At 73.7% G+C, this 44,830-nt stretch carries 32 protein-coding genes and 2 pseudogenes (1 of these 34 running past the window's edge); 12 read left to right on the top strand and 22 right to left on the bottom strand.

From position 1 onward, the window contains the following. Positions 1-599: 599 nt before the first annotated feature. Positions 600-1,382: a DedA family protein gene (locus AB0H52_RS06955; RefSeq protein ID WP_151488486.1), complete on the bottom strand. Its 783-nt coding sequence runs from the start codon at positions 1,380-1,382 to the stop codon at positions 600-602. A gap of 52 nt (positions 1,383-1,434) precedes the next feature. Here AB0H52_RS06955 and AB0H52_RS06950 point away from each other — a divergent pair, with 52 nt between their 5' ends. The 4 genes from AB0H52_RS06950 (at position 1,435) to AB0H52_RS06935 (ending at position 3,839) form a co-directional block, all read left to right on the top strand. Then, positions 1,435-2,151 (top strand): carbon-nitrogen hydrolase family protein, encoded by a 717-nt coding sequence (locus AB0H52_RS06950; RefSeq protein WP_151488485.1) that lies wholly within the window; start codon positions 1,435-1,437, stop codon positions 2,149-2,151. A 159-nt stretch (positions 2,152-2,310) separates the two neighbouring features. After that, positions 2,311-2,751 (top strand): VOC family protein, encoded by a 441-nt coding sequence (locus tag AB0H52_RS06945; RefSeq protein ID WP_151488484.1) that lies wholly within the window; start codon positions 2,311-2,313, stop codon positions 2,749-2,751. 46 nt (positions 2,752-2,797) lie between these two features. Continuing rightward, a complete protein-coding gene (locus AB0H52_RS06940; RefSeq protein ID WP_151488483.1) occupies positions 2,798-3,295 on the top strand; it encodes a DinB family protein in 498 nt (165 codons plus the stop codon). Between the two features lie 19 nt (positions 3,296-3,314). Beyond that, the gene (locus tag AB0H52_RS06935; protein ID WP_151488482.1) at positions 3,315-3,839 is read left to right on the top strand and encodes a GNAT family N-acetyltransferase; all 525 of its coding nucleotides are present in this window, start codon (positions 3,315-3,317) and stop codon (positions 3,837-3,839) included. Here AB0H52_RS06935 and AB0H52_RS06930 read toward each other — a convergent pair. The 7 genes and pseudogenes from AB0H52_RS06930 to AB0H52_RS06900 form a co-directional block, all read right to left on the bottom strand. Further along, positions 3,829-4,470 carry a histidine phosphatase family protein gene (locus AB0H52_RS06930; RefSeq protein ID WP_151488481.1) on the bottom strand — a complete coding sequence of 214 codons (642 nt, stop codon included), beginning with the start codon at positions 4,468-4,470 and terminating at the stop codon, positions 3,829-3,831. The two genes, AB0H52_RS06935 and AB0H52_RS06930, sit on opposite strands and share 11 nt — an antisense overlap. A gap of 33 nt (positions 4,471-4,503) precedes the next feature. Then, the gene (locus AB0H52_RS06925; protein ID WP_357945747.1) at positions 4,504-5,952 is read right to left on the bottom strand and encodes a serine/threonine-protein kinase; all 1,449 of its coding nucleotides are present in this window, start codon (positions 5,950-5,952) and stop codon (positions 4,504-4,506) included. A gap of 93 nt (positions 5,953-6,045) precedes the next feature. Next, entirely contained in the window at positions 6,046-6,240 is a 195-nt protein-coding gene (locus AB0H52_RS06920; protein ID WP_225854173.1) for a hypothetical protein, read from the bottom strand. Positions 6,241-6,242: 2 nt separating this feature from the next. Further along, the gene (locus tag AB0H52_RS06915; RefSeq protein ID WP_357945744.1) at positions 6,243-7,286 is read right to left on the bottom strand and encodes a LacI family DNA-binding transcriptional regulator; all 1,044 of its coding nucleotides are present in this window, start codon (positions 7,284-7,286) and stop codon (positions 6,243-6,245) included. Positions 7,287-7,477: 191 nt separating this feature from the next. Then, positions 7,478-8,369 (bottom strand): annotated as a pseudogene (locus AB0H52_RS06910) (SAM-dependent methyltransferase). A 39-nt stretch (positions 8,370-8,408) separates the two neighbouring features. Further along, positions 8,409-9,296 (bottom strand): helix-turn-helix transcriptional regulator, encoded by an 888-nt coding sequence (locus AB0H52_RS06905; RefSeq protein WP_357945741.1) that lies wholly within the window; start codon positions 9,294-9,296, stop codon positions 8,409-8,411. Between the two features lie 128 nt (positions 9,297-9,424). Beyond that, on the bottom strand, positions 9,425-9,664 hold the full coding sequence (locus AB0H52_RS06900) for a DUF397 domain-containing protein (protein WP_151488475.1): 240 nt from the start codon (positions 9,662-9,664) through the stop codon (positions 9,425-9,427). 267 nt (positions 9,665-9,931) lie between these two features. Here AB0H52_RS06900 and AB0H52_RS06895 point away from each other — a divergent pair, with 267 nt between their 5' ends. The 3 genes and pseudogenes from AB0H52_RS06895 (at position 9,932) to AB0H52_RS06885 (ending at position 11,158) form a co-directional block, all read left to right on the top strand. After that, a complete protein-coding gene (locus tag AB0H52_RS06895) occupies positions 9,932-10,582 on the top strand; it encodes a GGDEF domain-containing protein (RefSeq protein WP_357945738.1) in 651 nt (216 codons plus the stop codon). Between the two features lie 83 nt (positions 10,583-10,665). Further along, positions 10,666-10,872, top strand: a pseudogene (locus AB0H52_RS06890) (IS5/IS1182 family transposase); the annotation flags it as partial. A gap of 103 nt (positions 10,873-10,975) precedes the next feature. Then, complete coding sequence (locus tag AB0H52_RS06885) at positions 10,976-11,158, top strand: hypothetical protein (RefSeq protein ID WP_151488472.1); 183 nt, start codon at positions 10,976-10,978, stop codon at positions 11,156-11,158. Positions 11,159-12,033: 875 nt separating this feature from the next. Here the strand turns inward: AB0H52_RS06885 and AB0H52_RS06880 are convergent. Further along, positions 12,034-12,237 (bottom strand): transposase, encoded by a 204-nt coding sequence (locus tag AB0H52_RS06880; RefSeq protein ID WP_225854174.1) that lies wholly within the window; start codon positions 12,235-12,237, stop codon positions 12,034-12,036. A 44-nt stretch (positions 12,238-12,281) separates the two neighbouring features. Between AB0H52_RS06880 and AB0H52_RS06875 the strand changes: the two genes are divergently transcribed. After that, on the top strand, positions 12,282-12,623 hold the full coding sequence (locus AB0H52_RS06875) for a hypothetical protein (protein ID WP_225854171.1): 342 nt from the start codon (positions 12,282-12,284) through the stop codon (positions 12,621-12,623). Positions 12,624-12,641: 18 nt separating this feature from the next. On the opposite strand, the gene AB0H52_RS06870 is transcribed toward AB0H52_RS06875, so the two are convergent. Beyond that, positions 12,642-13,133 (bottom strand): type II toxin-antitoxin system PemK/MazF family toxin, encoded by a 492-nt coding sequence (locus AB0H52_RS06870; protein ID WP_151488471.1) that lies wholly within the window; start codon positions 13,131-13,133, stop codon positions 12,642-12,644. 66 nt (positions 13,134-13,199) lie between these two features. Here AB0H52_RS06870 and AB0H52_RS06865 point away from each other — a divergent pair, with 66 nt between their 5' ends. Continuing rightward, positions 13,200-13,715, top strand: coding sequence for an NUDIX domain-containing protein (locus AB0H52_RS06865; protein ID WP_151488470.1), 516 nt, complete (start codon positions 13,200-13,202; stop codon positions 13,713-13,715). Positions 13,716-13,741: 26 nt separating this feature from the next. Beyond that, positions 13,742-14,980, top strand: coding sequence for a hypothetical protein (locus tag AB0H52_RS06860; RefSeq protein ID WP_357945733.1), 1,239 nt, complete (start codon positions 13,742-13,744; stop codon positions 14,978-14,980). A 117-nt stretch (positions 14,981-15,097) separates the two neighbouring features. Here the strand turns inward: AB0H52_RS06860 and AB0H52_RS06855 are convergent, their stop codons facing one another. From AB0H52_RS06855 to AB0H52_RS06845, 3 genes are read right to left on the bottom strand one after another with little or no spacing between them, the layout of a single operon-like run. Continuing rightward, a complete protein-coding gene (locus tag AB0H52_RS06855) occupies positions 15,098-15,508 on the bottom strand; it encodes an NUDIX domain-containing protein (protein WP_151488468.1) in 411 nt (136 codons plus the stop codon). Positions 15,509-15,523: 15 nt separating this feature from the next. Next, positions 15,524-15,715, bottom strand: coding sequence for a DUF397 domain-containing protein (locus tag AB0H52_RS06850; protein WP_151488467.1), 192 nt, complete (start codon positions 15,713-15,715; stop codon positions 15,524-15,526). Next, positions 15,706-16,473 carry a DUF5753 domain-containing protein gene (locus AB0H52_RS06845; protein ID WP_151488466.1) on the bottom strand — a complete coding sequence of 256 codons (768 nt, stop codon included), beginning with the start codon at positions 16,471-16,473 and terminating at the stop codon, positions 15,706-15,708. Before AB0H52_RS06845 ends, AB0H52_RS06850 begins: the two co-directional genes overlap by 10 nt. A 211-nt stretch (positions 16,474-16,684) precedes the next feature. On the opposite strand from AB0H52_RS06845, the gene AB0H52_RS06840 reads away from it, so the two are divergent. Beyond that, complete coding sequence (locus AB0H52_RS06840; RefSeq protein WP_278122940.1) at positions 16,685-17,020, top strand: hypothetical protein; 336 nt, start codon at positions 16,685-16,687, stop codon at positions 17,018-17,020. Next, on the top strand, positions 17,017-17,253 hold the full coding sequence (locus AB0H52_RS06835; protein WP_151488490.1) for a flavin reductase: 237 nt from the start codon (positions 17,017-17,019) through the stop codon (positions 17,251-17,253). The genes AB0H52_RS06840 and AB0H52_RS06835 overlap by 4 nt, the downstream gene beginning before the upstream one ends. A 71-nt stretch (positions 17,254-17,324) precedes the next feature. On the opposite strand, the gene AB0H52_RS06830 is transcribed toward AB0H52_RS06835, so the two are convergent. The 9 genes in view from AB0H52_RS06830 to AB0H52_RS06790 are tightly spaced (at most 23 nt apart) and all read right to left on the bottom strand, a layout consistent with a single transcriptional unit that may run on beyond the window. After that, positions 17,325-22,829, bottom strand: coding sequence for an amino acid adenylation domain-containing protein (locus tag AB0H52_RS06830; protein ID WP_357945727.1), 5,505 nt, complete (start codon positions 22,827-22,829; stop codon positions 17,325-17,327). Continuing rightward, complete coding sequence (locus AB0H52_RS06825) at positions 22,826-25,984, bottom strand: amino acid adenylation domain-containing protein (protein WP_357945724.1); 3,159 nt, start codon at positions 25,982-25,984, stop codon at positions 22,826-22,828. The genes AB0H52_RS06830 and AB0H52_RS06825 overlap by 4 nt, the downstream gene beginning before the upstream one ends. Beyond that, on the bottom strand, positions 25,981-26,169 hold the full coding sequence (locus AB0H52_RS06820) for an MbtH family NRPS accessory protein (RefSeq protein ID WP_151488463.1): 189 nt from the start codon (positions 26,167-26,169) through the stop codon (positions 25,981-25,983). Before AB0H52_RS06820 ends, AB0H52_RS06825 begins: the two co-directional genes overlap by 4 nt. Beyond that, positions 26,169-27,122, bottom strand: a complete 954-nt coding sequence (locus AB0H52_RS06815; RefSeq protein WP_151488462.1) for a TauD/TfdA family dioxygenase — start codon at positions 27,120-27,122, stop codon at positions 26,169-26,171. Before AB0H52_RS06815 ends, AB0H52_RS06820 begins: the two co-directional genes overlap by 1 nt. A gap of 23 nt (positions 27,123-27,145) precedes the next feature. Further along, positions 27,146-32,614, bottom strand: a complete 5,469-nt coding sequence (locus AB0H52_RS06810) for an SDR family NAD(P)-dependent oxidoreductase (protein WP_357945721.1) — start codon at positions 32,612-32,614, stop codon at positions 27,146-27,148. Between the two features lie 14 nt (positions 32,615-32,628). Further along, a complete protein-coding gene (locus tag AB0H52_RS06805; protein WP_357945718.1) occupies positions 32,629-36,165 on the bottom strand; it encodes an amino acid adenylation domain-containing protein in 3,537 nt (1,178 codons plus the stop codon). Next, complete coding sequence (locus tag AB0H52_RS06800) at positions 36,162-38,471, bottom strand: lantibiotic dehydratase (protein WP_151488459.1); 2,310 nt, start codon at positions 38,469-38,471, stop codon at positions 36,162-36,164. Before AB0H52_RS06800 ends, AB0H52_RS06805 begins: the two co-directional genes overlap by 4 nt. Beyond that, positions 38,468-41,566 carry a thioesterase domain-containing protein gene (locus tag AB0H52_RS06795; RefSeq protein WP_151488458.1) on the bottom strand — a complete coding sequence of 1,033 codons (3,099 nt, stop codon included), beginning with the start codon at positions 41,564-41,566 and terminating at the stop codon, positions 38,468-38,470. Before AB0H52_RS06795 ends, AB0H52_RS06800 begins: the two co-directional genes overlap by 4 nt. After that, positions 41,563-44,830 carry the 3' portion of an AMP-binding protein gene (locus AB0H52_RS06790; RefSeq protein ID WP_151488457.1) on the bottom strand. Its footprint extends 314 nt past the window's final position, so the window shows 3,268 of its 3,582 coding nt (coding positions 315-3,582); the start codon falls outside the window, past its right edge; the stop codon is at positions 41,563-41,565. The genes AB0H52_RS06795 and AB0H52_RS06790 overlap by 4 nt, the downstream gene beginning before the upstream one ends.

Below are 44,830 nucleotides of genomic sequence, written 5' to 3'. Positions count from 1 at the left end.
ATGGGGGTAGCTCCTTCGGGGGTAGGAACACCCACACCGCCAAGGGGGAAAACGGCGGGCAGGGTGTGAGCACCTCGTCCGGCGCTGCACAAACAAGGGGGAAAGTTTGGGGGCCTGCGAGCCCGGGGGCTCGTGGCGCCGGTGTCGGCGGCCTACCGAGCGGGGGCTCGGGGCGCCGGGACCGGGTGTAACGACCGGCGGGCCGGGGTCATTCCGGGGGTGGCCCATCCATCGGCGCCCGCATCACGGCGGCGCCTGGTCGCTGGCCGGGTCTGCAACGACCGGACCGGGCCGGGCATTCCCACCCCGTATCGGGGTCGAGCCTCACCGGCGGTGGTCCTGCGATCGTCAGGGTGTGTAACGACCCCCAGCCAGCCACCATTCCACCGCCCGAGTGCGGCCGGTCACAGCCCACAACCCCCACCACCGGACAAACCACCCACCCCGACGCGACCGACCACGACCCCCGTCGGGCACTCACCGGGTGATCCACTCGGCTTCGGCGAAAACGGGGTATCCGGGACGGGGTGACACCCCAGTTTCATTGATGCCGAGTTGATCGCAACGTCGGGCTGAGGATGGATCCGACAAGGGCGGGTCTAGCTCTCATCGGCGGGCCAGGAGCCGCTGCGGTAGAGCGTGCCCCGGCCGCCCGGATCGGGGATCCCGTGCAGCGAGCGCCGCTCGGGGTCGGTCGGCTCGGGGTTGCCGGCGGCGCGGCGGGCTCGTCGCACGCGGGATCCGACGAACCAGGCGACGGCCGCCCCGCAGACCACGATCACCACGTTCTGCAGCGCGCCGACGTAACCCTCGACGAGATGCCAGTTGTCGCCCAACAGGTAGCCGGCGAGCACGAAGGTGGTGTTCCAGATCAGGCTGCCCAGCGTGGTGTAGAGCAGGAAGGTGCTGACCGGCATCCGCTCCACCCCGGCCGGGATGGAGATCAGGCTCCGGAAGATCGGGATCATCCGCCCGAAGAAGACCGCCTTCACGCCGTGCCGCAGGAACCACGCCTCGGTCCGGTCCACGTCGGCGAGCTTGACCAGCGGCAGCCGGGCCACGATGGCGCGCATCCGGTCGCGGCCCAGGGAGGCACCGATCAGGTAGAGCGCCAGCGCGCCCACCACCGAGCCCAGCGTGGTCCAGAAGATCGCGCCGAGCAGGCTGATCCGACCCTGTGCGGCCACGAACCCGGCCAGCGGCAGGATGACCTCGCTGGGGATCGGTGGGAACAGGTTCTCCAGGGCCACCGCCAGGCCGGCGCCCGGCCCGCCGAGCCGTTCCACCAGGTCACTGACGTAACCGACGATGCCGCCCTGCGGAGGTTCCGCCGCGGCGGTGGGGGTTCCGGTGGCGAGCACGGCGTGGGACGTTCGAATCATGACCCCAACGCTACGAAGTGATCCTGAGAGCCAACCGGGAGGCGGTCAGCCAATGTCGTCGGACGTGCACACCACCGGTCGTACCCCACTGCGGCTCGCGGTGGCGCAGCCGCCGTGCGTACCCCTGGATGTCGCGGAGAACGCGCGGGCGCACGCTGCCGCGGTCCGCGCGGCGCGCGCCCGGGTGGTGGTCTTTCCGGAGCTGTCGCTGACGGGGTACGAGTTGGACGCCCCGGTCGTGCCGGTCGACGACCCGCGGTTGGCGCCGCTGGTGGGGGCGTGCGCCGAGACGGGCACGCTGGCGTTGGCCGGTGCGCCGGTCGCCGGTGACCACATCGCGGTGTTGGCGGTGACCGGCGCTGGTGTGACGGTGGCGTACCGGAAGATGTGCCTGGGTGGCGCGGAGCCCCGCCGGTTCGTTCCGGGTGACACACCGGGTGTGCTCGATGTGGACGGTTGGCGGATTGGCCTGGCGGTGTGCAAGGACACCGGCGTCGCCGCGCACGCGCAGCGCACGGCCGCGTTGGGGATCGACGTGTACGCGGCGGGGGTGCTGGAGTTGGCGAGCGACGCCGCCGTGGTGGACCAGCGGGCACACCGGATCGCCGTCACGCACCGGGTCTGGGTGGCGGTGGCGAGTTTCGCCGGGTCGACCGGTGGTGGCTTCACCGAGGCGGCGGCGCGCTCCGGCGTCTGGACGCCACAGGGCGAGGTGCGCGCGCGGGCGGGTACGGCGCCGGGCGAGTTGGTCCGGGTGAGCATCGACTGAGCGGCCGACGCACTGCCCGACGGGCGCCACCGCACCCTGCCCGGTGAGTGGCACGGCGCGTCCGACGAGGTGCTGGCACCGGTGCTCGCCGAGCATGTCGCCGGTTGACCGCCGCCCGTCGAGGCGCGGCCTGTCGTACGGCGCGGCCACAATCCCTGCATGGCTGTGATTCCCGCTCGGCTGTCGGTGGTCACCGTCGGCGCACGCGACATGGGCCTGCTGCGGTCGTTCTACCGATCGTTGGGCTGGCCGGAGCTGCCGTCAGCTGACGACGGCTGGTCGGCGTTCCTGCTCGGTGGTGTCCTGCTCGCCCTCTATCCGCTGCCGGAGCTGGCCGCCGAGGCGGCACCCGGTGTTTCCGATCCGGCCGGCGGCTGGTCCGGGGTGACGCTGGCGTGCAACGTCGACGGTCGTGCGGACGTCGACGTGGCCTTCGCGGCGGCCGTCGCGGTGGGGGCGACGGTGGTGGCGGAGCCGACCGACCGGTCCTGGGGTGGGCGCTCGGCGTACATCGCCGACCCGGAGGGCAACCGGTGGGAGATCGCCTGGGCGGGCACGGCCGTCTTCGACGAGAGCGGCGCCCTCGTCTCCTTCGGTTGAGCGTGCCGTGGTTGCTCCCGGCAGGCGAGCTTGGAATGCTTCGGCCATGACTTCCTTCCCGGGGACCTTCGCCGCCGATGTCATCGGTGAGTCGGCTCGGACGCAGTTCGAGACGTTCATCGATGAGCACCGCAGGGCGCTCGACGACTACCTGGACGGGCTGACCGAGGAGCAGGCGCGCCGGTCGTTGGTGCCATCGCGGACCACGCTGCTCGGCCTGGTGAAGCACGCGACGTTCGTCGAGAAGGTGTGGTTCGACGAGGCGGTCACCTGCCGGTCGCGCGCCGAGATCGGCATCCCCGCGACGCCGGACGAGTCGTTCATCCTCGACGACGGCGACACGATCGCCACCATCCAGCGGGCACACCGCGAGGCGTGCGAGGCGTCCCGCCGTGCGACGGCGTCGCTGGGCCTGGACGACGTGCTCCGCGGCAACCGGCGTGGGCCGCTGCCGCTGCGCTGGGTCTACCTACACGTGTTGCGCGAGCTGGCTCAGCACTGTGGGCACGCGGAGATCCTGCGCGAGCAGATCCTGAGCGAGTAGTGCCGAATATCATCGCCGCATGCCCGAGTTGATCGCGCCCACCGTCCGTCTGCACGACGCCTGGCTCGAGGCGCACGACGAGTGGGGGCCGGGCGTCCACGAGGATGGTTTCGGGCTGCGGCCGTCCGACGAGGTGCGCTCGCCGGACGGGTTCGCGGCGTGGGTGACCCGGCTCAACGACCAGTCGGATCCGGCGATGCCGCTGGACGGCGGTCAGGTGCGGTGCACGTACCGCTGGATCGTCGAGGACGGCCGGGTGCTCGGTGGGATCGCGCTGCGGCACGACCTCGACGATGTCCTGCTGCGGGTCGCCGGGCACATCGGCTACGGCATCCGGCCGTCCGCGCGCCGCCGCGGGTTGGCGACCTGGGCGCTGGGCCGGATGCTCGACGCGGCGCGGTCGCTCGGCCTGCAGCGGGTGCTGATCGCCTGCGCGGCCGACAATGTCGCGTCGGCGAGGACGATCGAGCACCACGGTGGCGTCCTGGAGGACATCCGGGACACCACGCTCGGCCCGACCCGCCGTTACTGGATCACGCTCTAGGCCATCCGCTGGTGTCGCCGAAGCGGCGCAGGGTCCAGCGGGCCGGCGGCCAGGTGCCGGTGTCGTGGTCGGTGGTCCATTCGGTGATCGAGGCCGGGGGGATGACCAGGTCGAACCCCCGATGCAGCGGTTGGGCGGCGAGCGCGTGGAAGGCGACCTCGACCGTCGCGGTGTGACCGATCAGCAGCACGGTGGAGCCCTGGTGCCGGTGGGCGATCTCCATGATCGCGCGGCCGACGCGGGCCACCAGCTCGGCCCAGCTCTCGTTGCCGTTCTCGAACGGCCGGAACAGCCCTCCGCCCACCGCGGCGTGTTCGGTCCGGAAGCGGGCGACGGGCAGCCCGTCGGCGTACGGGGGCGTGTGCCAGGTGCACAGACCGCAGTCGGCCACCGGGCGGAGGCCGAACGCCGCAGCGATCGGTTGCGCGGTTTCGACGGTGCGGCGCAGCACGGACGAGTAGACCGCCACCGGCCGGTCGGTGGCGTGGTCCTCGGCGAGCCGTCTGGCGAGCCGGTGTGCCTGGTCGTGGCCGAACGCCGTCAGGCCCCGGCATCCGTGCGGGCCGCCCACGATCCCGTCGATCTGGTGGACCGACTCGCCATGACGCACGAAGATCAACCGTGTCCGCATCGGCCCATCATGCCAGTGAGACCGGCGGATGGATCAGTCGTCCGTACGGCCGGTGGAGAAGATGCTGGCCTGATCGAGTAGTTCGTCGAGGTGGGCGCCGGTCCGCGCGGGGAGCCGGTCCCGGTCGACCAGCTCGGCGATGTGGTCACGCAGGTCGGCGACCCGCTTGGCGCGGTCGCGGGACCGGCGGTTGAGGTCGGCGAGGTCGTCGCGCAGGTCCTCGGCGGTTTTGCGGTCGATCTCGCCGCGGGCCTGGGCCGCGGCGAGCACGGCGGTGAACTCGTCGGTGACCTGTCGCAGGCTGACCGGCACCTGCTGGCCCACGGCCGAGGGCGCGGCGCTGCTGGCGGCCGGGGGTGTGGACGGTGCCGCCGGCGTCGGCGACTGGGTGCTGGGCGTGGGCGCCGGAGTGGTGGTCGGCGACGGGCCGGCGACCTGCGCGGGGCGCTCGGGAGCGTCGAGATTCTGGGCGAGCAGCGCGCCGAGGCCCACGACGGCCGCGAGGCCGGCCGCGACCAGCACGACGGCCGATCGACGTGACCGGCGGCGCGGCGCGGCATCCACCGGTACGGGGTGGGGGCGGACGGCGGCGCGGTCGATCAGGGTGGGCGGATGGGCGCTCGGCAGGATGCGCAGCAGCTCGGTGGGCGGCTCGACCGGCTGACCGGCACCGAACCGCATGGCCAGACGCGCTGCCGTCGGCCGGCGGGCCGGGTCGGCGGCCAGGCAGGCGAGGGTCAGCTCGGCGATGTCGGCGGGCAGGCCGGCCACCCGCAGCGGCGGCACCGGTGTGCCCCGCCGGTGCACCTCAAGGGCGTCTTCCCAGCTCTGCACGGGCAGCGGGGCCTGCCCGGTGAGGGTGCGGTAGAGCAGCGCGCCGAGGGCGTACACGTCGCTGGCCGGGTCGGGTGGGCCGGCGGCGAGGCGTTCCGGGGCGAAGTAGGCGGGTGTGCCCATGAGCGGTTCGCCGGACTGGCTGTCGAGCCCGCCGAGCGCGGCGATGCCGAAGTCGAGCACCTTGGCGCCGGTGTCGGTGAGCATGACGTTGCCCGGTTTCACGTCGCGGTGCACCACGCCGATGCGGTGCGCGGCGGCCAGCGCGGCGGCGATCTGCCCGGCCACCCGGACCGCCTCGGGCCAGGGCAGCGGGCCGCCGCGCAGCCGATCGGCCAGATTGTGCCCGTCGACCAGCTCCATCACCAGGTACGGCACGACGGCGCCGTCGGCCAGGGTCGCCTCGGCGTAGTCGTACACCTGGGTCACGTGTGGGTGGGTCAGCCGGGCGGCCGCGCGGGCCTCGCGTCGGATGGTGGCCCGCAGGTGCGGGTCGGCGGCGAGCTGCCCGGCGAGCACCTTGATCGCCACCGGCCGGCCGAGCACCTCGTCGTCGGCACGCCACACCTCGGACATGCCGCCGAGACCGATCCGCTCGTGCAGGACGTAGCGGTCGTGGAGACGGAGGGTGGGCGTGAAGGGTGACATGGCCTCACCAGTCTGCCTGGCGAGTTCCCACTCGACCACCCTGCGTGCCCGGCCCGGTGCCGCCCGTCCCCGACGTACCGAAATGGGCGGTTGTCAGGAGCAGCGGGGCAGCGGTCGGGGCTGGATCCGGTCGGCGAGCCGGCGCAGGGCGACGGCGGTCGCCTCCCGGGTCGGGGCGAGCAGCGCCCGGCGGGTGCGCTCGACCTGGACCGGCGCGTCCGGTCGGGCCGAGTTGACGTGGCGGTTCATGGCGTCGAGAGCGGTGACGTATCCGGTCGGGTATTCCATGGTCAACTCCTCGGGACGGGTCCGGTGGAGTCCCGGACGACGAGTGCGGTGGGCAGCAGCACATGACCGGCTGCGGCGTCCCCGGGCGGGTCGAGCAGCAACTCGGCGGCGATGCGGCCCTTCTCCTCGGCCGGCTGCCGGACGGTGGTGAGGCCGGCCGCCGCGGCCTCGGGGACGTCGTCGAAGCCGGTCACCGAGACCGGCGGGTGGGCGCCGCCCGGCCGTTGGGCCAGCGCGTCCAGCACGCCGAGGGCGAGCACGTCGGAGCCGGCCAGGACGGCGGTGGGGGGCGCGGGCCGGTCGAACAGCCCGGCGACGGCGGCGACCGCCGCCTGGCGGCTGTTGCTCCGGGCGTTGACCAGCGTCAGCTCGGCCCAGTCGACGCCGACCTCGGCGAACGCGTCGGCGAAGCCGGTGAGCCGGCCGCGCGTGGTCGGGTGCAGGGCCTCGTGCACGCCGGACAGGGTGAGTGGGCCGGCCGGCGCGTCGGGGAACACGGAGTCGGCGAGCAGGGCCACCCGGCGGTGACCGAGACCGGCCACGTGCGCGGCGACGCTGCGCGCCGCGGCCCGCTCGTCGATGCCGACGAACCGCTCGTCGTCGCCAGCGTCGTCGCGGGCGGCGGTGCTCACGTACGGCAGCCCGCGCGCCCGGATGACGTCCAGCGCCCATTCCTCGTCGGCCACGCAGTAGACGCAGAAGCCGTCGACGGCGGCGTTCTCCACGGCCCGGCGGGCGTCGGTCTGTGCCGGCGGCAGCGGCACGAGCAGCATGCTGGTGCCGTGCCGCTCGGCGGCCCCGCCCACCCCGGCGAGGAAGCGGACCGCGAACGGGTCGGTGAAGGCGTACGACAGCTGCGAGGTGAACAGCACCCCGATCGAGCCGACGAAGCCGCGCCGCAGGGATCGCGCGGTGGGGTTGGGACCGGGGTAGCCGAGGTGGCGGGCGGCGTCCAGGATCCGCTCGCGCAGGGCGGCGGAGAGCTGGTCGGGCCGGCTGTAGGCGTTGGACACCGTGCTGCGGGAGACGCCGACCGCGTCCGCCACGGCTTGCAGTGTTGGCTTCACCGGCACCCCTCTGTATCGATTCAGACTGGATCGATACAGAGACTAGCCCGATCGGTCGGCGACGGTCAATACGACGGGCCGACGAACGTCCGGGCACCGACCGGCGTGGCGCACGCCGGCGGGCGACCGCGACGACGGGACAGGTGCCCGGACTCCCCCAGCGGCGGCGGTCAGGGCAGGCGGGCGACCGCGCCGTACATGCTCACCTCGACCACCGAGGGGCGCGGCTGCGGCTCGCCCTCGGCCCGCCACTCGGCGACCGAGGTGATGCCCGGCTCGACCACGTCGAGGCCGGTGAAGAAGCCGGTGAACTCCGCCCGGGTACGCAGGTTGATCAGGCCGTGCGGGCCGCCACCCTTGGCCGCCGCCCTGGCCTCCTCGGCGACGGCGGGCGGCAGGTACTCGTGGGTGGCGTGCGAGGCGGCCAGGTAACTGCCCGCCGGCAGCGCGTCGAGCAGCCGGCGCACCAGCGCGTACGGGTCGTCGCCGTCGGGCACGAAGTGCAGCACCGCCACCAGCATGAGCGCGACGGGTTGCGACAGGTCGACGGTGCGCAGCAACTCCGGGTGCGTGAGGATCCGTTCCGGATCGCGCAGGTCGGCGTCGATGTACGCGGTGGCGCCCTCCGGAGTGCTGCTCAACAGCGCGCGGGCGTGCGCGAGCACGATCGGGTCGTTGTCCACGTAGACCAACCCGGGCCTCGGGCGTGACGGCCTGGGCGACCTCGTGGGTGTTGTTGGCGGTCGGGATGCCGGTGCCGATGTCGAGGAACTGCCGGATGCCGGCCTCACGGGCCAGGAAGCCCACCGCCCGCTGCAGGAACCGGCGATTCTCCAGCGCGGAGGTGCGGATGGTCGGGAAGGCCGCCGCCATCGCGTCGCCGGAATCACGGTCGGCCTGGAAGTTGTCCTTGCCACCCAGCCAGTAGTTGTACCGGCGGGCCGGGTGGGGCACCGAGGTGTCGATCCGGTCGCTCGGTGAGCCCGCCGGCGTGCCCGAAGTGTCGGTGGTCAAGGCTGCCTCCGCGCTGGCGTCCGTCCACTGTCGCCGGTCGCCGACCATGCTAGTGCCGCGCGCACGCTCGCGTGACCCCGGCCGGGGTCACGCCGGGTAGTGCTCGTCGAGCAACCGGCCGAGGATCTCCGGCGTACGCTCCGGCGGTTCGGCCTCGACGCAGAGCCGTTCCATCGCCACCGCGTAATATTCCAGGTCGTCGCGCTTGTCCAGGTAGATCGCGCTGGTGAGCTGTTCGATGTAGACGATGTCGGGCAACTCCTGGTCGCCGAAGCGCAGGATGGTGAAGGCACCGCCGGCCGCAGCGTGGCCTCCGGCGGCGAAGGGGATGATCTGGAGGCGGATGTGGGGTGACTTGGTCGCCTCGATGAGCGCGGTGAGCTGGCCGCGCATCACCTCAGCCCCACCGATCGGACGGCGCAGGGCCGCCTCGTCCACCACGGCCCAGAGCTGCGGCGGGTTGTCCCGGCGCAGCAGTTGCTGGCGCTGCATCCGCAGGGCGACCCGACGGTCAATCTCGGCGGCGCCGGCCGTGCCGTGCCCGAGCAGCACGACAGCGCGGGCGTACTCCCGGGTCTGCAACAGCCCGGGCACGAACTGCACCTCGTAGCTGCGGATCAGCGCGGCCGCCGCCTCCAGGCCCAGGTACGACTGGAACCAGCTGGGCAGCACGTCGCCGTAGCGGTGCCACCAGCCCGGGCTGTTGGCGTCGCGCGCGAGCTTGAGCAACGCCTCGCGCTCACCGTCGTCGGTGACGCCGTAGAGGGTGAGCAGGTCGGAGACGTCGCGTTCCTTGAAGCCGACCCGGCCCAGCTCCATCCGACTGATCTTGGATTCGGACGACCTGATCTCCCAGCCGGCGCCTTCACGGGTCACCCCACTGGACTCCCGCAGCCGACGCAGTTGGGCACCGAGCAGCATGCGCAGCACGGTGGGCCCGGTCGTCGGGCCGCCCTCGGCGGGAACCATCGTCACCTGCGGACCTCCGGATACCGACCATCGCGGACGGGAACCCGGCCCGGCCGACGTGTAAGCATGCCATGGACCGACAGTGAGGTGAGCTCCTCCCGGCCCGGCGATTCCGTCCGGCCGCCGGAGGACGGTCAGTTGATCAGATGGTCGAAGTCGCCGTCGCGTGCGCCGAGCACGAAGGCGGCGATCTCGTCCACTGTGTAGATCAGCGCCGGCCCGTCCGGATGTCGGGAGTTGCGGACCGCGATGCCGGCTCCCCCGGGCAGTTCGGCGAGTTCGACACAGTTGCCGCTGGGGTTGCTGCGCCGGCTCTTCTGCCAGGTCAGCGGGGGCAGCTGATGGATCGGGACACCATTGGGTGGCTGCTGCATGAGGAAGTCTTTCTGCTCACGAGCCCGCCGGTGCCCGTGGGAGGAGCGGTGACGGCGAGGGGTGCGGTATCGACATTGGACGCTGCTGCACGTGCATCTGCTATTGCATCTGCATCGGACGGCGAGCATGATAACGCACGTGAATGGTGCCCATCCGTTCACTTTGAGTAACCCCTGGCTGGGCAACCACCAGGGGAAACGGGGGTCCGGCACGGTGTGCGCCGCGTCGGCCGGAGACTGGAGGCGGTCGCGGCGATGGGAGGGCTCGTGCCGGATCCGATGAGTGTCGCCTCCGGCATCTGCGCGGCAGGCGCGCTGCTCTCCTCCTGGCAGTTGCGCCGCAGGGCGGTGCGCGCCGAGGCCGAGATCGGGCACCTCCAGGCCGAGTTGACCGCCGAGCGGCACGCCGCCAGCCACGACCCGCTCACCGGGCTGCCCAACCGTCGCGCCTTCTACCGCCTCGCGGCCGCCCTGCTCACCGACGCGGCCGGGCAGCCGCTGATTGCCGTCGTGCTCGACCTGGACGACTTCAAGCAGATCAACGACCGGTACGGTCACGCCGCCGGCGACCAGGTGCTGATCAGCGTGGCCGAGCGGCTCGCCGGGTTCGCCGGCGACAACCTCGTGGCCCGCCTCGGCGGGGACGAGTTCGCCGGGCTGCTCGCCAGCCCCACCATCGACCGGCGCTGGATCGAGCACGCCACCCGACGGCTCAGCGAGACCGTGGCCGCACCGATCCGGCTGTCCGGATGCAGCGTCCGGGTGACCGCCTCCGTCGGGCTCGCACCGGTGACCGGCCCGGCCCAGCTCACCGACGCGCTCAGTCGCGCCGACGCCGCCATGTACCAGGCCAAGAGCCTCGGCGGCACCCGCGCACCCCGGCAGCTCGTCGACAGTGTCCCGCTGGGCGAGCACTGAGCCGGCGCACCCGCACGGTCAACGTCGGTCAAGGTCGCGTAGCGCCACGTCGGCGAGGGTGATTACACGAACTGGCCCCGAACGCCTACGACCGGATGATCGGCCTGGATTTGGCCGACGTCAGCGCCGACGGCGCGATCACCAAGGCACCGCGCGGCGGCGACCGGGCCGGCCGCTCACCGGTCAACCGCGGCCAAGGCGGCATGAAACGCTCGACCGGCGTCGACGGCTACGGCATCCCGCTCGGCGTCACCGGCGCCCCGGCCAACCGGCACGACTCGCCGCTGCTACGCGACACCTTCGAAGCGTGCAGCGCCCAGCTGTGCCATCATTGGCCTGAGTAGGTCACCGCCCACCTCGACCGCGGGTACGACAGCACACGCTGGGCAGACGGTGGGGAGGCCGGCGGAGCAGGCCGAGATCGCCCGGTTGCGCCGTGAGTTGGAGTTGACGCAGGCGAAACTGGCGCGGACCGAGACGGCGTTGACGATCGTGGGAAAAGCACGAGAGCTCTTGGAGGACATCTCCAGGAGCGAGCCGGACGGTCCGGACGTGTTCGGGCTCGGCAAGCGCTGATGGCCGCTTACCGGGAGTTGACCAGCACCGGCACCACGACTCGGCAGGCGGCGGCGATGACCGGGATCGCCCGGTCCAGCGCGGACCGGGGCTGTCGCCGGTTCACCACGCCGACAAGATGCTCATCCCCACACTACTTAACGCGGCCATTCGGTGACTCACCGACTTTGCTTCGACTCTGGGGCTGAGGCAACGCCACCCTGTCCATTCGTTTTGGAGGGAGCCTGGCCGTAGGGGATCTGACCACTAGGTCCCGGCCGGCCGGAAGCGCCAGGACTGTGCGCCGGGACGCTGCTGACCAAAGAGGCCGCTCCCGGCACGAAGGGTACCGCCGACGGGTTGAGCCGCGGGTCGACCACCGGATGCGGCGGTTGGGGCGGGGCGGGGCGTCGCCAGGGTTTCGACGGTATATGGCGGGAGATACCTGCCGGCGGTGGGACTGGGACTGGGGCTGGGAACGGGGACCGGTTATGGTGGAAGCCACCTCTGGTCCTCGACTGCGCCGACGGCATGCGGGGTGCCTCCGGTTCCGTATTTGCTGCTCCGAGAACTGCCTGAGCGACCTCCCGGGAGACGTGACGCTTGCCTACTCGCGACGCGAAGATGCGTGGCAGCGACAGACCATCCTCTGACCGTTCGTCTCGACGTGGGAGTTCGCTGGACATCAGATCCTCCTAGACTGGTGTTTACTGAACAGAAACAGTCAATAACTACAACGCAGCTCGACTCGTCGGGGTTCATAGCCTTCCACGTAAGGGCCGCGCGACTGTGCGTAGTGTTCATTTCGTGCCGCTAGACACCTTTCGCGGTCTGGCTGAGGTCGGTGGAGATAGACCCGTCCCGGTGAGGTATCCGTCGATCAAGCCGGTGCGGTATCACTGGCGTGTGAGGCGGTTTTTCACCGCGGCGGCGAGTTCGGTGGCGGTGCGGACGCAGTGGTTGGCGAAGCTGCGTTTCATCGCTGACCAGGCCTTCTCGGCCCGGTTCAGTTCGGATGCGTAGGCAGGTAGCTGGTAGGCCCGTAGCCAAGGCCGGCGGGCGATCGCGGCGCGCATCGCTGGGCTCTTGTGGGCGTGCAGACGAGCTTGTCAAGTTGTCTGTGTAAGTTGATCTGAATTCATTGATGATTGAGATCTTGATCGGGCGTCGTTTAACCTACGGCAAGGTGGCCGGCGTCGCCGTCGTCGGCAACGAGGACGGCGCACACCACACCATCGGCCAGGTGCAGCAGGCACTCAACGAGGTCGGCTTCACCTGTGCCGCCGCCGGCGCCACCTACTGGGTCGGCGAGGCGCTGCACACGGTGGACTACCGCGACGTCGGGCCGAAGCCCGACACCACCGGCCGTACGACGAAGGCCCTCGCCCTCAACAGCGCGCACCTCGCCCGGCTGCTCGCCGAACAGCCGTACCCGCCGCCGGACGCGCGCGGCGCCGCGGACGGCCCGAGCCGCGCGACGGCCTGACGGGCCGCCAGGGGTACGTCAGCGCCAGCCGTAACCGGCGCGCAGGGCCTGCCCGACCCGCTCGAACCGGGGCCGATCGAGGATGGCGCCCTCGCGCCGGATGCTGTCCTCGCGCATGGTGAGCACGCGGTCCAGACGTACCCAGCTCGGCCGGTTGTCCCGATCCCACTCGCCGGGGCCGAGCGCGAACCAGTGCCGCTGCCCGTCCCGCTCGCTCTGACTGGACAGCATCAGCCCGAACAGCGTGCGGCTGTGCCGGCCGACGACCAGCACCGGCCGGTCCTTGCCCTGCCGGGGATCGTCCTCGTACGGCACCCAGGTCCAGACGATCTCGCCGGGATCGGCCTGACCGTCCCGCTCCGGAGCGTAGGTCAGCTCCCGCCGTTGCAACGCGCTCACCTGGCGTCGGCGGGCCACCTGCGCCGGGCCCGGCCCGGTACGCCGCGGCGACGGGATCACCGCGCCCACCCGGGAGATGCGCGCTGCCACGTTCCTCAACAGACCAGCCACGGCGGGCAGCCTACCGGCCCCCGTCCGCACCCCGGCGCGGGCGGTGGGCTGCGGCAGACTGCTCCCATGACTGAGCTGCCCGACGACCTGCCGATCCTCGAACGGCGTGCGGTACGGGTCGTGGTCCTCGACGACACCGACCGGGTGCTGCTGTTCCACACCCGGGATCCGGACCATCCGCGGCTGGGCACCTGGTGGGAGCTGCCCGGCGGCGGCATGAACGCCGGCGAGACGTACCGCGACACGGCGGTGCGGGAGCTGCGCGAGGAGACCGGCATCGACGTCAGCGCCGACCAGGTCGGCGCGCCGACCTGGCGACGGCGGGCGACCTTCCTGCACCGACAGGTGCGCCACGTCCAGGACGAGGTGGTCGTCGCGGTACGGCTGACCGGCCCCGGCCCGGACGTGGACGAGGCGCACCGGCTCGACTACGAGCGGGAGGACTACTTCGGGTTCCGCTGGTGGCCGCTGCCCGAGGTGGAGGCCAGCCCGGCCCGCTTCTACCCCGGTCAACTCCCCCGGCTGATCGGTGGCTTCCTGGCCGGCGAGGAGATCGACGAACCGTTCGAGCTGTGGTCGTGAGGCGCGGCGGCGGGCAGAGTGGGGGCATGACGACCGAGCTGCACGGGCCGCTCGCCGCGTACGCCGCGCGGCTGCACGCCACGATCGGCGACCGGCACCACATCGCCTCCCCGTTCGGTGCCTGGCTGCTGCTCGCGCTGGCCGGGACGGCCGCGACCGACCAGGCCGACCGCCCGGCGGCCGACGCGCTCGCGGACGCCCTGGGCACCGACCTGGCCGACGCCGCCGACATCGCCCGTGCGCTGCTGGACGCGCCGCACCCGCTTGTCGCGTCCGCCACCGCGCTCTGGCACCGGCCGGGTCAGGGCGACGGAGGGCGGGCCGACTGGCGGGCCGCCCTGCCCGCGCGGACCGAGGTCGGCGCGCTGCCTGACCAGGCCGGGTTGGACGCCTGGGCACGCGAGCACACGCTCGGCCTGATCGAGACGTTCCCGCTGAAGGTCGGGCCGGAGGTGGTGTTGGCCCTCGCCAGCGCCCTGGCCACCCGCATCTCCTGGGCCGCGCCGTTCGAGGTCGCCGAGGCCCGCGCGCTCGGCGCCGGCAGCGCCTGGGCGGGGCAGCTCCGGCGTACGCTGCGCAGCCCGGGCCACGGTCACCGCTGCGCCATCGCGTCGACCCCGGAGGCCGGTGACGTGATCGTGCACGCCGCGTCGGCCCGGGCGGAGGACGGCGCGGGCCTGGTCGTCGTCTCGGTGGCCGCCGCACCGCAGGTGCCGCCGGCCGATGTGCTCGCCGCCGCGTACCGGATCAGTGCCGGCGCGGCCGACGGCGCGCCACCGGCCGGTCGCCGCTCCCTCTTCGACCTGCCGCTCGGTGACGGTCCGCTGTGGACGGTCCGCGAGGAGAGAGTGCGGACCCGGGCCCGCGACGGCCGCGAGGAACGGCACACGGCGGTGCTGCCCTGCTGGTCAGCCCGCAGCGAGCACGACCTGACCGCGCCGGCGCTCGGCTTCCCCGCCGCCTCGGCGACCCTGGCGGCGGCGCTGGCCCTGCCCGTGCAGGACTTCGAGGCACGGCAGGTGGCGATGGCGCGGTTCGGGCGGTACGGCTTCGAGGCGGCGGCGGTCACCGGCATGTTCGGGGTGACGAGCCTGCCGCCGGAGGGTGCCGCCCGGATCGCCGAGTTGCGCTTCGGTCACCCGTACGCGGTGGTGGCCGTCGCCACCGACACCCGGCCCGATCGCAGCACCGGGCCGTGGCACGGCGTGCCGGTCTTCTCCGCCTGGGTCACCGAGCCCGAGGAGTTGCCCGACGCCGACGCCTAAGGCCCGGGACTCGGCGCGCTGAGACGCGGCCCGGCGCGGCACATGATCAACTCAACTTCAGCGAAAGTGCGGTATCCCGGTCGCTGGGACACCGCGCTTTCAGGGAACGCGAGTCGATCATTGACCCCGGAGGTATGACGACAGGACCGCCGCGGAGGAGACGGCCAACTCACGGTCGAACACCTCGTCCGGGGGGACGAACAACATCGCTCGGCCCTCACCGAGGATCACGTCCTCCTGCCGGGCCGTTGTGGTGCCCTCGAACACGTGCACCGTCACCGTGTGCGGGAAGCCGGCCTCATCCGGGCGCGGCCCACTCCACAGCGGGTGCAACACGTCCGCCGTCAGACCGGTTTCCTCCCGCAACTCGCGCCGCGCCGCCTGCTCGGGCGACTCGCCCGGCTCACGGTGGCCGCCCGGCAGACTCCACTGGTTCGGCGAGACCGGGGCGTCCTCGTCCCGGTGCTGCAGGAGCACCGCGCCCGAAGAGTCGACGAGCAGCACGAGCGCGACCTCGTAGGTGGCCACCGCCGGGGACGCTGCTTACGAACGGGCGGTGACGTGGGCGACGAACGCTCGCCAGGCCGTCGGGGCGAAGACCAGGGTGCCGGCGTCGCGGTTCTTCGTGTCGCGGACCAGGACGACGCCGGGGAGATTGTCCGCAACCTCGACGCAGTCACCGCCGTTGCTACCGCTCCTGGTGCTCTTTCGCCACCGTGCGCCGGTCACGTCCATGATGCTGCCGCTTCTCTCAGGAGGTCCAGGGACCGCCCGCGGGGAAGGGCCTCGCCCCGGATGCGTTCCCACCGTCGCTCGAGGGTAGCAAGCTCCGACGTCTGATCGACGATTTGCGCCTGCGCCTGACTGTCCACATGTGCCACCCGCGTGCCGTCTGGCAACTCCGCGAGTGTGAACGGCCCGTTGAGCCCGGGGTAGGCGATCGCCTCGCTGGGCACGACGTGAAGCTGAACGCTCGGCAGGTCGGCGCAGGCCATAAGGTGAGCGAGCTGCGCAGCCATGAGCGGCCGCCCTCCGGCGAATCCTCGATGAAGGATTCCCTCATCGAGCACCGCGACGAACAATGGCCCACGTTCACGGGTGAGGATCGTCTGCCGATCGATGCGTGCCGACACCAGCTCTTCGATCTCAGCCGTTGTCAGCGCCTCCCACGCGAGTGTGGCGCGGGCGTACGCCTCGGTCTGGAGCAGGCCGGGGACCCAGGCGAGCTGGAAGGCGCGTAGAGCGACCGCCTCGCGTTCGATGTCGACCCACGGCCGGAACCAGACCGGCTCCCGACGGTTGAAGACGTCCGGCCACAGGTCCGCCACATCCTTACTCAGGATCTTTGCCACCTCGGCACGGTGACGGGTCTGCGGTACGCGTCCCGGGTTCGCCCAGCGGGCCACCGTCTTCGGGTGAATCCCCATGCGACCGGCCAGACTCTCGGCCGTCTCGGAAGCCTCGGCGAGCGCCGCGACGAATGCATGGTTCATGCCTGCGTCCCTTCGGGAGCCAATGGAGCGTTCCGAGGAAATCATCTAACGCTGTGTGATTGTCAGGCAACCCTCGGCAGGGTTCTTCGTAGACGGCGTGGGCGGTGGAGGCGACGAAGCCCGCCGCGCGCGTTCGTAGCGGGGGCCCGGCCGACCCGACAGCGAGCACCGAGGCCGGGCCCCCTTCCCAGAACGGACGTGAGGGGAAGCCATGCCCGACACACCAAGGACGCCCGACGCGACGCCGGCGAGGCCGGGTGTCGAGGCCGAGCCACGAACGATCCGGTCCGGCGACCTGCTGCGCCTGACCCGCGACGCGAGCCCGCAGTTCGTCCGCCCGATCACGGTGCGGGTGATCCGCGTCCTGAACGATCGGCACACGTACCACGGTTGGCTCTGGATCGAGTGCTACGAGGTGGGCCGTAACGGGAACGCGGTGGCCCGACGGGAGCTGTACCTGATGCCCGCGGGCGTGTGCCGATTGGCGGCTCCGCCCGTACCGCAGCGTCGCGGACGGCCAACCGGAACCCGGCGGGCGGCGGTGTGACCCGGCGACGGGACCACCTCCCCTCCCGGCCCACCTGGCGATGCCGGGCGTGCGGGATCGCCTGGCCGTGCTCGCCCGCGAAGCTGCGCCTGCTCGCCGAGTACCGCAACGATCGGCCCGCGCTGCTGGTCCACCTCGCGACGCTGCGCGCGCAGGCCGCCGTCCATCTCGACGAGTCGAATTCGACGGCTGAGCTGGTCTCGCGCCTCACCGACCAGGCCACCGCCCGCTGAGCAGGCGGACGCCCCACTCGTCCGGATCCCAGGCGCGGGGTGCCGGCACGGCCGCACCGGCACCCGCCCCGTCACACCCCGACCGGCACCCGTTCCTCCTCGCGCTGGGAGGCGCGGGCTGCCATCCGGCGTTCCCGCTCCTGCGCCCCGATCAGGTCGTCGGGCAGCGAGTCCGGCACCTCCAGGTCGAAGCGTCGCAGCAGCCGGATCGCGAAGCCGCCCAGGGTGATCACGACCAGGGCCGCGCCGAAGCAGACGTACGCGAAGCCGATGCCCCGGCCCGCGCCGGTGCCGATCACCGCGCCCACCGACCCGGCGAGCGCCCCGTCCGGGGCGAGCAGCGGCTCGAACAGGCTGGTGGCCGCCGGCGCGAGCAGCGCGAACCCGATCGGCAGGGTCGACCAGGAGATGGTCTGGTTGAGGCTGAACACCCGGCCGTGGAAGCGTTGCGGCACCTTGACCTGCACGATGGTGGCGTAGATGGACTGCGCGGTGGTCATCGACATGGCCAGCCAGAACGCCCCAACGCTGATCATCACGACCGACGCGTCCAGGCCGACCAGGACGCAGCCGAGGGCGGTGCCGAGGTTGCCGATCAGCACACCGATCATCCGGCGGTGGCGGGGGCCACCCCACAGCGACATGAGGACGCCACCGGCCACCGCTCCGAGTGCCTCGGCGAGAGCCACCTGGGCGACCTGCGTGGCGCTGCCGAAGGACAGCACCAGCGGCGTGGTGAGCACCAGGGCGGGTGCCAGGAAGATGTTGCCCAGCGCGAAGTAGCCGAGCATCAGCCGGAAGCCGCGATGCCGCCACGAGTAGCGCAGGCCGTTGGCGATGGCCACGAGCAGCCGCTCCCGGGGCCGCCAGCCGAGCAGGTCGGGGAAGCGGACCACGGCCAGAGTGGCGATCGCGACCAGGTAGCTGGCCACGTCCAGCAGCAGGATGCCCTTGAGGTCGATGGCGGCCAGCAGACCCGCCGCGAACACCGGCATCAGGAGCATGGCAAAGCCGTTGGAGAGCTGGGTGATGCCCGTCGCGTGCCCCAGGTAGCGCTTGGGCACGAGCTGCGGCACCGCCGACTGGAACGCGATGCGCTGGAACGACCCGGCCACCTGACTCAGCGCCACCAGCACGTAGATGTGCCAGAGCGCCAGGCTGCCGGTCCAGAGCAGCGCGGCGAGCACCAGCTGGACCGATCCGGCGCTGCAACTGGCGATCATCATGATCTTCCGCCGGCTGACCCGGTCGGTGACCGCCCCGGCGACCGGCAGCATCAGCACCCCGCAGACCAGCGCGAGCGCCCACAGCAGACCCAGGTCGGCCACCGACCCGGTGCGGGTGAACAGCCAGATCGGCAGGGCGAACGCGGTCAGCGCCGAACCGGTGGTGGAGACGAGCTGCCCGACGGTCACCGCCACGAACCGGGCCATGCTCGGCCGGACCAGCGGCTGCTCCGGCTCGGCGATCGCGTCGACCCCCCGGGTGTCGACGACCGCCCAGCCGGCGTCCTCACCGCGCGCCTGCGGGGTCAGCGCGGAGACGTCGTCGAGCGCCGGATGGACCCGGGTGACGATCTCGGCCAGCTCCTGTGCCCGGTACTTGAGGAAGAAGTGTCCCGCCTGGTCGAGCACCACCAGCGCCAGGCGGTCGCTCAGGAACTGCCACTCGGCGTACCGCTCGGTGTGGTAGTCGGTGACCGGGTCCTCCGAGCCGACCACCGAGATGATCGGGGCGCGCAGCTTCGTCGCGCGCCGGTCGAGCAGGTCGGTGAAGTACTCCTCGGACGCACGGGAGTCGGCCCGCATGTTGCTGATGATCCGGTCGGCCTGCTCGGCGTCCAGCTCGTCGGTGTCGACGCCCATCGACTTGAGCCAGCTCGCGTAGTGCCGGTTGCTGCGCAGCTTCTCCAGCCGGGTCCGCACCGCCGCGAACATACCCTTCGGGCGGGCGAACGGGAACATCGCGCCGATGTAGAGGGCCGTCAGGTCCCGGCCGGCGGCCTCCACCTTGCGGGCCACCTCGGCGACGATCGCGCTGCCCACCCCGCAGTGCCCGTACAGGGCGAGGGGGCCCTCGACGCGTTCCAGGATCTCCCCGGCGACCCGGGTGGTCAGCTCGTCGAACGGCAGCGCGGCCTCGGTGAGCCCCACGTCGTGCCCGGGAATGGCCAGGGACCACAGCGCGTGCCCGGCCGGCAGCGCGTCCGCGAGCGGCTGGTAGACGATGGCGCTGCCGCCGCCGTACGGCACGCAGACGTACGTGATGACCCGCCGATCCGCCGGGACGGGTTTCGTCAGCTCGTAGAGCAGCCGACGTGGCCCGTCGCCACCGCCGTCGCCGGACATGAAAGCGGCCAGGTCACGGATGGTGCGCTGCTGGAACAGGTCCATCACGCCGACCGGCCGGCCGCCGTGCTCGGCCTTGCGGATGCGGGCCACCACCTGCGTGGCGAGCATCGAGTGACCGCCCAGGTCGAAGAAGTCGTCGTCGATGCCGAGAGCGTCCACGCCGAGGATGTCGGACCAGATCTCGGCGAGCAGCCGCTCGGTGTCGTCGCGGGGCGCCACGAGCGCCACCGACGCGGCGCGGGTGACCACCGGCGCGGGCAACGCCGTACGGTCCAACTTGCCGTTCGGGGTCAACGGGAACGCGTCCAGGGTGACGAACGCGGCCGGCACCATGTACTCGGGCAACGTCTCCTTCAGCGCCGCCTTCACCGTGTCGTGTGCGGCCGCGCCGACCACGTACCCGGTGAGGCGCTTGTCGCCGGGCGTGTCCTCACGGACCAGCACGACCGCCTCGGTCACCCCCGGCTGGGCGCGCAGCGCGCTCTCGATCTCGCCCAGCTCGATGCGCAGGCCCCGCAGCTTGACCTGGTGGTCGATCCGACCGAGGAACTCCAGCACACCACCGGGCTGGCCGCCGGGCGCGACCCGCCAGCGGGCCAGGTCGCCGGTGCGGTACAGCCGCGCGCCCGGCTCGAGGGCGAACGGGTCCGGCACGAACCGCTCGGCGGTCAGCGCCGCCCGGCGGTGGTAGCCACGCGCCAGCCCGACCCCGCCGATGTGCAGCTCACCGGCAACGCCGACCGGGCACGGGTTGCCCCGGGCGTCCAGCACGTGCAGGCGCAGGTTGCTGATCGGCGCGCCGATCGGCACGCTGGTGAGCCCGGCCAGCAGCGCCGGATCGCACGCCCAGGCGGTGACGTCGATCGCCGCCTCCGTCGGGCCGTACAGGTTGTGCAGGCCGCAGGCGGGCAGCCGCGCGGTGAAGTCGCGGGCCGCCGCGAGCGGCAGCTCCTCACCGCTGCAGATCACCCGGCGCAGCGCGGTGGCCGCCTCGACGCCGTCCTCGGCGAGGAAGACCGTCAACATCGACGGTACGAAGTGGGCGGTGGTGACCCCCTCGGTGACCAGCAGATCACGCAGGTAGCCGGCGTCCTTGTGACCGCCCGGCTCGGCCAGCACCAGCCGGGCACCCTTGCGCAGCGGCCAGAAGAACTCCCACACCGACACGTCGAAGCTGGCCGGGGTCTTCTGCAGGACGGCGTCGTCGGCGTCGAGGCGGTACGTGCGCTGCATCCAGTCGAGGCGGTTGACGATGCCCCGGTGGGTGTTCGGCACGCCCTTGGGACGGCCGGTCGAACCGGAGGTGTAGATGACGTACGCCAGGTTCGCCGGGCCGGCCGTCGGCGTCGGGTCACTGACCGGCTGGTCGACCCAGACCGACTCCTCGTCCAGAACGAGCACGCTCGCGTCGGTCGTCGGCAGCACGTCGCGCAGGTCTCCCTGCACCAGCACCACCGGCGCGGCGGCGTCGGTGACCATGAACGCCAGCCGGTCGGCCGGATACTCCGGGTCCAGCGGCAGGTAGGCGCCGCCGGCCTTGAGCACCCCCAGCAGGCCCGCGACCAACTCCACCGACCGTTGCGCGCAGACCCCGACCAGCGTCTCCGGGCCGACCCCGGCGGCGCGCAGCCGGTGCGCCACCCGATTCGCCGCCGCGTTCAGCTCGGCGTACGTCACCGAGCGGCCGGCGAACCGCAGCGCCACCGCGTCCGGTGTCCGGGCGGCCCGCTCCTCGATCGGAGCGTGCAGCGTCTGCTGCCGCGGGAAGTCGTGGTCGGTGTCGTTCCACCCGGCCAGCAGCTCCCGCTCGGCGGGTGCGAGCAGGTCCAGCGCGGACACCGGCAGGTCCGGGGTGGCGGCCACCGCGCGCAGCAGGGTGGTCAGCCGGTGCGCCATCCGCTCGACGGTGGCCCGGGTGAACAGGTCGGTGTTGAAGACCAGCTTTCCCCAGAGCCCGGCACCGGTCTCGACGGCGTGCAGCTCAAAGTCGAAACGGGTGGCCCGCAACTCCATCGGATGCCACTCGAAGGCGACGTCGGCGTCGTCGGCCACCCCTTCGAACCGGCCCATCTCGTAGTTCTGCAACACGAACATCGCCTGGAAGACCGGCGAACGGCTGACGTCGCGCGGCAACCCCAGCTCGTGCACCACCCGGGCGAACGGCACCTCGGCGTGCTCGAACCCGTCCAGCACGGCCCGCCGGGTCCGGTGCAGCAGCTCGGTGAACGTCGGGTCGCCCGCCAACTCGGCGCGCAGCGGCAGCATGTTGACGAACATGCCGACCACGTCCTCCAGTTCCGGTGCCGACCGACCGGCCACCGACGCGCCGACCGCGAAGTCGTCCTGCCCGGCGTGCCGGGCCAGGAACACCTGGTACGCGGCGAGCAGCGTCATGAACAGCGTGCCGCCGTACGCGCGGGTCAGCGCGGCCAGACCCTCGGTGGTGGCCCGGTCCACGGTGAACTCGACGAAGTCCCCCCGGTAGGTCTGGGTCGCCGGCCGCGGCAGGTCCAGCGGAAGCTCCAGCGGGGTGATCCCGGTGAGCCGGTCCTTCCACCAGTCCAGGTGCCGGCGGGCGGCCGGCCCGGCCAGCTGCCGCGCCTCCCAGACGGCGAAGTCCCCGTACTGCACCGGCAGGGCGGGCAGCTCCCCGTCGCGGTAGCGGGCGATCAGGTCCCGCAGCAGCACGTCGACCGACCAGCCGTCGCCGACGATGTGGTGCTGGCCGAGAAACAGCACATGTTCGGTCGGCGCCAGCCGGATCAGCAGGGCCCGCAGCAGCGGCCCGTTGGCCAGGTCGAAGGGCTCGGCGGCGGCCCGGTCGACCAGGGCTTGCGCGGCGGCGTCGTCGGCCGCGTCGACCACGGTCAGCGGCACCTCGACCACGTCGTCGAGCACCACCGTCGGTCGACCGTCGACGTCGGCCGGGAACCGGGTGCGCAGCGACTCGTGCCGCCGGGTCAGATCGGCCAGCGCGCGGCGCAGCGCCGCGACGTCCAACGGTCCGCGGACCCGCAGCGGCACCGCGATGTGGTACGCCGCCTCCCCTGGCGCGAGCTGGTCCATGAACCAAACCCGCTCCTGGGCGTACGACAGCGGCACCTCGGCGTCCGGCGCACGGCCAGTGATCCGGGCGCCGGACGCGCCGGACGCCCGGCGGCGCAGCCGTTGGGCGATCAGCGCCTGCCGGGCGGCGTCGCGGGCGGTTTCCTGCACGTCGGTCATGAGCCGGTGTCCTTCTGCGCCGCGAGCAGAGCGGCGACCTCGGTTTCGGAGAGCTCGTCCAGTTCGGCGGCGATACGCTGCTCGATCTGGGCCGCCAGGTCGGCGACCACCGGGCTGCTGAACAGCGCCCGCATCGGCAGGTCCACATCCACTTCGGCGCGGATGCGCGCCATCGCCCGCATGCCGCGCAGCGAGTTGCCGCCGAGGGCGAAGAAGTCGTCGAGGGCGCCGACCTTCTCCAACTGCAGAATCTCGGCGTAGACCTCGGCGACCAGCGCCTCGGCGTCGGTACGCGGAGCGAGGAAGCCGCCGGAGGTGACGACCGTCGGGGCCGGCAGCGCGGCGGTGTCCAGCTTGCCGTTCGGCGTCAACGGCAGCGCGTCCAACCGGACGAAGGCGCTCGGCACCAGGTGCGCGGGCAGGTCCAGGGCCAGGTCGGCGGCGACCGTCGTCTCGTCGACGTCGCCGACCAGGCAGGCGACCAGCGTCGGCTCACCCGCGTCGGCACGGACCACCACCGCTGCCGCGTCCACGTCCGCACGGGAGCGCAGCACCGACTCGATCTCGCCCAGCTCGATCCGCATCCCCCGGACCTTGACCTGGCTGTCGCGGCGGCCCAGGTATTCCAGCGTCCCGTCGGCCCGCCACCGGGCCAGGTCACCGGTGCGGTACATCCGCTCCCCCGGCGGCCCGTACGGGCAGGGCAGGAACCGCTCGGCGGTGAGCGCCGGCCTGCGCAGGTAGCCCCGGGCCAGTTGCGCCCCGGCGACGTACAGCTCGCCGACCACGCCCGGCGGCACCGGGTTCAACGCGGCGTCGAGCAGGTGTGCCCGGGTGGTCCAGGTGGGTTGGCCGATCGGCACCGGGCCGGCGGGCACCGGCTGGCCGGGGGCGATCCGGGCGGCGACGCAACCCACGGTCGCCTCGGTCGGGCCGTACTCGTTGACCACGGCGACGTCCGGGTGCGCCGACCGCCAGGCTGCCAGCTGCTCGCCGGTCAACGCCTCCCCGCCGACCACCAGGTCGGTGGTGGGCGACAGCGCGTCGTCGAGCAACGGCAGGTGGCTGGGGGTGACCTTGAGGAAGGTCGGCGGGCCACCGGCCCGGGCGGCCGGAGTGTCGATGCCGGCCAGCCGGACCGTGCCGCCCGCGGTGAGCGTGCCGAGCAGTCCCGTCACGGTCAGGTCGAACGTGACCGGGGAGTGCAGCAGGGCGGTGCCGGCCAGGCCGGGGTAGGTGTCCCGAGCCCAGGCCAGGTACGCGGTGACCGCCCGGTGCTCCACCAGCACACCCTTGGGCCGGCCGGTGGAGCCGGAGGTGTAGAGCACGTACGCGGGGTGCTCCGGGCGCAGCGGCACCCGCCGGTCGTCGTCGGTGAGGTCGGTGTCGGTGAGGTCGGTGTCGTTCCGGTCGGCGGCGGTCGCGGCGTCGAGCACCAGCGCGTCGGCCGGGGCGTCGAGCACCAGCGCGTCGGCCGGGGCGAGGGCGGCCGTCCCCGCGGTGGCCAGCACCAGCGTCGGTTGCGCGTCGGCGAGCAGGTAGCCGATCCGGTTCGCCGGGTGGTCGGTGTCCACCGGCAGGTACGCCGCGCCGGCCTTGAGCACCGCGAGGATCGCCACCAGCAGCTCCGCCGAGCGGGGCAGCAGGAGCGCGACGACGGTCTCCGGGCCGGCACCCCGCTCGATCAGCAGCCGGGCCAGCCGGTTTGCCCGCGCGGACAGCTCGGCGTAGCTCAGCTCCACCCCGTCGCAGAGCACCGCGACCGCCGCCGGGGTCACGGCGCACTGCCGCTGCACCTCGGCGACCACGGTGCTCGGGGTCACGTCGCCACCACTGCCGGTCCAGGTGAGCAGCAGGTCCCGCTCGGCGTCGTCGAGCAGGGGCAGCGCCGACAGTCTGGTGGCCGGGTCGGCGACCACGGCGGTGAGCAACCGCAGGTAGCGGGCCACGATCGTCTCGGCGGTGGCCCGGTCGAACAGGTCGGTGCGGTAGACCAGCCGGCAGGTGCCCCGGGTGATGTCGAAGGCCAGGTCGTCCTTGGTGGTGCCCAGGGCCACCACGTCCAGGCCGGAGTCCGGAATGAAGTTCAGCGCGGTCTGGAACACCGGCTGCACCGACGGGTCGCGCTGCCCGGCGACGGCCTCGACGACCCGCTGGAACGGGGTCTGCCCGTGCTCCATCGCCTCCACCAGACCGCCCCGGATCCGGCCGAGCAGGTCGGTGACGCTCGGGTCGCCGGTCAGGTCGCAGCACAGCGCGACCGGGTTGACGAACATCCCGATCAGCGGGGTCAGCTCGGCGGTGTCCCGGGCGGCGGTGGAGACGCCCACCACCACGCGCGTGTCGCCGGAGATCCGAGACAGCAGGGCCGCGAAGGTGGCCAGCAGCACCATGTACGAGGTGGCGGAGGTGCTGGCGGCAAGTCGACCGACCTGGTCCAGCAGCCCGTCGGGCAGGTCGAAGCGGACCTCGTCGCCGGCGAAGCCGAGCTGGGTGGGGCGCGGTCGGTCCAGTGGCAGAGTGGTCACGGCCGGCGCGCCGGCCAGGTGGCCGCGCCAGAAGGCGAGCTGCCGGTCCAGTTCGTCACCGCTGAGCTGGTCGCGCTGCCAGACGGAGAAATCGGCGTACTGGATGGGCAGCACGGGCACGTCGGCGGGCGCGCCGGTCAGCGCGGCGCGGGCGAACGCGGACAGCTCGGTGTCGAGGAGCACCGCGGAATGGCTGTCGAAGACCGCGTGGTGCACCACGAACTGCAACCCGACCCGGTCGGCGGCGAAGTGCACCAGCCGGGCCCGCCACAGCGGCGGGGCGTCCAGCGGGATCGGAGTCCGGGCCAGCTCGGCGAATGTCTCGTCGTAGCGGGCGTCCTGCTCGTCGGCGGGCAGGGCGCTCAGGTCCAACTCCGCCAGCTTCAGCGGCTCGACGGCCCGGACGACCTGCGTCAACGTGCCGTCGACCATCCGCAGGTGGGTCCGCAGCGCCTCGTGCCGGGCGACCACCAGCGCGAACATCTCGGCGGCCTGGGGTGCGGTAACACCGACCGGGAAGCGGCACGGCGCGGAGATGTTGTAGACCGGTGAGCCGGGGTCGAGCTGGTTGGCCGTCCACACCCGCTCCTGGGCGTACGAGGCCGGGAAGGTCCACTCCCGGGTCATGACGCCGTCTCCCGCACCGAACGGGGACGCATGTCGGTCCAGACGGAGTCGATGTGCGCGAGGCACTCCTCGCGGGTGCCGGCGAACCCCTCGTCGTACCACCCCGCGGGGAGGTCCCGCTCGGCCGCCCAGATGGAGTACTGCTCCTCGTCGTTGCGGACGACCAGGAATCGGGATTCGGACATCACTGTGCTCCATCGGTGTCGGGGGTGTGCGGCTCGGCCATCGCGACGGCGATCTTGCGGGGGCCGGTGAACGGCTCCCGGCCGTGCGCGGCGGTCATGTTGTCCACCACCAGCACGTCGTCGCGCTGGTAGTCGAAACGGACGCTGGCGGCGCGGTAGGCGGCGCGCAGGTGGTCCATGACGTCGGCGGGGATCTCGCCGCCGTCGCCGTAGTAGGTGTTCGACGGCAGCCCGTCGGCGCCGAACATGGCCAGCAGCCCCTCCTGGAGGTCCTTGGCCAGGCTGCTCACATGGAAGAAGGTGGCGTGGTTGAACCAGCGGGGGACGTCCGAGCCGGGCCGGTGGTGCACGGCGTCGCGCACCGCCCGGGTCCGCAGCCCGTCGCGGCCCACCCACTGCAGCGTGATCCGGTTCGCCGCCGCGTACGCCTCGACCTCGGAGCGGTCCTCGGTGCCGAAGACGTGCTGCCAGGTGGTGCCGAAGTCCTCGTGGAAGTTGCGCATCAGCATCCAGCGACGGCGGATGAACTCCTCGCGGACCGCCGGGTCGATCTCCTGGTAGACCCGGCGGATGTCGGCCAGCGGGGTGGCGCCCAACGTCTGCGGCGCGGTGATGCAGTAGAAGAACAGCGTCAGCGGCCACCGCGCCTGGTACGAGTTCTCGTTGTGCAGGAAGATCTCCTCGTCCGGCGGGTAGTCGGTCGAGGTGTACACGCGGCCCTTGATGGCGTGCCGTGGTGAGGACCGCTCGGTGTAGGTCAGTGGCTCACCGGACAACGCCCGGACCACCCGGTCGAAGCCGTCCACCCCGCCCACGTCGAAGCCCCGGAACAGCAACCCGCCCTGCTCGGCCAGGGTGGCCCGCAGCTCGGCGCGGCGGTCGGTGATCAGGTCGGTCAACGCCCGACCGTCGGATTCGACGACCACGGGCAGCGTGGCGATCGTGTCGCTCATGGCTTTTCGGTCCTGCTTTCTCGTCAGGCGCGGGGCAGTCGCGGGATGGTGGGGATCGGTGCCGGGGCGGCCGGCTCGTCGACGGCGGCGGCGCGCAGCTCCTCGATGCGGGCGGCGAGCCCGGCCACGGTGGGGGTGTCGAACAGGCTGCGCATCGGCAGCCGCACGCCGGTCGCCTTGCGCATCGCGGCGATCAGCTGCACCGCGACCAGGGAGTTGCCGCCCAGGGCGAAAAAATCGTCGTCGACGCCGACCTCGGTCACGCCGAGCCCGTCCTGCCACACCCGGGCGATGACGGACTCCAACTCGGTGCCGGGCGCCGCGCCGCCGCCGGAGGCGGCGGGGGTGGCGTCGTCGGCGGTGAGGGTGTCGGTGGTGAGGGTGTCGGTGGTGACCCGGCCGGCCCGGCGGCGGATGTCGTCGACGGTCCTGGTGGCGATGACCACCTGGGCCCCGAGGCCGGCGGTGAGGCTGCGCCGGAACGCCTCCGCCCCGTCCACCGGCCGGATGTCCTCGGTCGAGGTCGGCGTGGGCGCGTCCACCTCGGACGGTTGGACGAGACCGCCGGTGACCGCGTCCCGGTCGACGCGGCGCAGCACGAAGTCGCTGACGGCGACCAGCTCCACCCCGTCGGGGTCACGCAGCGACAGGTCGGCGACGACCACCTCGTCGCTGTCACCCGCCCGGTGCCGCAGCTCGCTGGTGAACCGGGTCGGCAACGGTCCGCGCACCACGATCCGGCCGTACGACAGCGGCAGGTAGGTGCCACTGCCCTGGCCCCGGCCGAACGCGGTCGCCACGTCCAGCAACGCGGGGTGCAGGCCCCAGGCGGGCAGCTCGGCGACGGCCGGGGCGGGCGCCTCGATCACCGCCAGCTCGGTGTCCTCGGCGAGGTGGTGTTCGCGCAGGGCGGCCCAGCGCGGCCCGAAGGTGAGCATGCTGCCGCGGCCCCGACCGAACGAGGCGTCGTCGTCCACCCGGCGGCCCACCGCGGACGCCGCCCGTGCCGGTGGCGCCGGCTCGTCGGTCCAGCCGGCCACACCGCGGACGTGGGTGCGCAGTCGACCACCCGCCAGGCTGCGCACGACGAACTCGGTGCCCCCGTCATCGGCCGGCATCAACTCCACCCGGTACTGGGCGACCGTGCCGTCGGGCACCGCGAACGGCTCCAGGAAGACCACGTCCCGCAACTCCACCGCCGCGTCGGGGCCGGGTGCGGGCAGCGCGTCGACCACCGCGGCCCGCACCGCCTCCAGGTGCGCGGTGCCCGGGACCACCGGCACGCCGCCGATGCGGTGCTCGTCGAGCATCCAGTGGCTGCTGGCCGAGACCAGGCCGTGCAGCACCGTCTCCGCCGGCCCGGTGACCTTCGTGGCGAGGACCGGGTGGTCGACCGCGCTGGTCACCGTGTCGCGACCGGCCGCCCGGAACCCGGCCGGCGCGGCGGTCTCCACGGCCATGCCCACCTCGGCCCAGCCACCCCAGTTCTGCGACAGCACCGGCGACCGCCAGCCCGCGCCGGAGCGGGCGTGCGCGTCCAGGAACGCGTTGGCGGCGCAGTAGTCGACCTGCCCGAAGCCGCCGACGACAGCGGTGATCGACGAACAGAGCACCACGAAGTCCAGCGGCAGGTCGCCGAAGACCTGGGCGAGGGCGAGCGTGCCGGCGAGCTTCGGGGCGAGCACCCGCTCGGCGTCGGCCCGTTCCTTGACCTCGGCCATCCCACCACCGGGCAGGCCGGCGGCGTGCACGATGCCGTCCAGACCGCCGTACGCGGACAGCGCCGCGTCGCGGACCCGACGCAGCTCCGCCGGGTCGGTGACGTCGGCGGCGAGCACCAGCACCTCGGCGCCGGCGGACTCCATCCGGCGGATCGCCGCGATGGCCCGCCCCGCCCGGTCGTCGCCGTGCACGGCGAGGTGGTCGTCCCACCGTTCGCGCTCGGGCAGCCCGGAGCGGGCCAGCAGCACCAGCTTCGCCCGCGCCCGGATGGCGAAGTCCTCGGCCAGGGTGATGCCGACGCCGCCGAGACCACCGGTGATCAGGTACCGGCCGCCGTCGCGCAGCGCGCCCGGATCCCCCTCCGCGTCGATCGTCACCTGCTCCACGTCGGCCCGCCAGCGCCGCCCACCCCGCAGGGCCACCTCGGGCTCCCGGGGGCGGCGCAGCTCGGCGACCACCGCCGCGACACCGTCGTCGGACGGATCCGCGTCGACGAGCCGGACGCTCAGGCCGGGCAGCTCGGCGGGGAGCACCCGGGCCAGCCCGGCCAGGGTGGCGTGCTCCGGTCGGCGCAGGTCGTCACCGCGTACGTCGCCGGTGCCGGTGGTGACCAGCTCCAGGGCGACGCCGTCCTCGGCACCGGTCAGGCCGGCGCCGGCGAGCGCCTGCACGAGGTGCAGAGCGCTGAAGAAGCCCCACTCCTGGGCCGCCCAGGTCGCCGCGATGTCGATGCCGGCGGGTACGCCGTCGAGGGTGAACGCGTGCACCACCCGGGCCGGCGGCACGCCACCGTCGGCGGTGAGCGCGGCCACCAGGTCGTCGTAGTCGGCGCGTACCCCCGGGCGGAGCCGGTAGTCGCCGTCGGCGGCGAACGCGTCGCCGGGGCGCACCACGACCGGGTCGGCGCCGGCGGCCCGCAGGCCGGCGACCAGCGCGTCGCCGCGCGGACCGGCGGTCAACACCAGGCAGCGGCCCAGCGGCACGGTCGGCGGCAGCGGCGCGGCCTGCCGCCACACCGGCACGGCGAACCACTGCGGCAACGGTCGCGGCCCCACCTCGACCGGGGCGGTCACGACCGGCTGCTCCGGATCCGGGTCGATCCAGAAGCGGCGGCGCTCGAAGGGGTATGTGGGCAGCGGCACCCGCCGGGCCGCCGGGTCGTCGTCGAAGCGCACGGGCACGGCGGCGGACCAGAGCGCGCCAGCGGCGCCGAGCAGGGTGGCCAGGTCGCCGGTGCCGTCGCCCGGCCCGGGCAGGCTGCTCAGCGGGGCGAGCTGGCGCTGCTCCGGGGCGGCCCTGGCCACCTGCATCCGGGCCAGGCTGGCCAACTGCCGGCCGGGGCCGCACTCAAGCAGCTGCCAGGTGCCCGCCGTCAGCAGGGTGGCGACGCAGTCGCCGAACCGGACCGGCTGCCGCAGGTGCGCAGCCCAGTACGCCGGGTCGGTGGCCTGCTCGGCGGTGATCCAGGCGCCGGTGACGTTGGACAGGAACGGCAGCGTCGGCGGGCGCAGCGTGACCGTGCCCATCAGCGCCGTGAAATCGGCCAGGATCGGGTCCATCATCGGCGAGTGGAAGGCGTGCGAGGTGCGCAGCATCTTGCTCTTGCCATCCAGCGTGGCGGCGAACGCCTCGACCGCGGCGGTCGGGCCGGCCACCACGCAGGTGCCCGGGCCGTTGACGGTGGCGACCGCCAGCTCCGCGGGCAGGTGCGCGGCGACCACCGACTCGTCCAGCGCCACCGCCAGCATCGACCCGGTCGGCACCGACTGCATGAGCCGGCCCCGACCGGCGACCACCCGCAGCGCGTCGGGCAGGCTCAGCACGCCGGCGATGGTGGCGGCGACGTACTCGCCGATGGAGTGGCCGATCATCGCGGCCGGCCGCACCCCGGCGGCCTGCCAGAGGACGGCCAGGGCGTACTCGACGGTGAACAGGGCCGGCTGGGTGTAGCGGGTCTCGACGAGGCGCTCCCCCGCCGCCGGGTCGCGGCCGAGGATCAGGTCACGCAGGTCCAGGCCGAGTTCGGGGCGGAGCAGCTCGGCGCACTCGTCGACGGCGGCCGCGAAGCTGGGCTGCTCGGCGTAGAGCTGCGCACCCATGCCGGCATACTGGGCGCCCTGACCGCTGAACAGGAAGCCCACCTTCGGGGCGGGACTGACGGTCACCGGCTCCGGCCCGCGCTTGCGGGCACGCAGGGCGGCGGCAGCCGAAACCAGGTCGGTGGCGACCACCGCGCGGCGGTGCGCGTACTGCCGGCGGCCGACGCGCAGGGTGTGCGCGATGTCGGCGAGGTACTCCGGCCCGGCGTCGGCCGCGCTGTCCAGGTGATCGGCGAGGCGCCGCACCGCCGCGTCCAGGGCGGTGGGGGTGGCCGCGGAGACCTGGAGCAGGTGCGCCGGGCGCACCCGCCGGTCGTCCCGGTACGCCGCCGGCGCCTCCTCCAGCACCACGTGCGCGTTGGTGCCGCCGATGCCGAACGAGCTGACCCCCGCCCGGCGCGGCCCGCCGTCGGCGTCCCACTTGGTCAGCGTGTTCGCCACGAAGAACGGGGTGTCGGCGAACTCGACCGCCGGGTTCGGCGTCTCGAAGTTGATCGTCGGTGGGATCAGACCGTGCTCCATGGCCAGCACCGTCTTGATCACGCTGACGATGCCCGACGGCTGGCTGAGGTGCCCGATGTTCGACTTCACCGAGCCAATGCCGCACCAGCCCCGCTCGTCGGTGTCCTTCGAGTAGACCGCGGAGAGCGCGGCCACCTCGATCGGGTCGCCCATCGCCGTGCCGGTGCCGTGTGCCTCGACGTAGGTGATGGTGCGCGGGTCGACGTCGGCCATCGCCACGGCCTGGGCGACCACCGCCATCTGCCCGTCGACGCTCGGCGCGGTGAAGCCGACCTTGCCGGCGCCATCGTTGTTGATCGCGTTGCCGAGCACCACGGCGCGTACGGTGTCGCCGTCGGCGATGGCGTCGGAGAGCCGCTTGAGCAGGGTCACCCCGACCCCGCTGCCCCACACCGTGCCGTTCGCGTCGGCGTCGAACGGGCGGCACCGGCCGTCAGGCGAGGTGAAGCCCTCCATCCCCAGGTAGCCGACGTGCGGCAGCTCGATGTTCACCCCGCCGGCCAGGGCCATGTCGCACTCGCCGTTGCGCAGCGCCTCGCAGGCCAGGTGGAAGGCGACCAACGAGGTCGAGCAGGCGGTGTGCACGGTCATGCTGGGCCCACGCAGGTCCAGCCGGTACGACACGTTGGTGGCCACGTAGTTCGGCGAGTTGCCGGTGGCGATGGACACCGCGGTGTGCGGGTTGCCGCCGGCCCGCTGGTTACGCAGCACGTTGCGCTGCAGGTACGTGTTGCCGCCGGTGCCCGCGTACACGCCGACCGCGCCGTCGTAGCGCGACGGGTCGTAGCCGGCGTCCTCCAGCGCGGTGTGGCAGGTCTCCAGGAACAGCCGGTGCTGCGGGTCGGTCAGCTCGGCCTCCCGGCTGGTCATCCCGAACAACCCGGCGTCGAACTCGTCGTACCCGTCGACCAGCGGGGCGCGGTTGACCCAGCCCGGATCGTCGACCTCGTTGACTGTCGCGCCCCGGGCCAACTGCTCCTCGCGGGTCAGCTCGGTCGCCGACTCGACGCCGTCGACCAGGTTGCGCCAGAACTCGTGCACGTCGGCGGCGCCGGGTAGGCGCGCGGCGAGGCCGACGATCGCGATCGGTTCGATGCCCTCGTCCGCCAGGTCATTGGCGTCGTCGGGCCGTGTGGTCGGGTTGCTCATCAGGCTGTCCTTCGTCACGCGGTGCCGCCAGGGCGGCGGGGAGGGATACGGCGGGTACGGCCACGGCGGGCGGCGGCCCGCATCGCGGCCCTGGCCAGCTCCGGCCGGTCGGCGGCGCCGTCCAGGCTGGCGGCGAGGGCCCGGACGGTGGGATGGCGGAACAGGTCGAGCATCCGGATCGAGCGGCCGGTGGCGGCGGTCAGCCGGGCGTGCACGGCGGCGAGCGCCAGCGAGTGGCCGCCGATATCGAAGAAGTTGTCGGTGACGCCGACGCGGTCCCGCTCGAGGACCTCCCGCCAGATGCCGGCGATCAGCTCCTCGGTCTCGGTGAGCCCGTCCGGTCCGGCGGGCAGCAGACCGGACGGCGGGCCGGAGGCCTCCGCACCGGCGACGGTCATGGCACCGAGCTGCGGCACCCGTACGGTGGGCCGGGGCAGGTCCCCGGCCACCGTACGGGTCGGCGCGTGCGGCGCGGCGGCCAGCGCGTCCACCAGGTCCGCCAGGTCGGCGAGCAGGTCCTCGATCCGAGTGGCGTCGAAAAGGTCGGGGTTGTAGACCACCTCGATCCCGGCCCGGCCGTCGCGCTCCACCACGTAGACGGTGATGTCGAACGGCGAGCCGGGCTTCGGCACGGCCACCGGCTCGGCGCTCAGCCCGCTCAGGTCCAGCCGGGGCGGGGCGAAGTTGAGCACGTTGAACAGCACCTGCACCAGCGGCGCCCGGGCGGTGTCCCGGCCGACGCCCAGTGCCTCGACGATGCGTTCCAGTGGCGCGCCGGGGTGCGCCGTGGCCTCGTGCAGCTCGCCGGCGCACCGATCGACCAGCTCGGCGAAGCTCGCGCCGCCGGTCCGTACCCGGACCGGCACGGTGTCGATGAAGAAGCCGACCACGTCGTCGAAGGCGGCCAGCCGCCGGTCGGCGACGATCGCCCCGAGCACGTGGTCGTCGCCGCCGGTGAGCCGGGCGATCAGCTCACCGAAGGCGGCCAGCAGCACCGCGGCGACCGTGGTGCCGCGCCGCTCGGCCAGCTCCCGCACGGCGTGGTCGGCCGGCGCCGACAACCGGACGGACGCCTCCGCGCCCGCGTAGGTCTGCACCGCCGGCCGGGGCCGGTCGCGGGGCAGCTCCACAACGGTGGGCGCGCCGCTCAGGTGCCCGGCCCACCAGGCCAGGTCGGCCTGGCCCCGACGCCGGTCCCGCGCGTCCCGCCACACCGCGTAGTCGGCGTAGCGGGCGCGCAGCTCCGGCAGCGCCGGCGGCTGGCCGGCCACCGCCCGGCCGTACCCGGTGGCCAGGTCGTCGTAGCAGACCCGCTCGGACCACCCGTCGAAGACCGCGTGGTGCCAGGTGACCGCCAGCACGTGCTCGTCCGGCCCGAGCCGGTAGACGGTCACCTGCCAGGGTGGCCCGGTGGCCAGGTCGAACGGGTGCGCGGCACCGGCGGCGAGCATCCGGGCCAGCTCCGCCTCCCGGTGGGCGCTGTCGGTCAGGTCGACCACCGGCACCGCCACGTCGGTGGGCTCCGCGCAGACCGCGTACGGCACGCCGCCGGTCTGCGGGATGCGCCACCGCAGCACGTCGTGCCGGACGGCCACGGCCCGCAGCGCGGCGCCGAGCGCGGCCGTGTCCAGCGGCCCGCGCAACCGGTGCGCCACCGCGATGTTGTACGGCGCGCTGGACGGCGCGAGCTGGTCGACGAACCAGAGCCGGCGCTGCGGCGGGGAGAGCGTCGGCGGGTTGCCGGTACTCAACTCGTCGCCGGCGCTCGGCGCGACGGCGACCTGCTCGACCAACCGGCCGAAGCCGCGCAGCGCGAACACCTCCCGGGTGTCCACCTGCCGGCCCAGCTCGGCGCGCAGGGCGGCCACCAGCCGCATCGCCACGATGGAGTTGCCACCGGCGGCGAGGAAGTCGGTGTCCGGGCCCGGCGGCGCGCCCAGCAGCCGGGTCCAGATCCCGGCCACCGTCGCCGCGACCGGGTCACCGGTCACGTCGGCGGGCACCGCCGCGTCGCCCGGCTCGGCCGGGGGGGCGGTGAGGGCGGTGACGGCCAGCGCCCGCAACGCCGGCCGGTCCAGCTTGCCGCTGGTCGGGCTCACCGGCAGCGCGGCGCGGCGCAGCACCCGGGCCGGCAGCATCGCGGCGGTCAGCCGACTGCCAGCGTACGCGCGCAGCCGCGCGTCGTCGGGCGCGTCCGCCGGGGTGAGGAACGCGACCAGTTCGGTGCCGGCCGGCCCGGCCACCGCCTCGACGGCCACCGAGGCGACGCCGGGCAGGTCGGCCAGCACCGCCTCGACCTCACCCAGCTCGATCCGCTGCCCCCGGATCTTGACCTGCCGGTCGGCCCGGCCGAGGTAGACGATCCGCCCGTCCGAGTCGTGGCGGACCAGGTCACCGGTGCGGTACAGGCGCTCACCGGGCAGGCCGGAGAACGGATCAGGGACGAAGCGCTCGGCGGTCAGCGCGGGGCGGCCCAGGTAGCCGTCGGCCAGCCCGGGCCCGCCGATCAGCAGCTCACCGGTCTCCCCCACCGGCACCGGGTCCAGCGCGGCGTCCACCACGTACGCACGGTGGTTGGGCAGCGGCCGGCCGATCGGCACCGGGTCCGTCTCGGTGGCGCTCAACGGGCCGCTGACCGCCAGCACCGTGGTCTCCGTCGGCCCGTACCCGTTGAGGAAACGCCGGCCGGGCGACCAACGCGCGGCCAACGCGGCCGGGACGGCCTCGCCACCGCACAGCACCGTGCGCCAGTCGGGCACCTCCGCCGGGTCGAGCATGGCCAGCACGGTGGGCGTGATGAAGCCCCAGTTCACCTCGTGCGCGACGATGAACCGGGCCAGGCGCACCGGGTCGGCGCGGTCCTCGGCGCCGAGCAGCTGCACGGTGCCGCCGAGCAGCAGCGGGACGAACAGGTCCATGGTGGCCGCGTCGAAGCCCAGCGAGGCGATGCCCAGGCTGCGCACGCCGGCGTCCGCTCCGCTGAGCGCGACCACGCCGCTGACGAACTCGACCACATTGCGGTGGGTGGTGAGCACACCCTTGGGTCGGCCGGTGGAGCCGGAGGTGAACAGCACGTACGCCGGATCGCCGGGGCGGGCCGGGCACGGCGCGAGGGGAGCCGGCCCGGGCAGGCCGATCGCCTCGACGCCGGGCGCGCCGCCGAACTCGGCCTCCGCGGCCTCGCCCACCACCAGGGACAGGCCCGCGTCGGCGGCGATCCCGCGCAACCGCCGACGCGGGCCGCCCGGCTCCAGCGGCACGTAACAACCGCCGGCCAGCAGCACACCGAGCACGGTGGCCACCAAGTCGGGTCGGCGGGTGCCGCACACACCCACCCGGGTCTGCCGACCGACCCCTCGGGCACGCAGCGCGGCGGCCACCCCGGCGGCCCGGGACAGCAGCTCGGCATAGCTGAGCCGGATGTCCCACTGGCGCACGGCCACCGCGTCCGGAGTGCGGGCGGCCTGCGCCACGACCAGCTCGGCGAGCGTCGCGTCCGGCCAGGGCAGCGACTCGCCCCGCACGGCGCTGACAGACAGGATGTCGGTCACGCGTTCCCCCCGGGGTAGCTGCTCGGATCGGTGACCTGCAGGCGGAGCTCGTTGACGTACCCGCGGCCCCCCGCGTCGGTCACCCAGCTGTCACCGGGCGTCGGCAGCAACTCGGTGACCACGATCGCGACGTCCGGCCCGGTACGGGCGGCGGCGTCGACCATCGCGCACAGCGACTGGGCGTAGAGCGGGCCGGTCAGGTCCACATAGCAGGGCTTGACCTCGGTGCCGAGCTTCACGAACACCCGCTCCGGCAGGCCGAGCCGGGCACGCCACCGGCGCACCGCGAGGAACCGGCCGGCCTCCCCCTTCACCCCGGCCAGACCGCTGTCCCCCACCGTGGCCCGCCACGTCCGCCGGGCCACCACCAGGCGGTCGATGGTGATCCGGGGCGTGTGGGGCGCCGGGTCGAGCAACTTGAAGCTGTCCAGCAGCAACGACCCGAGCAGGTTGGCGAAGACCTCCACCAGCGGCCAGCGGCTGCCGTCGGGCAGCACCGCCTCCAGCCGGTCACCCGCCGGCACCACCCGCACCTCGGTGGCGGGGACCAACCGGTCGATCTCACCGCCGCGGGCGGTGTCGATGCCGAGCTGCCGGTCGGCCGCGCTGTTCAGCCCGTACGTGGTGCGGGTGGTCACCCGCGGGAAGCCCTCGGGGTAGAGCACCCGGACCCGGGCCGGGCCGAGGTCGGCGTCCAGCCCGGCGCGCAGCGCCACCGGGTCCGGGTGGAACGGCACGAAGACCGCGCTGTCGAAGGGCACGTGAGCCGGGTGCAGCTCGCCCAGCACCAGCAGGAACTCACCCCGGTTCAACGCGTCCAGGTCGACGGCGCTGATCTGCACGTCCGGGCCGTGGATCCGGCCGGACGGCCAACCCGGCGCGGTCGCCGGAAACACCCGGTGGGCCCGCTCGGTCAGCTCCGCGGCGCTGAGCCGCAGCTCCGACTGCCCCGGCGGCAGCGCGGCCAGGTCGAACAACTCCGCCCAGCGGGCGGTGAAGCCGGCCCCAGCGGCTGCCAGTGGCCCCTCCGGGGCGAGCAGCAGCCCCTGGGCCAGGGACCAGACGTCGGCCAGCCGCACCGGCCCGTCGGCGCGCAACTCCTCGTACAGCTCGCCGAGGAGTCGTTCGCAGGCGGCACCGATCTCCGCGGTCAGCCACCGCGCGGCCTGGAGCAGCACGGCCAGCGGCGCGGCGAGGGCATCGAGCACCCCCGCGCCGACGGTCACGCTGAGATCCCGGGTGGTCTCCTCGTACACCACGGTCCGGCCGGCGTACATCTGACCGGCCTGCCGGGTGGCGGGCCGGCCGGTGACCTCGGTGAACTCCGCGTTCAGCGCCTCCAGTGCGGCGCCCAACCGGTCCGGGTCGCCGGCCGCCGCGGCGACGTCGTCGCGGCGCGCACAGAGCCGTTCGAAGCCGTCGATCACCTCGGCGCGCAGGTCGGCCGCGCCGATCGCGTCCAGCCGCTCCCGCAGCACCTGCTCGGCCCGGGGGCTGATCGGCAGACCGGCGTCCCAGGTCAGCAGGCCACGCTCGACCAGTCGGTCGAGCAGCAGGTACGCGTCGGCGGCGGAGCGCAGGCCGGCGTCGCCGTCGGCGAGGATCCCCTCGACCAGCCGCAGTGCCGACGTACGCCCGTCGCACCCGGCCAGCAGCCGGGCCTCCAGCGTGGACAGCTCCACCGGGGGGTGCAGCGGCCGGTGCAGCCGCCGGCCCTCCACCGTCAGGTGCGGCGCCAGCGCCGGCGCCCACCAGCGACGCACGTCCAGGTCGTCGGCGAGCCGATCGGCGTACGCGATCAACGCCCACGCCTCGAAGCGCACCAACCGGCCCGACAGCAGCCCCGGCCCCGGCCGCAGCCGGGTCGGCTCCTCAGCGGGATCGAGGACGCCCCAGCAGACCGGGCCGAAGAAGCCGATCGTCTCGGCCTTGCCGCAGTAGCGCTGCCAGTAGCGCAGCAGGCTTAGCTCGCGCCGGCGCCGCCAGTGGTTGCGCACCGACGGATCGGTACGCAGCAACCCGTCCAGGGCGGTCACCATGGCCGGGTTCTGCCAGGTGACCGCCTCGCGCAGCAGCGGGTCGGCGGCGATCTCGCCGGCGGTCACCGAGGCCCCGGCCAGGGCCTCGGTGAACGTCTTGTCGAAAAGGTCTGCGGTGTCCTCGCCGGCCAGCAGCGCGTCCGCGGCGGCGGCGGCCTCCGGGGCGGCGAAGGCGGCCAGGCCGTCGGCCGGAAAGCCGGCGGTACGCAGCACCACGTCGCGCCAGACCGACCAGCCCGTCGTGCCAAGGGGCAACAGGTGGTTCATCGAATCAGCTCCGGCTTGTCGGTGTCCACGATGTGCAGTCGTAGTTCGCTGAAGTAGCGCCGGCCCGCCGCGTCGGGCACCCAGGCGTCCTGCGGGGTGGGCAGCATCTCGCTGACCACCAGCGTCGTGGCGTCTCCGCCGTCCCGACCGGCCGCCCGCACCATCGCGCAGAACATCGTGGCGAAGGCGGGACTGCTCAGGTCGACGAAGCAGGGCTTGGTCTCGGTGCCGAGCTTGACGTACACCTGCTCCGGCAGGCCCAGCCGGCGCCGCCAGTCCCGCACGGCCAGGAAGCGGGCCCGCTCCCCGGTCACCGCGCCCAGGCCGCACGCGCCGACCGTGGTCCGCCAGGTCTGCCGCGCCACCACCAGCCGGTCCAGGGTGATCCGCGGGGTGTACGGCGCGGCGGCGACCAGTTTGAAGCCGTCGACCGTGTGTGTGCTGAGCAGCCCGGCGCAGACCTCGGTCAGCGACCAACGCTGCCCGTCGGCGGCGGCGACCACCAGCCGACCCGCCTCGTCGTGCACGGTCAGCGCCACGGTGGGCAGCACCCGGTCCGGGTCGGCGTTGGGTGCCGGCGCGAACGCCAACTGCCGGTCGGTCGGGCCGATCAGCGCCTCCGCGACCCGGCTCGTGCGCCGCGGCCAGTCGGTGGGGAAGAGCAGCCGGATCCGGTGCGGACCGAGGTCGGCGGCCAGCGCGTCGCGCAGCCGCTCCGCGTCCGGGTGCGACGGGGTCAACGCCTGGCAGTCGAACGACGGCCAGGCGGCGTGCAGCTCGCCGAGCACCACGGTGTAGTCGCCCCGGGCCAGCGCGGCCGCGTCGGCCGCGCAGATCTGCAGGTCGGGGCTGTGCAGCCGGGCGTTGGACCAGTCCGTCCGCACGGCCGGGAAGGCCTCGTCGACCCGGGCGGCCAGGTTCGCCACGTCGAGACGCACCTCGGTGGTGCCGGGAGGCTGCCGATCCAGCTCGAACAGCTCCGCCCAGCGGGCGGCGAACTGAGCGGCGACCGCGTCCACCGGGCGCTCACGGTTGCCCCAGAACAGCCCCTGGACCAGGAACCACAGGTCGGACAGGGCGACCGGGGCGTCGCCGGCCTCGGCGCGCAGCTCCTCGTACAGCTCCCGGAACACCGCCCCGTACGCGTCCTCGAGCGCGACGGCCAGCCAGCGGGCGGCCCGCAGCAGCACGGCCAGCGGCGCGGCGACGGAGTCCAGCAGCGGCGCTCCGAAGACCACGTCCAGGTCCCGGCTGGTGTCCTCGTAGCAGAGGGTCCGGCCGGCGTACATCTGTCCGGCCCGGCGCTGCGCGGACTGGCCGGTCAGGTCGGTGAACGTCGCGTCGAGCGCGTCGAGGGCCACCCGCAGCCGGTCCGGGTCGCCGGCCGCCGCGGCGACCGCGTCCCGGGCGGCGCAGAGCCGGTCGAAGCCGGCCTGGGCGGCGGCCCGGGCCGGGGTGTCGCCGACGGCGGCGATCCGCTGCCGCAGCACCTCCTCGGCGGCCGGACTGACCGGCAGTTCGGCGTCCCAGGTGACCAGCTCGCGCTGCACCAGCCGGTCCAGCAGCGCGTACCCGTCCTCCGGTCGGCGCAGCCCGATGCTCGGGTCGGTCACCACGTCGCGGGCGGTGCGGTGGCCGTCGGCGGCGGCGAGCAGGGCCGCCTCCACCGGGGACAGCGGGACGGGGGGGCGGCCCGGCCGACGCACCTCCCGGCCGACGAGGCACAGGTGCGGGGCGAGCCGGGGCGCCCACCAACGGCGCACCGCCGGGTCCTGACCGATCCGCTCGGCGTACGCGGTCAGCGCCCAGGACTCGAACCACACCCAGCGGCTGCGGGTCAGCGCGGCGCCGGGGCGCACCTGCGCCGCCACGGGCAGCTCGGGGTCGATGGTGGCCCAGCAGCTCGGCCCGAAGAAGCCGACGGTCTCGTTCTTGCCGCAGTACCGCTGCCAGTACTTGAGCAGCATGCGTTCCCGTTCCCGGCGTCGCACGTTGCGGACGGCGTCGGGGCCGCCCCGGGCCAGGCCGTCGAGGGCGATCAGCGCACTCCGGTTCTGCCAGGTGACCGCCTCGCGCAGCAGCGGGTCGGCGGCCAGCTCGCTCAGCCCCCGGCCGGTGGCGGCGATCGCCTCGGCGAACTCCTTGTCGAACAGGCCGGCACCGGTGCCGGTGGCGAGCAGCTCGTCGGCCGCGGCGGCGGCCTGCGGGGCGGCGAGCATGGTCAAGCCCTCGGCGGGGAAGCCAGTGCTGCGCAGGATGGCGTCGCGCCACACCGACCAGCCGGTGTCGCCCAGCGGCACCCGGTGCCCGTCCGCCGCGGCGCGCGCCGGCCCGCCCGACGTCGGGGTGCGAGCGGACTTCCGGTCGAGCGCGGCGCGCAGGTCGGCGCGGATCGCCGCGGCCAGCTCGGGCAGCGCGTCGTGCAGGAAGAAATGCCCGCCGTCCAGCTCGTGCAGTGCGCAGCCGGCGGAGGTGTGCTCCCGCCAGGCGGCACTCTGCTCCCGGGTGACCGCCTGGTCGTCGCGCCCGCTGAACACCACGATCGGCACCGGCAGCGGCTCCTCGGGGCGGTACCGGTAGCCGTCCACCCGCTCGAAGTCGGCGCGCAGCAACGGCAGCAGCAGCTCGACCAGCTCGGGATGCTCCAGCACCTCGGCAGGCAGCCCGCCGCCGGCGCGCAGCCGGCGCAGCAGCTCCTCGTCGTCCACCTGGGACAGCCCGTCGAAGGCGCTGGGCGCGCTGATGTGCGGGGCGCGGGCGCCACCGACGTAGAGCCGCAGGGGCAGCGCGTGCCCGCCTCGGCGCAGCTCGCGGACCACGTCGAAGCCGAGCCGGCCGCCCATCGAGTGGCCGTAGATCGCGTACGGTCCGTCGACCCGCTCGGCGATGGCGGTGGCCACGTCGGCGACCCGGAACCGGGGGTTCTCGTTGATCCGGTTCTCCCGGCCGGGTAACTGCACCGGCAGCACCTCGACGTCCGGGCCGAAACAGCTCGGGAAGTGCCGGAAGGCGCTGGCGCCAGCACCGGCGTAGGGCAGGCAGAGCAATTGCACCGGTGCCGGATCGCGGCTGCCGGCGGAGAGGAACCAGGTCACCGCACGCCTTTCTGAGGAGGATCGATCCAGTACCGCCGCCGCTGGAAGGGGTAGGTGGGCAGCGAGGTGCGTCGGATGGCGTCGGCCGGCTGCAGGGCCGTCCAGTCCAGGTGTTGGCCCGCCACCCAGCTGGCGGCCAGTTCGCGCAGCGCGCCGGGCGGGCCGGCGACCCGGGTGTCGGTGCGGAGCAGCTCGTCGAGCGCGGCGACCGCGCCGGCCGCGTCGATGGCGACCACCGCCGCCCGGCAGCCGAACTCGCGCCGGCCCAGCGCCAGCGTCGCGGCGACGTCGGCGAGGGTGGGTGCCGTGCCGGCCAGGTGCCGCCGCAGCCGACCGAGCGCCGCCCGCAACGCCACCGGGGTACGCGCCGAGACCGGTAGCAGGTGCGCGCCGGGCGCCCCGGGGTCCGGTGGCTCCACCGGAGGTGGCTGCTCCACCACGACGTGCGCGTTGGTGCCGCCCAGCCCGAACGAGCTGACCCCGGCGACCCGGCGCGGCGCGTCCGGCCAGTCCCGCACCTTCGTCGGCACGTAGAACGGGCCGGCGGCCAGGTCGATCTCCGGGTGCGGCCGGGTGAAGTGCAGGTTCGGCGGGATGACACCGTGCTGCACGGCGAGCACCGCCTTGATCAGCCCGGCGATGCCGGCCGCGGCGTCGAGGTGGCCGATGCTGGTCTTCACCGAGCCGAGCGCGCAGGTCTCGGCCGGCGCGGTGCCCTCGTACACCTCGTGCAGCGCGGCCACCTCGATGGCGTCGCCGAGCGGCGTACCGCTGCCGTGCGCCTCGATGAGGCGGACCTCGCCGGGGGTCACCTCGGCGGCGGCGAGCGCGCCGGCCACCGCGGCGGCCTGCCCGGCCGGGCCGGGCACGGCGAAGCCGGCCCGGTCGGCGCCGTCGTTGGTGACGGCCCAGCCGGGCAGGATCGCGAGGACCCGGTCGCCGTCGGCGCGCGCGTCGGCGAGGCGGCGCAGCGCCACCACTCCCGCGCCGGAGCCGAAGCCGGCACCCTGGGCGGCCTCGTCGAACGCCCGGCAGCGGCCGTCGGGGGAGGCGAGCCCGCCGGGGGTGTGCCGGTGTCGGGGCCAGGTGACGCTCACGCCGCCGGCCAGGGCGAGGTCGCACTGGTAGTCGGCGAGGCTCTGCGCCGCGAGACAGACCGCGACCAGCGAGCTGGAGCAGGCGCTCTGCACCGCCACCGCCGGCCCGGTCAACCCCAGCCGGTACGCGACCTGCCCGGGCAGGTGGTCGGTGAGCTGCCGACCGACCAGCCGGGCCTCCCAGTCGTCCGGGTCGACGTCGCCGACCACGGCGGGGTTGTCCATCAGGTGGAACAGGAAGTAGCGGTTGACGGAGGTGGCGGCGTACACGCCGACCAGACCGGGGAAGCGGTCCGGGTCGTGACCGGCGTCCTCCAACGCCTCCCAGGCGGTCTCCAGGAACAGCCGGTGCTGCGGGTCGGTGCGGGCGGCCTCCTGGTCGCCGAACGAGAAGAACTCCGCGTCGAAGTCGGCGACCCCGTCGAGTCGGCCGGTGGCCTTGACGTGCCGGGGATCGGCGCGCAGGCCGGGGCCGACGCCCAACGCGGCCAGCTCGTCGTCGCTGTGGTCGTGGATGGCGTCCACGCCGGCGCACAGGTTCCACCAGAACGTCGCCGCGTCCGGCGCCCCGGGGAACCGGCCGGCGAGACCGACGACCGCGATCTCGTCCCCGGTGTAGTCGCGCGCGCCGACCGAGGCGGCGGGCGGGCCGACCGGAGCCGGCGGCACGACGGCCGACGTCGACACGGCGGCGGTCGACACGGCGGGGTTCGACCTCGGCACGGCGGGGTTCGACACGGCGGGGTTCGACACGGCGATCGGGGCGGGCACCGGTGGGGTGACCTGCGCGGGCGGGTCGACCAGCCGGGCCTGGGCGGCGACCGTCGGATGGTCGAAGAGCCGCAGCAGCGGCACTCCGACGCCGAACCGTTCGGCCAACCGCTGCTGCACCCGGCCGAGCAGCAACGACTGCCCGCCGACGTCGAAGAAGCTGTCGGTACGGCCGACCGCGTCCCGGCCGAGCACGTCGCACCAGATGTCGTGCACGACCCGCTCGGTCGGCGTGGCCGGACGGTCCGAGACCGGTACGGCCCAGGCCGGGTCGGGCAGCGCCCGCTCGTCGACCTTCCCGCTGACGGTCAGCGGGAACTCGGCGACCGGCACGACGGCGCGGGGCAACGCGTAGTCGGGTAGCTGGCGGGTCAGGGCAGCCCGCAGCGCGGCCGGGTCGGGTGGCGCACCGGCCGGCCGGACGTACGCCAGCAGTTCGCCGCCGCGGGCGATGGCGCGTACCTCGGCGACGCCCGGCTCGGCGGCGAGCACCGCCTCGATCTCGGTCAGCTCGACCCGGAAGCCGCGGACCTTGACCTGCCGGTCGAGCCGGCCGAGACAGCGCAGCTCGCCGGTGGGCAGCAGCTCGCCGAGGTCGCCGGTGCGGTACGCGGGCACGCCGTCGGGGTCACGGCCGAAGGTGTCGCTGCTCTGGCCGAGGTAGCCGGGTGCGAGGTGCGGGCTGCGGACCACGATCTCGCCGTCCGGTGCCAGCCGCAGCGCGTACCCGGGCAGTGCCGTGCCGATCGGCAGCGGGCCGGTGGCCGTCGGGTCGACGTCGGCCAGCGGCAGCACGTGCCGGGCGGCGAACGTCATCTCGGTGGCCCCGTAGCCGTTGACGAGGACGCAGTCCGGGGCGAAGCGTCCCCGGGCGCGGACGGCGTCGGCGTAGGTGGCCTGCTCACCTCCGAGCAGCAGCACCCGGACCCGGTCGAGCCGGTCGACGCCGGGGGCGTCCAGCAGGTGCCGGTAGACGGTCGGGGTGGAGTGGTAGACCGTGACGCCGTGCCGGGCCAGCTGCTCGACGGCGTACGCCAGGCCGTGCCGGCGCAGGTCGACCGGGACGACGGCGGCGCCGGTGAGCAGCGCCGGGTACAGGTCGGGGATGGCCGCGTCGAAGCTGAACGAGGCGAGCAGGCTGAGCCGGTCGTCCGGACGCAGGGCGAGCGTGGCGATCTGGTTGTCCACCACGTGCAAGAGGTTGCGGTGGGTCTGCCCGACGGCCTTGGGTCGGCCGGTGGAGCCCGAGGTGAACAGCACGTACGCGAGGGCGTCCGGGTCGACGGGCACCGGTCGCAGCGGTGCGGGTCGTACGTCGACGGCGGGGACGATCCGCAGGCCGGGACGGTCGGCGGCGAGGCGTCGGGCGAGTTCGGTGTGTTCGCCGCCGCAGAGC

This window comes from Micromonospora sp. NPDC050695 (assembly GCF_040654415.1).
GTDB lineage: Bacteria > Actinomycetota > Actinomycetes > Mycobacteriales > Micromonosporaceae > Micromonospora.
Note: the sequence above shows the minus strand (reverse complement) of the source record. Positions and strands in the feature narration are given on the sequence as shown.

Coding starts and splice junctions, on each gene's coding strand:
- AB0H52_RS06955 (WP_151488486.1), bottom strand. CDS start 1,382: ATGATTCGAACGTCCCACGCCGTGCTCGCCACCGGAACCCCCACCGCC.
- AB0H52_RS06950 (WP_151488485.1), top strand. CDS start 1,435: ATGTCGTCGGACGTGCACACCACCGGTCGTACCCCACTGCGGCTCGCG.
- AB0H52_RS06945 (WP_151488484.1), top strand. CDS start 2,311: ATGGCTGTGATTCCCGCTCGGCTGTCGGTGGTCACCGTCGGCGCACGC.
- AB0H52_RS06940 (WP_151488483.1), top strand. CDS start 2,798: ATGACTTCCTTCCCGGGGACCTTCGCCGCCGATGTCATCGGTGAGTCG.
- AB0H52_RS06935 (WP_151488482.1), top strand. CDS start 3,315: ATGCCCGAGTTGATCGCGCCCACCGTCCGTCTGCACGACGCCTGGCTC.
- AB0H52_RS06930 (WP_151488481.1), bottom strand. CDS start 4,470: ATGCGGACACGGTTGATCTTCGTGCGTCATGGCGAGTCGGTCCACCAG.
- AB0H52_RS06925 (WP_357945747.1), bottom strand. CDS start 5,952: ATGTCACCCTTCACGCCCACCCTCCGTCTCCACGACCGCTACGTCCTG.
- AB0H52_RS06920 (WP_225854173.1), bottom strand. CDS start 6,240: ATGGAATACCCGACCGGATACGTCACCGCTCTCGACGCCATGAACCGC.
- AB0H52_RS06900 (WP_151488475.1), bottom strand. CDS start 9,664: ATGCAGCAGCCACCCAATGGTGTCCCGATCCATCAGCTGCCCCCGCTG.
- AB0H52_RS06875 (WP_225854171.1), top strand. CDS start 12,282: ATGATTGAGATCTTGATCGGGCGTCGTTTAACCTACGGCAAGGTGGCC.
- AB0H52_RS06865 (WP_151488470.1), top strand. CDS start 13,200: ATGACTGAGCTGCCCGACGACCTGCCGATCCTCGAACGGCGTGCGGTA.
- AB0H52_RS06860 (WP_357945733.1), top strand. CDS start 13,742: ATGACGACCGAGCTGCACGGGCCGCTCGCCGCGTACGCCGCGCGGCTG.
- AB0H52_RS06850 (WP_151488467.1), bottom strand. CDS start 15,715: ATGGACGTGACCGGCGCACGGTGGCGAAAGAGCACCAGGAGCGGTAGC.
- AB0H52_RS06845 (WP_151488466.1), bottom strand. CDS start 16,473: ATGAACCATGCATTCGTCGCGGCGCTCGCCGAGGCTTCCGAGACGGCC.
- AB0H52_RS06840 (WP_278122940.1), top strand. CDS start 16,685: ATGCCCGACACACCAAGGACGCCCGACGCGACGCCGGCGAGGCCGGGT.
- AB0H52_RS06830 (WP_357945727.1), bottom strand. CDS start 22,829: ATGACCGACGTGCAGGAAACCGCCCGCGACGCCGCCCGGCAGGCGCTG.
- AB0H52_RS06825 (WP_357945724.1), bottom strand. CDS start 25,984: ATGACCCGGGAGTGGACCTTCCCGGCCTCGTACGCCCAGGAGCGGGTG.
- AB0H52_RS06820 (WP_151488463.1), bottom strand. CDS start 26,169: ATGTCCGAATCCCGATTCCTGGTCGTCCGCAACGACGAGGAGCAGTAC.
- AB0H52_RS06815 (WP_151488462.1), bottom strand. CDS start 27,122: ATGAGCGACACGATCGCCACGCTGCCCGTGGTCGTCGAATCCGACGGT.
- AB0H52_RS06810 (WP_357945721.1), bottom strand. CDS start 32,614: ATGAGCAACCCGACCACACGGCCCGACGACGCCAATGACCTGGCGGAC.
- AB0H52_RS06800 (WP_151488459.1), bottom strand. CDS start 38,471: ATGAACCACCTGTTGCCCCTTGGCACGACGGGCTGGTCGGTCTGGCGC.